Annotated in this window: 46 protein-coding genes, 1 tRNA gene and 1 rRNA gene (1 of these 48 running past the window's edge); 10 read left to right on the top strand and 38 right to left on the bottom strand. The window is 60.7% G+C overall.

What is annotated here, in order from left to right; translation table 11 throughout:
• A protein-coding gene (purL, locus tag BLQ09_RS20145) for a phosphoribosylformylglycinamidine synthase (RefSeq protein WP_092358336.1) crosses the window boundary here: on the bottom strand, positions 1 to 3,106 show its 5' portion. It extends 791 nt beyond the left edge of the window; only the first 3,106 of its 3,897 coding nucleotides appear in the window; the start codon lies at positions 3,104 to 3,106; its stop codon lies off the left edge, out of view.
• A gap of 286 nt (positions 3,107 to 3,392) precedes the next feature.
• On the opposite strand from purL, the gene mltF reads away from it, so the two are divergent.
• Positions 3,393 to 4,853, top strand: coding sequence for a membrane-bound lytic murein transglycosylase MltF (mltF, locus tag BLQ09_RS20140; RefSeq protein ID WP_027605438.1), 1,461 nt, complete (start codon positions 3,393 to 3,395; stop codon positions 4,851 to 4,853).
• A 40-nt stretch (positions 4,854 to 4,893) separates the two neighbouring features.
• On the opposite strand, the gene BLQ09_RS20135 is transcribed toward mltF, so the two are convergent.
• The 5 genes from BLQ09_RS20135 to treP all read right to left on the bottom strand — a co-directional run bounded on the left by BLQ09_RS20135 (position 4,894) and on the right by treP (position 12,292).
• Positions 4,894 to 5,172, bottom strand: coding sequence for a PTS sugar transporter subunit IIB (locus BLQ09_RS20135; protein ID WP_027605437.1), 279 nt, complete (start codon positions 5,170 to 5,172; stop codon positions 4,894 to 4,896).
• A gap of 2 nt (positions 5,173 to 5,174) precedes the next feature.
• Entirely contained in the window at positions 5,175 to 7,700 is a 2,526-nt protein-coding gene (gene ptsP / locus BLQ09_RS20130) for a phosphoenolpyruvate--protein phosphotransferase (protein WP_092358334.1), read from the bottom strand.
• A 61-nt stretch (positions 7,701 to 7,761) separates the two neighbouring features.
• Entirely contained in the window at positions 7,762 to 8,982 is a 1,221-nt protein-coding gene (locus BLQ09_RS20125) for a maltoporin (RefSeq protein ID WP_092358332.1), read from the bottom strand.
• A 164-nt stretch (positions 8,983 to 9,146) separates the two neighbouring features.
• Entirely contained in the window at positions 9,147 to 10,793 is a 1,647-nt protein-coding gene (treC, locus tag BLQ09_RS20120) for an alpha,alpha-phosphotrehalase (protein ID WP_092358330.1), read from the bottom strand.
• Between the two features lie 56 nt (positions 10,794 to 10,849).
• Entirely contained in the window at positions 10,850 to 12,292 is a 1,443-nt protein-coding gene (treP, locus tag BLQ09_RS20115; protein WP_092358328.1) for a PTS system trehalose-specific EIIBC component, read from the bottom strand.
• A 239-nt stretch (positions 12,293 to 12,531) separates the two neighbouring features.
• On the opposite strand from treP, the gene treR reads away from it, so the two are divergent.
• Positions 12,532 to 13,236, top strand: coding sequence for a trehalose operon repressor (gene treR / locus BLQ09_RS20110; protein WP_092358326.1), 705 nt, complete (start codon positions 12,532 to 12,534; stop codon positions 13,234 to 13,236).
• Between the two features lie 65 nt (positions 13,237 to 13,301).
• A complete protein-coding gene (locus BLQ09_RS20105; RefSeq protein ID WP_092358324.1) occupies positions 13,302 to 16,361 on the top strand; it encodes a membrane-targeted effector domain-containing toxin in 3,060 nt (1,019 codons plus the stop codon).
• Positions 16,362 to 16,432: 71 nt separating this feature from the next.
• Here BLQ09_RS20105 and guaA read toward each other — a convergent pair whose 3' ends face one another.
• The 4 genes from guaA to BLQ09_RS20085 all read right to left on the bottom strand — a co-directional run bounded on the left by guaA (position 16,433) and on the right by BLQ09_RS20085 (position 21,073).
• Complete coding sequence (guaA, locus tag BLQ09_RS20100; protein WP_027605430.1) at positions 16,433 to 18,010, bottom strand: glutamine-hydrolyzing GMP synthase; 1,578 nt, start codon at positions 18,008 to 18,010, stop codon at positions 16,433 to 16,435.
• Between the two features lie 81 nt (positions 18,011 to 18,091).
• A complete protein-coding gene (guaB, locus tag BLQ09_RS20095) occupies positions 18,092 to 19,561 on the bottom strand; it encodes an IMP dehydrogenase (protein ID WP_003209646.1) in 1,470 nt (489 codons plus the stop codon).
• 104 nt (positions 19,562 to 19,665) lie between these two features.
• The gene (locus tag BLQ09_RS20090; RefSeq protein WP_027605429.1) at positions 19,666 to 20,214 is read right to left on the bottom strand and encodes a hypothetical protein; all 549 of its coding nucleotides are present in this window, start codon (positions 20,212 to 20,214) and stop codon (positions 19,666 to 19,668) included.
• A gap of 91 nt (positions 20,215 to 20,305) precedes the next feature.
• Positions 20,306 to 21,073 (bottom strand): sulfite exporter TauE/SafE family protein, encoded by a 768-nt coding sequence (locus tag BLQ09_RS20085; RefSeq protein ID WP_027605428.1) that lies wholly within the window; start codon positions 21,071 to 21,073, stop codon positions 20,306 to 20,308.
• Positions 21,074 to 21,172: 99 nt separating this feature from the next.
• Between BLQ09_RS20085 and BLQ09_RS20080 the strand changes: the two genes are divergently transcribed.
• The 5 genes from BLQ09_RS20080 (at position 21,173) to leuA (ending at position 30,744) form a co-directional block, all read left to right on the top strand.
• On the top strand, positions 21,173 to 22,063 hold the full coding sequence (locus tag BLQ09_RS20080) for a LysR family transcriptional regulator (RefSeq protein ID WP_027605427.1): 891 nt from the start codon (positions 21,173 to 21,175) through the stop codon (positions 22,061 to 22,063).
• Positions 22,064 to 22,073: 10 nt separating this feature from the next.
• Entirely contained in the window at positions 22,074 to 23,453 is a 1,380-nt protein-coding gene (xseA, locus tag BLQ09_RS20075) for an exodeoxyribonuclease VII large subunit (RefSeq protein ID WP_027605426.1), read from the top strand.
• 3 nt (positions 23,454 to 23,456) lie between these two features.
• Positions 23,457 to 24,278, top strand: a complete 822-nt coding sequence (locus BLQ09_RS20070; RefSeq protein WP_027605425.1) for a M23 family metallopeptidase — start codon at positions 23,457 to 23,459, stop codon at positions 24,276 to 24,278.
• Between the two features lie 231 nt (positions 24,279 to 24,509).
• Positions 24,510 to 28,694 carry a membrane-targeted effector domain-containing toxin gene (locus BLQ09_RS20065; RefSeq protein ID WP_139202129.1) on the top strand — a complete coding sequence of 1,395 codons (4,185 nt, stop codon included), beginning with the start codon at positions 24,510 to 24,512 and terminating at the stop codon, positions 28,692 to 28,694.
• 370 nt (positions 28,695 to 29,064) lie between these two features.
• A complete protein-coding gene (gene leuA / locus BLQ09_RS20055; protein ID WP_027605424.1) occupies positions 29,065 to 30,744 on the top strand; it encodes a 2-isopropylmalate synthase in 1,680 nt (559 codons plus the stop codon).
• 91 nt (positions 30,745 to 30,835) lie between these two features.
• Here leuA and BLQ09_RS20050 read toward each other — a convergent pair whose 3' ends face one another.
• The 21 genes from BLQ09_RS20050 to trmJ form a co-directional block, all read right to left on the bottom strand.
• Positions 30,836 to 31,627, bottom strand: coding sequence for an amidohydrolase (locus BLQ09_RS20050; protein ID WP_092358464.1), 792 nt, complete (start codon positions 31,625 to 31,627; stop codon positions 30,836 to 30,838).
• Entirely contained in the window at positions 31,615 to 32,763 is a 1,149-nt protein-coding gene (locus tag BLQ09_RS20045) for a pyridoxal phosphate-dependent aminotransferase (protein WP_092358320.1), read from the bottom strand. The genes BLQ09_RS20050 and BLQ09_RS20045 overlap by 13 nt, the downstream gene beginning before the upstream one ends.
• 135 nt (positions 32,764 to 32,898) lie before the next feature.
• Entirely contained in the window at positions 32,899 to 34,368 is a 1,470-nt protein-coding gene (gene der, locus BLQ09_RS20040; protein WP_053135513.1) for a ribosome biogenesis GTPase Der, read from the bottom strand.
• Positions 34,369 to 34,507: 139 nt separating this feature from the next.
• On the bottom strand, positions 34,508 to 35,659 hold the full coding sequence (gene bamB, locus BLQ09_RS20035) for an outer membrane protein assembly factor BamB (RefSeq protein WP_027605421.1): 1,152 nt from the start codon (positions 35,657 to 35,659) through the stop codon (positions 34,508 to 34,510).
• Positions 35,652 to 36,293, bottom strand: a complete 642-nt coding sequence (locus BLQ09_RS20030) for a YfgM family protein (protein WP_027605420.1) — start codon at positions 36,291 to 36,293, stop codon at positions 35,652 to 35,654. The genes bamB and BLQ09_RS20030 overlap by 8 nt, the downstream gene beginning before the upstream one ends.
• Before the next feature lie 41 nt (positions 36,294 to 36,334).
• Complete coding sequence (gene hisS / locus BLQ09_RS20025; protein WP_027605419.1) at positions 36,335 to 37,624, bottom strand: histidine--tRNA ligase; 1,290 nt, start codon at positions 37,622 to 37,624, stop codon at positions 36,335 to 36,337.
• Positions 37,625 to 37,647: 23 nt separating this feature from the next.
• Positions 37,648 to 38,757: a flavodoxin-dependent (E)-4-hydroxy-3-methylbut-2-enyl-diphosphate synthase gene (ispG, locus tag BLQ09_RS20020; protein WP_003175952.1), complete on the bottom strand. Its 1,110-nt coding sequence runs from the start codon at positions 38,755 to 38,757 to the stop codon at positions 37,648 to 37,650.
• A gap of 2 nt (positions 38,758 to 38,759) precedes the next feature.
• Positions 38,760 to 39,761, bottom strand: a complete 1,002-nt coding sequence (locus BLQ09_RS20015; RefSeq protein ID WP_027605418.1) for a RodZ domain-containing protein — start codon at positions 39,759 to 39,761, stop codon at positions 38,760 to 38,762.
• Positions 39,761 to 40,519 (bottom strand): type IV pilus biogenesis/stability protein PilW, encoded by a 759-nt coding sequence (pilW, locus tag BLQ09_RS20010; protein ID WP_027605417.1) that lies wholly within the window; start codon positions 40,517 to 40,519, stop codon positions 39,761 to 39,763. Before pilW ends, BLQ09_RS20015 begins: the two co-directional genes overlap by 1 nt.
• 12 nt (positions 40,520 to 40,531) lie before the next feature.
• Positions 40,532 to 41,680 (bottom strand): dual-specificity RNA methyltransferase RlmN, encoded by a 1,149-nt coding sequence (gene rlmN, locus BLQ09_RS20005; protein ID WP_027605416.1) that lies wholly within the window; start codon positions 41,678 to 41,680, stop codon positions 40,532 to 40,534.
• A gap of 29 nt (positions 41,681 to 41,709) precedes the next feature.
• Complete coding sequence (ndk, locus tag BLQ09_RS20000) at positions 41,710 to 42,135, bottom strand: nucleoside-diphosphate kinase (protein ID WP_017846179.1); 426 nt, start codon at positions 42,133 to 42,135, stop codon at positions 41,710 to 41,712.
• Between the two features lie 91 nt (positions 42,136 to 42,226).
• Entirely contained in the window at positions 42,227 to 42,427 is a 201-nt protein-coding gene (iscX, locus tag BLQ09_RS19995; protein WP_017846180.1) for a Fe-S cluster assembly protein IscX, read from the bottom strand.
• A gap of 14 nt (positions 42,428 to 42,441) precedes the next feature.
• Positions 42,442 to 42,783: an ISC system 2Fe-2S type ferredoxin gene (fdx, locus tag BLQ09_RS19990; RefSeq protein ID WP_027605415.1), complete on the bottom strand. Its 342-nt coding sequence runs from the start codon at positions 42,781 to 42,783 to the stop codon at positions 42,442 to 42,444.
• Positions 42,784 to 42,786: 3 nt separating this feature from the next.
• Positions 42,787 to 44,649, bottom strand: coding sequence for a Fe-S protein assembly chaperone HscA (gene hscA, locus BLQ09_RS19985; RefSeq protein WP_092358318.1), 1,863 nt, complete (start codon positions 44,647 to 44,649; stop codon positions 42,787 to 42,789).
• Between the two features lie 53 nt (positions 44,650 to 44,702).
• Complete coding sequence (hscB, locus tag BLQ09_RS19980; protein ID WP_027605413.1) at positions 44,703 to 45,224, bottom strand: co-chaperone HscB; 522 nt, start codon at positions 45,222 to 45,224, stop codon at positions 44,703 to 44,705.
• An 8-nt stretch (positions 45,225 to 45,232) separates the two neighbouring features.
• A complete protein-coding gene (gene iscA / locus BLQ09_RS19975; RefSeq protein WP_024077295.1) occupies positions 45,233 to 45,556 on the bottom strand; it encodes an iron-sulfur cluster assembly protein IscA in 324 nt (107 codons plus the stop codon).
• Between the two features lie 28 nt (positions 45,557 to 45,584).
• Positions 45,585 to 45,971 (bottom strand): Fe-S cluster assembly scaffold IscU, encoded by a 387-nt coding sequence (gene iscU / locus BLQ09_RS19970; protein WP_003175965.1) that lies wholly within the window; start codon positions 45,969 to 45,971, stop codon positions 45,585 to 45,587.
• 99 nt (positions 45,972 to 46,070) lie between these two features.
• On the bottom strand, positions 46,071 to 47,285 hold the full coding sequence (locus BLQ09_RS19965; protein ID WP_017530022.1) for an IscS subfamily cysteine desulfurase: 1,215 nt from the start codon (positions 47,283 to 47,285) through the stop codon (positions 46,071 to 46,073).
• 50 nt (positions 47,286 to 47,335) lie between these two features.
• Positions 47,336 to 47,827, bottom strand: coding sequence for a Fe-S cluster assembly transcriptional regulator IscR (gene iscR, locus BLQ09_RS19960; RefSeq protein ID WP_003194020.1), 492 nt, complete (start codon positions 47,825 to 47,827; stop codon positions 47,336 to 47,338).
• 305 nt (positions 47,828 to 48,132) lie between these two features.
• On the bottom strand, positions 48,133 to 48,915 hold the full coding sequence (gene cysE, locus BLQ09_RS19955; protein ID WP_092358316.1) for a serine O-acetyltransferase: 783 nt from the start codon (positions 48,913 to 48,915) through the stop codon (positions 48,133 to 48,135).
• A gap of 2 nt (positions 48,916 to 48,917) precedes the next feature.
• Positions 48,918 to 49,688: a tRNA (cytosine(32)/uridine(32)-2'-O)-methyltransferase TrmJ gene (gene trmJ, locus BLQ09_RS19950; RefSeq protein WP_027605410.1), complete on the bottom strand. Its 771-nt coding sequence runs from the start codon at positions 49,686 to 49,688 to the stop codon at positions 48,918 to 48,920.
• A 145-nt stretch (positions 49,689 to 49,833) separates the two neighbouring features.
• Between trmJ and suhB the strand changes: the two genes are divergently transcribed.
• On the top strand, positions 49,834 to 50,649 hold the full coding sequence (gene suhB, locus BLQ09_RS19945) for a type III secretion system regulator SuhB (protein ID WP_003175971.1): 816 nt from the start codon (positions 49,834 to 49,836) through the stop codon (positions 50,647 to 50,649).
• A gap of 107 nt (positions 50,650 to 50,756) precedes the next feature.
• Here suhB and BLQ09_RS19940 read toward each other — a convergent pair whose 3' ends face one another.
• From BLQ09_RS19940 to queA, 6 genes are all read right to left on the bottom strand, one after another.
• Positions 50,757 to 51,299, bottom strand: coding sequence for a glycine zipper 2TM domain-containing protein (locus BLQ09_RS19940; protein ID WP_015885750.1), 543 nt, complete (start codon positions 51,297 to 51,299; stop codon positions 50,757 to 50,759).
• A 124-nt stretch (positions 51,300 to 51,423) separates the two neighbouring features.
• Positions 51,424 to 52,338, bottom strand: coding sequence for a protein translocase subunit SecF (gene secF / locus BLQ09_RS19935; protein WP_027605409.1), 915 nt, complete (start codon positions 52,336 to 52,338; stop codon positions 51,424 to 51,426).
• A gap of 9 nt (positions 52,339 to 52,347) precedes the next feature.
• Complete coding sequence (gene secD / locus BLQ09_RS19930) at positions 52,348 to 54,216, bottom strand: protein translocase subunit SecD (protein ID WP_027605408.1); 1,869 nt, start codon at positions 54,214 to 54,216, stop codon at positions 52,348 to 52,350.
• 62 nt (positions 54,217 to 54,278) lie between these two features.
• A complete protein-coding gene (gene yajC / locus BLQ09_RS19925; protein ID WP_003175975.1) occupies positions 54,279 to 54,617 on the bottom strand; it encodes a preprotein translocase subunit YajC in 339 nt (112 codons plus the stop codon).
• Positions 54,618 to 54,660: 43 nt separating this feature from the next.
• Positions 54,661 to 55,776, bottom strand: a complete 1,116-nt coding sequence (gene tgt, locus BLQ09_RS19920) for a tRNA guanosine(34) transglycosylase Tgt (protein ID WP_003175976.1) — start codon at positions 55,774 to 55,776, stop codon at positions 54,661 to 54,663.
• A 5-nt stretch (positions 55,777 to 55,781) separates the two neighbouring features.
• A complete protein-coding gene (queA, locus tag BLQ09_RS19915) occupies positions 55,782 to 56,831 on the bottom strand; it encodes a tRNA preQ1(34) S-adenosylmethionine ribosyltransferase-isomerase QueA (RefSeq protein WP_065939254.1) in 1,050 nt (349 codons plus the stop codon).
• Positions 56,832 to 56,939: 108 nt separating this feature from the next.
• On the opposite strand from queA, the gene BLQ09_RS19910 reads away from it, so the two are divergent.
• Positions 56,940 to 57,024 (top strand) — tRNA-Leu (locus BLQ09_RS19910).
• Between the two features lie 338 nt (positions 57,025 to 57,362).
• On the opposite strand, the gene rrf is transcribed toward BLQ09_RS19910, so the two are convergent.
• Positions 57,363 to 57,478: ribosomal RNA gene (gene rrf, locus BLQ09_RS19905) — 5S ribosomal RNA — on the bottom strand.
• Positions 57,479 to 57,671: the final 193 nt, after the last annotated feature.

Genomic DNA, 57,671 nt, shown 5'->3' with positions numbered 1-57,671 from the left:
ACGGCGCGGCGATGTCCTGGTTGACGTCGAAGCTGAGCTTGGTGCTCAGGCCCGGGTTGTCTTCTTCCAGGATCACGTCGAATTCCTGCTCGGCGCAGTCGGCGTTGTCACGCAGGCGTTGGATCTGGTAGCTGGTCTCGGCCCACTGGCGTTGCAGCAAGCGGCGCTGGCCGGCAAACACGGTGTCGCCGTTGAACGAGATGTTGATCTCGCCGTTGTTGATCGGCTGGCCGATCACCGCCACGCAGTCGTCCAGGCCAGCGGCGCTGAACTGTGCGAGTACGTCCGGGGTTGCGTCCTGGCGAACCTGGATCACTGCACCCAACTCTTCGTTGAAGAGGATGCCGTTGATTTCAGAGGCGTCCTCGGCAACGCTGTCGAGCACGATGTTCAGGCCGCAGTGACCGGCGAAGGCCATCTCGACCACGCTGGTCAGCAGGCCACCGTCGGAACGGTCGTGGTAAGCCAGCAGGTGGCCGTCGGCGTTGAGGCCCTGGATCACGGCGAAGAAGGCTTTCAGGTCTTCGGCGTCATCCACGTCCGGCGCCTGTTTGCCAAGCTTGCCGTGGGTTTGCGCGAGGATCGAGGCGCCCATGCGGTTCTGGCCACGGCCGAGGTCGATCAGGATCAGGTCGGTGGTGCCCTTGTCCATGCGCAGTTGCGGGGTCAGGGTCTGGCGGATGTCGGTGACCGGCGCAAAGCCGGTGACGATCAGCGACAGCGGCGAGGTGACGCTCTTGTCCACGCCTTCATCGTTCCAACGGGTGGCCATGGACATGGAGTCCTTGCCCACCGGAATGGTGATGCCCAGTTCCGGGCACAGCTCCATGCCGACCGCTTTTACGGTGTCGTACAGACGCGCATCTTCACCGGGGTGACCGGCAGCGGACATCCAGTTGGCCGACAATTTGATGTCGGACAGCTTGCCGATGCGCGACGCGGCGATGTTGGTGAGGGTTTCACCAATGGCCATGCGGCCCGACGCCGGGGCGTCCAGCAGGGCCAGCGGCGTACGCTCGCCCATGGCCATGGCTTCACCGGTGTAGACGTCGAAGCTGGTGGCGGTGACGGCAACGTCGGCCACCGGCACCTGCCATGGGCCGACCATCTGGTCACGGGCCACCAGGCCGGTGATGGTGCGGTCGCCGATGGTGATCAGGAAGCTTTTGCTCGCCACGGCCGGGTGGTGCAGCACACGTTCGATGCTGTCGGCCAGGTCCAGGGCGCTTGGGTCGAAATCATCGCCCAGCTCGGTTTCACGTACCGCCGAACGGTGCATGCGCGGGGCCTTGCCCAGCAGCACTTCGAGGGGCATGTCCACCGGGCTGTTGCCGAAGTGGCTGTCGGTGACCGTCAGTTGCGGCTCGGCAGTGGCTTCGCCGACCACGGCAAACGGGCAACGCTCGCGTTCGCAGATGGCCTGGAAGCGCGCGAAGTCTTCAGGGCCGACCGCCAGTACGTAACGTTCCTGGGATTCGTTGCTCCAGATTTCGTGCGGGGCCATGCCCGGCTCGTCGTTTGGAATGTTGCGCAGTTCGAAGCGGCCACCGCGGTCGCCATCGTTGACCAGCTCCGGGAAGGCGTTGGACAAACCGCCGGCGCCGACGTCGTGGATAAAGCTGATGGGGTTCTTGTCACCCAACTGCCAGCAACGGTCGATGACTTCCTGGCAGCGGCGTTCCATCTCAGGGTTTTCGCGCTGTACGGAAGCGAAGTCGAGGTCTGCCGAGCTGGTGCCGGTGGCCATGGAGGAAGCCGCGCCGCCGCCCAGGCCGATCAGCATTGCCGGGCCGCCGAGCACGATCAGCTTGGAGCCGACCAGGATCTCGCCTTTCTTGACGTGTTCTTCACGGATGTTGCCCATGCCGCCAGCCAGCATGATTGGCTTGTGGTAGCCGCGCACTTCATCGCCACGGGGGGTGGTGATGGACTGTTCGAAGGTACGGAAATAACCGGTCAGCGCCGGACGCCCGAATTCGTTGTTGAACGCGGCGCCGCCCAGCGGGCCTTCGATCATGATGTCGAGCGCCGTCACGATGCGCTCAGGCTTGCCGTACGGCACTTCCCATGGCTGTTCGAAGCCCGGGATCTGCAGGTTGGACACGGTGAAACCGGTCAGGCCGGCCTTTGGCTTGGCGCCACGGCCGGTGGCACCTTCGTCGCGGATCTCGCCGCCGGAACCGGTGGCTGCGCCCGGGAACGGGGCAATCGCGGTCGGGTGGTTGTGGGTCTCGACCTTCATCAGGATGTGCACCGGCTCCTGCACCGCGCCGTACTGGCGGGTTTCAGGGTCCGGGAAGAAACGGCCGGCAACCGAGCCGACGATCACCGAGGCGTTGTCCTTATACGCCGACAGAACGCCTTCGCTGTGCATCACGTAGGTGTTCTTGATCATGCCGAACAGGCTTTTTTCCTGGCTCTCGCCGTCGATGTCCCAACTGGCGTTGAAGATCTTGTGACGGCAATGCTCGGAGTTGGCCTGGGCGAACATCATCAGTTCGATGTCGTGGGGGTTGCGCTTCAAGCCGGTGAAGGCGTTGACCAGGTAGTCGATCTCGTCTTCGGCCAGGGCCAGGCCCAGCTCGGTGTTGGCCTTCTCCAGCGCAGCGCGGCCACCGCCCAGCACGTCAATCGCGGTCAGCGGCTTGGGTTCGGCGTGGCTGAACAGGCCGGCAGCCTGTTCCAGCTGGCTGACGATGATCTGGGTCATGCGGTCGTGCAGGCTGCTGGCGATCAGCTCGGCCTCGGCGTCGCTGAACCCACCTTCGACGTAGAACGCGATACCACGCTCCAGGCGCTGGATCTTCTCCAGGCCGCAGTTGCGGGCGATATCGCTGGCCTTGCTCGACCAGGGCGAGATGGTGCCGAACCGTGGCAGAACCAGGAACAAGCGGCCGGTCGGCTCTTGAACGGGAACGCTTGGGCCGTACTTCAGAAGGCGTGCGAGCACTTGCTGTTCGTCGGCGGTCAAGACGCCGGTAACGTCGGCGAAGTGAGCAAATTCAGCATACAGGCCTGTAACCGCTGGAACCTTCTGGCTCAGTTGTTCAAGGAGTTTGCTGTGGCGAAAGGCAGAAAGGGCAGGAGCGCCGCGCAGGATCAACATCTTCGGGACAGCCTCGGGAAGGGGTGTGCTTTGAGGCCGTGCATTCTAGCGTAAACCATCGCCAACGGCACCCGAAACGGCACCGCTGGCGGCTGCCGAACGTCAGTTAACACGGTTTGCACGCTATCGGGGCGTTATCCAAGGCATTCCGCGCAGTTATTTTAACCGTCACAATCGGGCGCCAAGCCACGTTTCTGCGGGCTGCAGCACAGTTTTGGCGGCGCTAGCAGACAAGTCCGCCGCTGTCGAGATATGGCGCCGTGGGCCGTTTGCGTATACTGCGCAGATGTTCTCCCCAACTGCTTTGCGCCCGCGATGCGCCAGATGGCTCATCGTCACCGGACTCTTCCTGATGCTCAGCGCCTGTGTTGATAAACCCAGCACGCTCGAGCGAATCAAGGAGGATGGCGTATTGCGGGTGATTACCCGAAACAGCCCGGCGACTTACTTCCAGGACCGCAACGGTGAAACCGGTTTCGAATACGAACTGGTCAAGCGTTTTGCCGATGACCTGGGCGTGAAGCTGGAAATCGAGACCGCCGACAACCTCGACGACCTGTTCGGCCAGTTGGGCAAACCCAACGGCCCGGTGCTCGCCGCGGCCGGCCTGGTCAGCAGTGAGCAACGCCAGCAACAGGTGCGGTTCTCCCACCCTTACCTGGAAGTCACCCCGCAGATCATCTACCGCAACGGCCAGTCACGCCCGACGAACGCGGCGGACCTGGTGGGCAAGAAGATCATGGTGCTCAAGGGCAGCACCCACGCCGAACAACTGGCCGCGCTTAAGAAGCAGAACCCTGCCATCGAATACGAGGAATCCGATGCCGTCGAGGTGGTCGACCTGCTGCGCATGGTGGACGAGGGGCAAATCGACCTGACCCTGGTGGACTCCAACGAAGTGGCGATGAACCAGGTGTACTTCCCCAACGTACGGGTGGCGTTCGACCTCGGCAATGCCAGCAACCAGAGCTGGGCCGTGGCCGCCGGCGACGACAACAGCCTGCTCAACGAAATCAACAGCTACCTGGACAAGGTGGAAAAGAACGGCACCCTGCAACGCCTTAAAGACCGCTATTACGGGCACGTCGATGTACTCGGCTATGTCGGCGCCTACACCTTCGCCCAGCATTTGCAGCAGCGGTTGCCCAAATACGAGAAGCACTTTCGCGCCTACGCCAAGGAAGAAAAAGTCGATTGGCGCCTGCTTGCGGCCATCGGTTATCAGGAATCGCTGTGGCAACCGGCGGTCACCTCAAAGACCGGCGTGCGCGGCCTGATGATGCTGACCCAGAACACCGCCCAGGCCATGGGCGTGTCCAATCGCCTGGATGCCAGGCAAAGCATCATGGGCGGCGCCAAGTACCTGGCCAAGATCAAGGACGAGCTGGACGACAAGATCGCCGAGCCCGACCGCACCTGGTTCGCCCTCGCCGCTTATAACGTCGGCACCGGCCATCTGGACGACGCGCGAATCCTGGCGAAGAAGGAAGGCCTGAACCCGAACAAGTGGCTGGACGTGAAGAAGATGCTGCCGCGCCTGTCGCAGAAGCAGTGGTACAGCAAGACCCGCTACGGCTACGCCCGGGGCGGCGAGCCGGTGCACTTCGTGGCGAACATCCGGCGCTACTACGACATCCTGACCTGGGTGACCCAGCCGCAGCTGGAGGGTAACCAGGTGGTGGAAGGTAATCTGCATGTGCCGGGTGTGGATAAAACCAAGCCGCCGGAAGACACTCCGCAACTCTGACCGCAACATTTCAGACACCACCTTTTGATCGCTACATGGATCAGAGGCCGGTGATCAGGTGGACCACTCCTCCCGCCAACACCATCACGCCCGCCACACCCGCCGCTTTCAACGCCGCCTCATCCAACCGCCCCGCATCCTGCAATTGCACCCGCACCCGCGTCAGCGCCACACGCTGCTGCGACCTGAGGTTATTCGCACCGCCCAGCGCACTCAGCACCTCGGCCGACAACAGCCCCTGTGTCGGCACCGCCACCGTCTCGGCAATCAAATCCGGGGTCAGGGCTTTCCAGAACGCCCGCTGCAATTTCTCGAACATGCTCAGTGCTCCACGACAGGTGAGGTTTCAACGGTGGCCGCGTGGTAGAGGCGCAAGGCCTCGCGTACCTGGACGGCCTCTTCCAGGCCCAGTACCTGACGGGCAATGGTCTGGCAGCCGGCCAGGTCCAGCCCGCGCACGGTGGCCTTGATGGTAGGGATCAGCGGCACACTGACCGACAGTTCATCCACCCCCAGCCCGAGCAACACCGGCACCGCCAGGGCTTCGGACGCCAGTGCGCCGCATACGCCCACCCACTTGCCATGGGCATGGGCGGCCGTGACGGTGGTGGCGATCAGGCGCAATACCGCCGGGTGAAAGCTGTCGGCCTGGCTGGCCAGGCGCGGGTGATCACGGTCCATGGCCAGGGTGTATTGGGTCAGGTCGTTGGTGCCGATGGAGAAGAAATCCACATGGGGCGCAAACACATCGGCCATCAGGGCCGCAGACGGCACCTCGATCATGATGCCCAGTTTGGGCAACGCGCTGAGCCCAAGGGCCTGGGCTTCTTCCTCCATAATCTGGCGGGCCAGGTGCAGCTCCGACAGCAGGCTGACCATCGGCAACATGATATGCAGGCGTGCCAGCCCGGCACTGGCGAGGATCGCGCGCAACTGTTCACGCAACAGCTCCGGGCGCTCCAGGCACAGGCGTATACCGCGCAGGCCCAGGAACGGGTTGGTTTCACTGTCCATCGGCACGTACGCCAGGGGTTTATCGCCGCCGACGTCCAGGGTGCGCACCACCAGATTGCGCTCGGTGCCCAGGGCACGGGCGATGGCGCTGTAGGTGGCGGCCTGCTCATCCACGCTTGGGGCGCGATTGCGATCCAGGTACAAAAACTCCGAGCGCAGCAGGCCGACGCCTTCGCCCCCGAGGGCCAGGGATTGCTCCACTTCCTGCAACGAAGCGACGTTGGCGCTCACCTCGACGTGATGGCCGTCGCGGGTAATCGCCGGCACTGACGCCTGCGCCACATCACGCTGACGTCGCAGCACGTGCTGCTTACGCGCAGCTTCCAGCTGTTCGATCTCGGCCAGGTTGGGGTCCAGGTGCAGCTCGCCCTTGTCGGCATCGAGCAGGACCTGTTTGCCATTGGCCAGCGCCAGCACTTCAAGCCCGACCCCGCATATGGCAGGCAGGCCCAAGGCCCGCGCCAGGATCGCGACATGGCTGGTCGCCCCGCCGCCGACGGTGACAAACCCCAGCACTTTTTTGGGATCGAGGCTGGCGGTTTGCGAAGGCGTCAGTTGCTCGGCGACCAGGATCGCGCGGTCGGGCAGGTCCCAGGCGCGGTCTTGAATACCGAGGATCAGTTTCAGCACGCGCTGACCGACATCCGCCAGGTCCGCCGCACGTTCGGCCAACAGGGCATTGCCCAGGTTCTGGAACAGCTGGGCAGTGGCAACCGTGGCGCTGTTCCAGGCGAACGCGGCGCTCTTGCCTTCGGCCAGCAGGCCATCGGCTTGTTCCAGCAGCGTCGGGTCTTCAAGCAACTCCTGATGGGCACGAAAAATCTCCGCCTGGGCACTGCCCGCCGCCTGGGTTTGCAGGGCTTGCAGCGCTTCGGTTGCAGCCAGCAAGCCACGGTCCAAAGCGGCGCGCTCGAACGCCTCGCCAGCGCCCTGTTCAATCACCTTCAGCTCGGGCTCAGCAACCTGGACCACTTGGCCAAACGCCGATCCCGGCGATGCGCAAACGCCTCGCAGCAGCGTCGCCGACGATACCGGCAGGGGCGCTTCAAGCTGTGCAGCCGGTGCCGCGATGGCCTCGCCGCAGCCTTCAAGCAACAGCGCGACCAGCACCTGGATCGCCGCCTCGGCGTCGTCACCGGCCGCACTCACTTGCAAGGTATCGCCCTGCACGGTTTGCAGCGCCATGATCGCCACCAGCGACTTGGCGTTGGCACTCTGGGTTTGCTTGTGCAGGTAAATGCTCGCGTTAAAACCTTTCGCCGCCTGGGCCAATACGGCGGCCGGGCGCGCGTGCAAACCGTTGGTGTTGGGCAAGGTCAACGGTTTTGAGAAGCGTGCATCGCCCTCCTCCTCATCGGCCTCCTCTACCCGGTTGCCGGGCGCAACCTGCAACACCGGTTGGCCCAATTCCACCAGGCCGCTTGCCAATGGCGTGAACGGCTCGCCGCTGACCACCAGCATCAAGGTCAGCAAACTGCGTGCGTGGAGTGCCACATAGTCGGCATCGAATTCGATCAAGGCTTGCCCGGCCTCCACCCGCTGGCCTTCCTCGACCAGGCGGGTGAAGCCCTTGCCCGCCAGGCTCACGGTGTCCAGGCCGATATGCATCAGCACCTGCACGCCGTTGTCGTCGGTGACGCTGACCGCATGCCCACTGTCCTGGATATTGCTGATCACCCCGGCCAGGGGCGCACACAGGGTCTGCGAGGTGGGATCGATGCACAGGCCGTCGCCGATCATGCGGCTGGCGAACACCGGGTCAGGCACCTTGTCCAGTGCCAGCAGCACGCCGGACAAGGGCGCCAGCAATTCCAGGGGTTGAGTTGCGGTCATGACGTCACCTGCTGTTTTGTTCTGTAAAGATCCTTGGGTGGATGCCTATCCCATGGATGACTTATTTCCACCAGTATTCAACCTGCACGCCCACGTTCGACCCATGCCGCGCGGTGCCATAGGCGCCGGTGTCGGACAACGCCGAACCCGCCGCCAGTTCATTCGCTGCACGCTTGGCCGCTTCGTTCCAGGTCGCATAGGTGTAGTACAACCGCACTTCCGGCCGCGCCCAGAAATCCGGGCCGTTGGGCGACCAGGTCGGGGCGAAGGTAAATTTGCTCAGCTTGCGCGTGCCGCCGGTGGCATCGACCTGATCATGCCCAAGCTCGGTGACCAGTTTGAATTGTTCGCTGATCGCATACGCGGGGCGTACGCCGATGGACATCCAGGTCTGGTCCTGGCTGCCGGGGCGAATATCCTTCTGGTACACCGCCTCGATCTGCCCTCCAAAACGCGGGGTCACCTGCCAGTCGAAGAACTCCACGGCGCGATAACTTTTGCTGCTGTTATCCAGGAAGGTACTGCCGGTGTAGCCCAGGCCGGTGCCGGGGCCTTCGCCGTACTGCAAAGCGAATTTGTTCTTGCCGCCCAGGAAGGGTTTTTGCACATGCTGCGCGGTGAGTGCCCAGCCGCTGTGGGTGTCACGCCCACCGGCCTTTTCGATATGGCTCAAGCCCAGCTCCAGCTCGCCGCCGGGGTTGGTCTTGAAGCCCGCGACGTTGAAGTCGTGACGGGTGGCGTATTCCTTCTGGTACAGGTTGTCCTTGCGCGAAATGGCGTAGCTGTACTTGAGGTCGCCGATCAGCACGTCCTCGATTCCGCCGCCGGTGGCGCTCTGGTTCCAGTAGTAGAAGTCGGAAATATGGATGTCATTGCGTTTGTAGTAACGCCGACCGGCCCACAGCGAACCGCCATTGAGGGCTGGCAGGTTCGACCACTGCGCATACATCTGCGGCATGCGCGCCGAGCCGTTGTCTTCGCCCTGGAATTTAAGGGCGCGGTCGTATTGGTTGTACAGCGATGCCATGGCGTCGACGCTGAGCACCGAGCCGTCGTCGAGGGTCAGCAGGTCCTGACGCAGTTCCAGCTCGGCGTACTGCTCGCATTCGTTGCCCAGCCGGTATTTGGTTTGCGCCCCCGGCAACTGGAAACACTGCTGCTTGCCACTGCCTGTCGACGTCCCCGCACCGCTGCGCAAGTAACCGGCAAATTCCAGGGCCTGCGCGCCGAATGGCAGGCTCAGGCAGGATGCAACGAGGCCCAGCTTTATTGTTGTTTTCATGAATGCTCCTTCTATTTTTATTGTTTTATTACTGTCCTTGCACGACACGATTCCCTGTAGGAGCGAGCTTGCTCGCGAAGAACGCTAACGATTACGCAGCGATACTGGTTTAACGCGGCGCTCTCAGGTTTTTCGCGAGCAAGCTCGCTCATACAGGGGGCGTATCAATCAATCAGGTGCAGCACGAACGATTCGTAGGGACGCAAGACGACCGTGGCCGTGCGTGGTGGGCAGTCGGGGTAGTTGCTGATCAGCAGGCGTTGCTCGGTCGCTGCGCCGATCACGTCGCCAGGCAGTTGGATTTCACAGGGCTGGCCATAGAAGTTGTTCAGCACCAGCAGGCGCTCGCCGTGGCCTTCGCGCAGGTACGCCCAGACCTGCAAATGGTCTTGCAGCAGTTGGCGGTAAACCCCTTCTTGAATCAGCGGTTCGTGACGACGCAGGGCGATCAGCGCGCGGTAGTGATGCAGCACGGAGTCGGGATCGTCGAGCTGGTGTTCAACGTTGATCTGCGCGGCATTCGCCGGGAGGCCGATCCAGGGCTCGCCGGTGCTGAAACCCGCATTCGGCTGCGCGTTCCACTGCATGGGCGTACGGCCGTTGTCGCGGGACTTCTGCATGATCGCCGCCATGCTCGCCGCTTCGGATTCACCGGCATCGCGCTTGAGGCGGAAGATGTTCAGGGTCTCCACATCGCGGTACTGATCGATGCTGTCGAAGCCCGGATTGGTCATGCCCAGTTCTTCGCCCTGGTACACGAACGGCGTGCCCTGGAGGAAGTGCAGCGCGGTGGCGAGCATCTTGGCCGAGACCACGCGATGCTCGCCGTCGTCACCAAACCGCGAGACCACCCGGGGTTGATCGTGGTTACACCAGAACAGCGCGTTCCAGCCGCCACCGGCCTGCATGCCCAGTTGCCAGTCGGAGAGGATCTGCTTGAGTTGCAGGAAGTCGAAGTCAGCCTTCACCCACTTCTGCAGGTTCGGGTAATCGACTTTCAGGTGATGAAAGTTGAAGGTCATCGACAGCTCTTTCGACTCTGGCCGCGAGTAGCGAATGCAATGTTCAAGGCTGGTGGACGACATCTCGCCGACGTTGATCAGGTCATGGCCTTCAAATACTTCGCGGTGCATCTCCTGCAGGTATTCATGCACGTTCGGGCCGTCGGTGTAGAAGCGGCGGCCGTCGCTGTTGTCTTCGGGGAAATCGGCGGGCTTGGAGATCAGGTTGATCACGTCCAGGCGGAAACCGCCCACGCCTTTGTCACGCCAGAAGCGCATCAACTTGAACACCTCGGCACGCACCTGGGGGTTGTCCCAATTGAGGTCGGCCTGGGTGTGGTCGAACAGGTGCAGGAAGTACTGGCCGGTTTGCGCCTCGTATTCCCAGGCCGAACCGCCGAACTTGGATTCCCAGTTGTTCGGCTGGTCGCGCCAGATGTAGAAGTCGCGGTAGGGGTTGTCGAGGCTGCTGCGCGCCTGCTGGAACCACTCATGCTCGATGGAGGTGTGGTTGACCACAATGTCGAGCATCAGCTTGATGCCACGCTTGGCCGCTTCGCTGATCAACCGGTCGCAGTCGGCCATGGTCCCGTAGCTGGGGTCGATGGCGTAGTAGTCGCTGATGTCGTAGCCGTTGTCCCGTTGCGGCGAGCGCAGGAACGGGGTGATCCACAGGCAATCCACGCCCAGCCATTTGAGGTAGTCGAGTTTGTCCACGATGCCCAGCAGGTCACCGGTGGCGTTACCCGCGTGGCTGTGGAAGCTCTTGGGGTAGATCTGGTAGATCACCGAGTGTTGCCAGTCTTGCATGGTGGGTTCCTTCAATAGAGTTTTGTGCTGGCCTCTCGGGCCTTGATGGCGATTGATCAGGCGACGCGATAACCCGGCCGAACAATCTTCATGCTCAACGCACAGGTCAGTGCAAACGGCACGACCATCGCGATGACCATCCCGATCACAAACATCGCGATGGATTGCGGCACGATCGAGATAAACCCAGGTAAACCACCGACGCCGATGGCCGAGGCCTGCACCTTGTTCAGCGACAGGAAAATGCTGCCCAGCGCCGAGCCCACCAGGGCCGCATAAAACGGAAACTTGAAGCGCAGGTTCACCCCGAACATCGCCGGTTCCGTGATGCCGAAGTAGGCGGAAATCGCCGAAGTCGAGGCCATGCTTTTATCCCGCGCATTGCGGGTGGTGTAGAACACCGCGAGCGCGGCGCTGCCCTGGGCCAGGTTGGACATCACGATCATCGGCCAGATAAAGGTGCCGCCCTGGGTGGAGATCAATTGCAGGTCCACGGCGAGGAACATGTGGTGCATGCCGGTGATCACCAGCGGCGCATACAGCAGGCCGAAAATCGCTCCGCCAACCATCGGTGCCAGGTCAAACAGGGTGACCACGCCTTCGGTGATCAGGATGCCGAGGTGACGGGTCACCGGGCCGATGATCGCCAACGCCAGCACGCCGGTGACGACGATGGTGGTGATCGGCACGACCAGCAATTGAATGGCGTTGGGTACGCGAGCGCGCAGCCATTTCTCGATGACGCTCATCACATACGCCGCCATCAGGATCGGCAGGATCTGCCCCTGGTAGCCGACTTTCTCGATCTTGAACCAACCGAAAATATCGAAGTACGGCAGGCTCTGGCCGTCGAGCCCGGCAACCGCCTTGCCGTAGTTCCAGGCATTGAGCAGATCGGGATGCACCAGCATCAGGCCGAGCACGATGCCGAGGATTTCACTGCCGCCAAAGCGCTTGGCCGCCGACCAGCCCACCAACGCCGGCAGGAACACGAACGAGGTGTTGGCCATCAGGTTGATCAGGCTCCACAGGCCATCCAGGTTCGGGTAGGCCTCCAGCAGCGTCTGGCCCTCGATGAACATGCCCTTGGCGCCCATCAGGTTGTTCACGCCCATCAGCAGGCCGGCGATGATCAACGCGGGCAGGATCGGCATGAACACATCGGAGAACACCCGTACCAGGCGCTGCATGGCGTTGGTCTTGTCGGCGCCCTTCTTCTTCACATCGGCGATGGTGGCGGCGGCGAGGCCGGTCTGTTCGCGCAGGGCGGCGTAGACCTTTTCCACTTCGCCGGGGCCGATCACCACCTGGAACAAACCGCCGGTGAAGAACGAGCCCTTGACCAGATCGACCTGATTCAACGCGCTGCCGTTGACCAGGCTCGGGTCCTTGAGCGCCAGGCGCAGGCGGGTCACGCAGTGGGCAGCTTGCTCAAGGTTGTCGCTGCCCCCGAGGTGCTCGAGGATCTCGCGGGCAATGTTGGAATAGTCGTGGCTCATGCTTGGTTTCCACTTTGATTTTTTTATTTGGGGGGCAGTCATTGGCAGCACGCCGAAGGCAAAAGTACTCGTACAGACGAGTTAAAGCAACAACTCGTCTGTACGAGTTTGATTTTGTTTACTCCCTATAGGACACCGCTGCGCTGCAAGCCGCAGAAATCCTTGGGTCTAATGGACAAACCGCCGCTCTGCCTCTAAGGTTCCTGCCTTGAACGCCAACGCGGCACAGAGCCCTACCCATGAGCAAATACAACCAGATCTATACCGATCTGCTTGCCAGCATCACCACCGAACGCCTGCAACGCGGCACGCGCCTGCCTTCCGAAACCGAATTGATGGACAGCTACCAGGCCAGCCGAGGCACCGTGCGTCGCGCCATCGAGCAACTGCAGGAACGTGGGTTTGCGCAAAAGATCCACGGCAAGGGCACCTTCGTGCTCTCGCCCAACCCGATTGAGTTCCAACTCGGCGGCATCGTCAGCTTCCACGAAACCCACGCCGACCTGGGCGATGACGTACGCACCGAAGTGGTCGAATTCACCCAGCTCCCCCTGGAAGGCCCGCTGTTGCAACACATCGAGGCCGAACCCGGCAGCGTCATCACACGCATCAAACGGGTACGGCGCATCGGCGGCAAACGGGTGATCCTCGACATCAACCACTTCGTCGCCGACCTGATCCCCGGCCTGGACCAGGCGATTGCCGAACAGTCGATCTACGCCTTCATCGAGCAGACCTTGCAACTGCAGATCAGCTACGCCCAGCGCACCATCGAAGCCCTGCCCCGCAGCAAGGACGACCAGACGCACCTGGACCTCGAAGGTCAGAGCCATGTGATCGTGGTGAGCAACCAGACGTTTTTGCAGGACGGGCGGCAGTTCGAGTACACCGAGTCGCGGCATACGTTGGATAAGTTTTACTTCTCCGATATCGCCAGGCGCTAACTATCTACCCAACGCCCGTCTAAACGGCTTGGCATGCTCGGCTCTTCCCCCTTAAGGAGAGCAGCATGCCGCTTGCCAATACCTCCCCCGCCGCTCAGCAACAACTCAGGGCCCTGGCGCCCATCGTGCTGGATGCGTGCCCGAACATGCAGAGGATGGCCATCGAGGCCGCCCGCGAGATTCTCGCAAAACACGGTCTGGCGACCCTGGATCCCGATCACGTGCACTGGCACCGCTTCAACGGCGGCGTCGGTGATCCGGCGACGTTTACGGGCTGGAGCCACAACGAAAAACCCCAGGCGTCGATGACGCTGACGCAGTTGGTCATTCACCGCTTCGAGGTCCATGACCAGGACAATGCCGACCTGCTCGACGGGGATGGTGGCTTTTATCGCGAGGGTGCCGAGGCGCGGCTATTCGATCAGCATAACGAAGTGCCGCTGTCCGCCAGCGCGGTGCTCAAGGACTTCTGGGCGATCAATTTCAGCGATCGCTACACCACGCGCATGGATGTATTCTGGCGCGCTCACTTCGATGATTTTCGCACCCTGGCCAAAGTCAACTGCCTGGCCGAGGCCCTGCAAGCACAACAGGCCGGGCATCTCAGCAAGTCGCAGTTGCAGACGGTGATTCGAGCCCTGGCCAGCAATCTGTGCTGGCCCCCAACCCTGTCCAACCTGCAAGCCAAGGCCACTTCAGCCGGCGGACTGCGTGTTGCGGCGCTGGATACTGGTGGACATACCGCCACGGATATCCTGCGCATCGTCGACGGCGATGGCCGGCAAATTCTCTACGTTCCGGGTGAGTCCCAGGCCTTCCACTGTTTCGAGACCGCAGCTGACCTGCATTTCTGGCTGCTGAACCAGACCAGCCACCCGGATAATCGCGCACGCTTCATGGCTCACTTTCCACTGTCGGCCCAGGTGCAGCAGGACGACACCGATGCCGTGACGTGGAAACAGATGCTGCTCACCCCCGTGCTGATCTATCGCACCGCCCAGGCCCTGGCGGGTACCCTGCCGCCGGACTGGGTGGACAAGGGCCTGTCCCACCAACTCGACCAGTTGTTTGTCGACTGGGGCACCTGGGACCACCGCCTGATCAATCAAGCCGACCAGACCATCGAGGACGATGCCTTTACCTGGCTGGCGCAATCGAGTCAGACGCGCATGCGCAACGACGCGGATTTTTCCCTGCGCAGCAATGGCGACCTGCGCAAGAAACTCTGGATTGGCTACCTCAACGCCTTTGGCAAAACCTTCGGCCCGATGGCCGTGGTCGGCTGGCCGGTGGCATTGGTGGTGGTGGGGGCCAGTGCGGCAAATCTTGGCCTGAACATCGACCAGGCCATCAACGGCAAGACCCCGGCCGAACGCCACGCCGGGGAGCTGGGCGCGATATTCAGTGCCATCGATACGCTGTTTAACCTGGCACTGTTGAAAGCCGACGGGGTCATGCCCGATATCGCCGAAGCAGCCGACACCCTCGCAACGGAGCCCATTGAGCTGACGCCGCCCACAGCGCCCGCCAGCGCGCCGTCGATGCCTGAGCCTGCGGTACCTGCCACCTACCAGGCCAACCTGATACTGGAAGGAGAACACCTGGATACCGCCCCCGGAAAATTCCAGCAGGTCTATAGCCTGCGGACCTCCGACGGCATGCCTCAGCAAGCCATCCTGATGAACGACCAAGCCTATTACGTACGCTACGAAGCCGACCCCAACGGCCGTGGGCATTGGGCGATTGTCGACCCGAACAACCCCCATGGCTTTTCCGGCGCGCTGCCGGTGCGCCTGAACGAACTCAACGAATGGGAACCTGTGCCCCACAGCAACGGCTTGAAAGGCGGAGGGGTAAACTCCAGCAAAAGTGCCCGGGGGCCGGCCCCCTCGCGGGTTCCGCCACCGCCACAAGCGATGACCACGCCCCCCCACTCACTGCGCAGGGTGACCAGCCCCTTCGATACCCCGCCATCCACCCGCCCGGAAGTGAAACGCTGGGCAATGGGCCTCACTGAAACCCATGTTCACAGCCGCTTCGGCCGCATTGACCGCTTCACCTACTACTTCGGCACCACCCACAGCAAACTGCTGCAATCGGCGAAAGATTTCTACAATGAACTGTCCTGGACCCGCCTGCCACCTCGGCCGGACATCCCCGCCTTTGAACCGACAACGGCCTTCGAAGAAGTCCTCGAACGCCTGCCCGAAGACCTACCGGGCTACGTCATCGGCGAAACCCTGGACCGTATCAGCAGCACCCGCCTGCTGATCAACAATATGCCGCTCTTCGCGCGCAAGGGCGTGAAAACCCTGTATATGCGGCGCCTGCTCAACGACTTCGCCCAGGATGATCTAAACCACTACTTCCAGACCGGCGAGATGTCCGAGGACCTGGAAAGCTACCTTGGCAAGCTGGGCACCGATCCATCCGGGCGGTTCAACGAACTGGAACTGGTCAAGACCGCCAGGGCCAATGGCATACGCGTGCAGGCTATCGACTGCGCAGCCCATTACAAATACCCCACCCCTATCGCCGATCTTTCAGAGCAGGTGATGAGCAATTACCTCGCCCACATCCTTATTCAAGCCGACAGAGCGCTGAACGGCAGCGGTAAATGGCTGGTACTGACCGGCGCCAGAAACATCAACACCTTCAATGGATTCGCCGGTCTCAGTGAACTGGAAGGAGGTATCGGTCTGCGTATAGAAGAGGTCTTTCCGGAGCAAGGCAACGAGGTGCGTATCGACCCCGGTATCGCCATTGATCGCGACAGCGCCCCCCGTCATGAAAGCATCGGTGACAGCTTCGACACCTTGAATGCCGACCTGCGCGTACAAGTGGAAGCGCCGCCGGTGCACAGGACGCTGGAGCAACAGCAGCGACTGCTGTTTCGCAAGGGCATGTACCTGATCGACGAAAACCAGGGCAACTACACCCTGCGGCATCACAGCAGAGACAGGGGCATCGTTGCGACACCCATCAATCGGCTGGCCGACGGCAGCTTTTACATCGACCGCCCGGCCTGGGCAGGCGTGCATGACATACGGTTCCCCACGCTGGAACAGCTGTCCAGCGCCCTTACCAATATGGGCATGAGCCTGCAAAGTCGGCTTCCTGCCTGACAGGCAATAAAAAACCTGGCCGAGGCCAGGTTTTTTACTCACTCAACGCAGGCCATTCAGGCTCGCCTTGCTTATTCCCACTCAATCGTCGCCGGCGGCTTGCTCGACACGTCGTAAGTAACGCGCGAAATACCTTCGATCTCATTGATGATACGGCCGCTGACGGTTTCCAGCAGTTCGTACGGCAGGTGCGCCCAACGGGCAGTCATGAAGTCGATGGTCTCTACAGCACGCAGGGCCACGACCCAGGCGTAACGACGGCCATCGCCTACAACGCCTACGGACTTAACCGGCTGGAACACCACGAACGCCTGGCTGACCTTGTGGTACCAGTCGGCCTTGCGCAGTTCTTCGATGAAGATGTGGTCGGCACGACGCAGCAGGTCGGCGTATTCCTTCTTCACTTCACCGAGGATGCGCACGCCCAGGCCCGGGCCTGGGAATGGGTGGCGGTAGACCATGTCGTACGGCAGGCCCAGTTCCAGGCCCAGACGGCGGACTTCGTCCTTGAACAGTTCGCGCAGCGGTTCTACCAGCTTGAGGTTCATTTCCTCAGGCAGGCCACCCACGTTGTGGTGGGACTTGATCACGTGGGCCTTGCCGCTCTTGGCGCCGGCCGACTCGATCACGTCGGGGTAGATGGTGCCTTGGGCGAGGTACTTGATGTTGTCCAGTTTGTTGGACTGGGCATCGAATACGTCGATGAAGGTACGACCGATGATCTTGCGCTTCTTCTCCGGGTCGGACTCGCCGGCCAGGTTGTTCAGGAACTGTTCTTCGGCGTTGGCGCGGATCACCTTGACGCCCATGTTCTCGGCGAACATGGCCATCACTTGCTCGCCTTCGTGCAGGCGCAGCAGGCCGTTGTCGACGAACACGCAGGTCAGTTGGTCGCCGATGGCCTTGTGCAGCAGCGCAGCGACCACGGAGGAGTCAACGCCGCCGGACAGGCCGAGCAGCACGTTGTCGGTACCGACCTGGGCGCGTACGTTGGCGATCGCGTCTTCAGCGATTTTCGACGGGGTCCACAGGGCTTCACACTCGCAGATGTCGAGGATGAAGCGCGACAGGATGCGCCCGCCTTGCTTGGTGTGGGTCACTTCCGGGTGGAACTGCACGCCGTAGTAGCGACGCTCGTCGCTGAACATGCCGGCGATCGGGCAGCTTGGGGTGCTGGCCAGGATGTGGAAGTCTTCCGGCATCCTGGTGACCTTGTCACCGTGGCTCATCCATACATCGAGGCCGAACAGGCCGTCGGCGTCGATGTGGTCTTCGATGCCGTCCAGCAGGCGGCTCTTGCCGACCACGTCGACACGGGCATAACCGAATTCACGCAGCTCGGAACCTTCAACCTTGCCGCCCAGTTGCTCGGCCATGGTCTGCATGCCGTAGCAGATACCAAAGACAGGCACACCCAGGTCGAACACGGCTTGCGGGCAACGCGGGCTGTTGGCTTCGTGCACGGACTCGGGGCCACCGGCGAGGATGACGCCTTTCGGTGCGAATTCGCGAATCGCTTCGTCATCCATGTCGAACGGGTGCAGTTCGCAGTACACGCCGATTTCACGCACGCGGCGGGCGATCAGCTGGGTGTACTGGGAACCGAAGTCGAGGATCAGGATGCGGTGGGCGTGAATGTCGAGGGCCATGAAGTCAGTCTCGTCTAATGAATCAGAAACAACTCGGGGCTGAAAGAACAGCCCCGGTTACTTAACGTTTTGCTGGAAGCCTCAACCTACGCGGTAGTTTGGCGCTTCCTTGGTGATCTGCACGTCGTGGACATGGGATTCAGCCATGCCGGCGCCGGTGATCCGTACGAACTCTGGCTTGGTGCGCATTTCTTCGATGTCGGCGCTGCCGGTGTAGCCCATCGAGGAGCGCAGGCCGCCCATCAGTTGATGGATGATGGCGCTCAGGGTGCCCTTGTACGGCACACGGCCTTCGATGCCTTCCGGTACGAGCTTCTCGGCGCCTGCCGAAGAGTCCTGGAAGTAACGGTCGGAAGAGCCTTGCGCCTGGGACATGGCGCCCAGCGAACCCATGCCGCGGTAAGCCTTGTAGGATCGGCCCTGGAACAGTTCGATCTCGCCCGGCGCTTCTTCGGTACCGGCGAACATCGAGCCCATCATCACGCAGGAAGCACCGGCAACGATGGCCTTGGACAGGTCACCGGAGAAACGGATGCCACCGTCGGCGATCAACGGTACGCCAGTGCCTTCAAGGGCCGCGGCGACGTTGGCGATGGCGCTGATCTGCGGCACGCCCACACCGGCGACGATACGCGTGGTGCAGATCGAGCCAGGGCCGATACCGACCTTGACCGCATCGGCACCGGCTTCGGCCAGGGCCTTGGCGGCAGCGCCGGTGGCAATGTTGCCGCCGATCACCTGCACGTCAGGGAAGTTCTGCTTGACCCAGCGCACGCGGTCGATCACGCCTTTGGAGTGACCGTGAGCGGTGTCGACCACTACCACGTCAACACCGGCAGCCACCAGGGCCGCCACGCGGTCGCCGGTGTCTTTGCCGGTACCGACCGCAGCGCCGACGCGCAGACGACCTTGGTCATCCTTGCTGGCCAGCGGGTAAGCCTTGGCTTTTTCGATGTCGTTGACGGTCATCATGCCCTTGAGGGCGAATTTGTCGTCGACGATCAGCACGCGCTCGATACGGTGCTTGTGCAGCAGTTCGCGCACGTCGTTCTTGTCGGCGCCTTCCTTGACAGTCACGAGGCGCTCTTTAGGCGTCATCACTTCGCGGACGGTGACTTCAAGACGGTTCTCGAAACGCACGTCACGGGAGGTGACGATACCGACCAGGTCGCCATCGTGCAGTACCGGAACGCCGGAGATGTTGTGCAGGCGAGTCAGGTCGAACAGGTCACGCACGGTAGCGTCGGCTTCGATGGTGATCGGATCCTTCACCACACCGGCTTCGTAACGCTTGACCTTGCGCACTTCGGCAGCTTGCTGCTCGATGGTCATGTTCTTGTGGATGATGCCGATGCCGCCTTCCTGAGCCATGGCGATTGCCAAACGGGCTTCGGTGACGGTGTCCATGGCAGCGGAAACCAGGGGAATATTCAGCTCGATGCCACGGGTTAGGCGGGTCTTGAGACTGACTTCGTTAGGAAGCACCTCGGAATAACCGGGCACTAGGAGAATGTCGTCGAATGTCAGAGCTTCTTGGCTGATACGCAGCATCGCGGGGGCTCCCGAGCGGGAAAATGGAAGCGCGCCATTATACTCAGACACCCCTCAGGTCTCAATGTAAAACTCTGACATATTTGGGAATAGTGATAGAAGGACTACAGCTCGACTTTGACCCAGCTGATCTTTTGGTCCAGCCAATCGGCGAATTCGTCGATAAAGCTCTGCTTGAACCCCGCCTCCGCCCAGTTGTTGAAGATGAATCCCAGGTTGGAAAACCCACACTCCTGCAAGAACAGGAAACCGTTGATGTCATCTTCATGCCCACACAGCGGGCAGGTGAAGTTGTCGGTGTGGCCGGGCATCCAGTCTTCCAGGCTTTCGAACAGCGCCTCGCCGACTTCCTTGAGGCATTCCGGGCAGCCGGCTTCTTCGAGAAAGCCCTTGGCCGGGGTATAGATGCAGCGCTTGTAGATGATCTCCAGGCCATTGACCGGCTCGTTGAACGGCAGCGCCTCGGGGTGCAGCACCACGGCGCGGGCGCCGTCGGCCAGGGCATAGGCCATGCGGTTGCCGGTGCGGCCACAGGTGGTCAGTTCTTCCTTGATGATGTTCTTGCGCACCAGCCAACGCACGATCGCCCGGGCGCGGGGTTCGTGGACAGGCAAGGTGGAGATTTTCGGGACAAGGATGCTTTGGGAGTTCATGGGAGACCTGCGGCGTGGCTTCTGACCTCATCGCGGACAAGCCCGCGATGAGGCCCGGGAGGACGGCAGCTTAATCCCTGAAGAAATCAGGTCAAGTGCTCAAGTACCGCCCAATCAACGCAATGCCACTGGCCAGCACCAACCACGTCACCAGCCGGACGAAAGCCTCACGGGACATGCGCATGGTCAGCCTGCGCCCACACCACAGCCCCAGGGCCATCGCCGGCAGCAGGCACAGCGCCAACATCAGCAGCGGCCAGTCAGCATACACCCCGGCGATCAGGAACAGGCTCAGGCGCACCACCGTGCTGCAGCTGATCAACGCGCTTTGGGTGGCGCGCGCCGCGTCCTTGGGCAAGCGGCTGTTGAGGTAGATTGCATATAAAAAGCCACCACTGCCGAACAACGCACCGAACAACCCGCCTACGGTGCCCATGGGGATCGACCAGCCAGCGGCCAGCTGCGTTGGCCGGGTTTTCACCGCCAGGCTGTAGATCGCATAGGCGCTGATAAACACCCCCATCAGCAGCAGCAACAGGTCCGAATGCAGGTTGAGCAGAAACACCACGCCCAGGGTGCAACCGATGGCCATGCACGGCAGCAGGCGCAGCAACTCAGCCTTGTTCACGTCACGCCGCGTTTGCAGCAGGCCGCCGAAGGCCGCGACGAAATCCAGCAGCACCAACAGCGGGATGATCTTCGACAGCGGCATAAACACGAGCAGGATCGGCCCCGCCACCAGCGCCGTGCCAAAACCGGCGATGCCGAACACGATATAGGCCACCACCACACCCAGGCCGATCACCAGCCAATCCATACCACCAAACGACCACTGACTCATCAGCTCAACCGGGCTCATGGGTAATTCCTTATTGAAGATGACCATCACTTTAGCCATCGGTGAGGGATGCGACTAATATCTTCAAAGCCCTCTACCCATCTCGAAAAGGCATGACGCGTGATCTCCACCCGCCAACTGCGTTACTTCGTCGAAATCGCCGACAGCGGCAGCTTCAGTGCCGCCGCCGAACGTTTGTTCGTGGCGCAATCGGCCCTGAGCCGGCAGATCAAGGAGCTGGAAAACCAACTGCAAACCCCGCTGTTCGAACGCACCGCGCGCCAGCCGCGGCTGACTGCCGCCGGTGAAGCCTTCTATCCACGGGCGCGCAACCTGCTGAGCGAATTGCTCAAGGCCAGCCAGATGGCGACCCAAGTGGGCAACGGCGAATTGGGCACGCTGCGCCTTAGCCATTCGAGCACCGTGCCGATGAGCGGGCCTTTACTGCAAGGCATCGGCACCTGGCTGGAGCGCTGCCCTGGGGTGTCGATGGATATCGGCAAACTGTCCTCCGAAGCGCAGTTGGAAGAAATCGCCGACGGTCGCCTGGAAGTCGGGGTGCTGCGCTTACCCGTGCTGCGCCAGCGCGAAGGTGTGCGGGTCATGCCTTTATACAGCGAACCCCTGCTGCTGGCCGTGCCTGTGAGTCATGCGCTGGCACGCAGCCAGGCGCCCATCGAACTGGAGCAACTGAAAGACCAGGCGTTTATCTCGATCCCCCATCCCCAGCGTGGCGGCCTGAGTTATCTGTCGGCCGAACTGTGCATGCGTGCGGGATTTTTCCCCAAGGCCGCCCGAGTGATGTCACGCAAGACCACCCAGTTGCAGTTGATCCAGGCCGGTTTCGGTATAGCCTTGCTGCCAAAGTCCATGCAGGACATCGCCCCCGCCAACGTGTACTTTTTGCCCCTGGCCGACCCGGACTGCCTGAGCACCGTCGCCCTGGCCTGCCAGCAGTCACCGAGCGCGTTGGTGGAGCAGTTCTGTCAAACCCTGCACGAATGCCTATAAACTGCCGCCCATGATTAAAGATCCCTTTGCCCGCTTGGGCCTGGACCGCGAAGTCCTGACTGTCAGCCAGCTCAACGGCCGCGCGCGGGTGTTGCTGGAAGACGTGTTCACCAATATCTGGGTCGAAGGCGAGATCTCCAACCTCGCCCGCCCGGCCTCCGGCCATGTGTACTTCACCCTCAAGGACAGTGGCGCCCAGGTGCGTTGTGCGCTGTTTCGCAATAACGCCGCGCGGGTCCGCCAGGCGTTGAAGGATGGCCTGGCGGTGAAGGTGCGCGGCAAGGTCTCGCTGTTCGAGGGCCGTGGCGACTACCAGTTGATCCTCGATACCGTCGAACCCGCCGGGGATGGCGCGCTGCGCCTGGCCTTCGATGCCCTGAAGGAAAAACTCAGCGCCGAGGGCCTGTTCAGTGCCGAACGCAAGGTGCCGCTGCCCGCGCACCCGCGCCGCATCGGCATTATCAGTTCGCCCACCGGTGCGGTGATCCGCGACATCATCAGCGTGTTCCGTCGTCGCGCGCCCCAGGTGCAATTGACGTTGATCCCCACCGCCGTACAAGGCCGCGAAGCGATCCCGCAGATTGTGCGCGCGCTGAAGCTGGCGGATGCCCGTGGCTTTGACGCGCTGATCCTGGCCCGTGGCGGCGGCTCGCTGGAAGACCTCTGGTGCTTCAACGAAGAGGCCGTGGCCCGCGCGGTGGACGCGTGCGTGACGCCGATCGTCAGTGCGGTCGGCCATGAGACCGATGTGTCCATCAGCGATTTCGTTGCCGACGTACGCGCGCCCACACCTTCGGCGGCCGCTGAGTTGCTGGCCCCCGACGCCAGTAACCTGGTGCGCCAGGTCGAAAGCCTGCACCGCCGCCTGGTGATGCTGATGCGCAATCGCCTGACCCACGACCGTCTGCGCCTGGAAGGCATGGCCCGACGCTTGCGGCACCCCGGCGAACGCCTGCGCCAGCAGGCCCAGCGCCTGGATGACCTGGATATGCGCCTGCGCCGCGCCTTCGAGCGCAACCTCAATACCCGTCGCGAACGCCTGATCCGCCTGGAAACCCGCCTCGCCGGCCAGCATCCGGGGCGCCAGTTGGCCCTGCTGCGCCAGCGCCTGGACAGCCTTGCCGAGCGCCTGCCCCGCGCCATGCGCGAAGGCCTCAAGGCGCGTCGCCTGCAACTGCAAAGCCAGGTGCAGACGTTGCAGGTGGTCAGCCCGCTGGCAACCTTGGGCCGTGGCTACAGCATTTTGCTCGACGAGCGTGGCCAGGCCATCCGCAACGCCGCACAGACCCACACCGGCCAGCGCCTCACCGCGCGCCTCGGTGAAGGCCAATTGCAGGTGCGGGTGGAAGATAACCACCTGACCCCCGTCACCCTTTCGTTATTGGATTGATTGATGCCACGTTTCTTTAGTGTGTTGTTGCTGCTATGCCTCGCCGTTAACGCTCATGCCGACAGCTATATCAGCCGTACCTTGAACAAGCCGGTGCCCGGCGGTGTTGCGGTGGTTGAACTCGGCCCTTCGGCTGCCGCGCCGAAAGCCACGTACCAGGGCAAACCCGTGCTGGTGGTGAAGGAGCAGGACAACTGGCTGGCGATTGTCGGCATCCCGCTGACGGTCAAGCCGGGCAACGAGCGCATCAGCAGCGGCGGGCGCAGCCTGCCGTTTATCGTCGGCTACAAGAAATACCCGGAACAGCGCATCACCCTGAAGAACAAAAGCCAGGTCAACCCCGACCCGGCGCAGCTCAAGCGCATCGAGGGCGAGTTGGCCGTGCAGCTCAAGGCCTACCGCAGTTTCAGCCCGAACCTGCCGAGCAACCTGGTGCTGGACAAACCGGTGAACGGGCCGCTGTCGAGCAAGTTTGGCGTGCGCCGCTTCTTCAACGGTGAAGAGCGCAATCCTCATTCGGGCCTGGACTTTGCCGTGCCGGCCGGTACACCGATCAAGACGCCGGCGAACGGTAAGGTGATTCTGACCGGCAACTACTTCTTCAATGGCAATACCGTGTTTGTCGACCACGGCCAGGGCTTTATCAGCATGTTCTGCCATATGTCGAAGATCGATGTAAAAGTCGGCGATCAACTGGTGCGCGGTACGGTGGTGGGCAAGGTCGGCTCGACGGGCCGTGCGACCGGGCCGCATATGCATTGGAATATCAGCCTCAATGACGCACGGGTCGATCCTGCGATATTTATCGGCGCCTTCCAGCCCTGATACACGACAGCGCATTCAGCCCGGTCTGGACGTTCAAAACCCACGGGTAGACCGGTCACTGACGACCGCCCTCTTTCAACGACCATGGCGCCGAACTCGACACAGTGCGTCGCCATTCCCACCTATTCTTGAAGGAACCTTCATCGCTTGACTTGCCACCCACACACCGAATCCCAGGGAGGACAATTCGCTCACAAGGACACATAAAGCAAGTCTTGTGGAGTTTCCTTAATGCATATCTATGACCTCAGGCCCGCGCCACCCCAAATCGATATTCCACCTGCTCGTCCCGCATCATCTACGCCAGCAGCCCAGAACGACAGCCCAGGCCCACAACCCGCCACCGCCAGGTCTCGTTCGTCCGTACGGGGACTCGCCAGCCTCTCCGCCCCTTACGCGTCGGGCATAAATCCCGCCACTGCCATCCGCAGCCCTCTCTCGAATCACTTCAAGATCGGCGATCTGCAGTTACTGAATGAACAGTACTCCGGCCTCATGGACGAGATGGCCTCACAGCAACGCCAGCGTCCTGATTTCAAAAGCTTTTTGCAGACACGGCTGGCACAGGCGTTTCCTCAACTGAATCCCCTCGACCCGGACAAGGTTTCGTTCAATAGCTATACGTCAAACAACGGCGTAGAACAGTTGAAATCCTCCGAGCCGATAATGACTGCCTTGAGCCGCGCGATTCGGGAAATCTATGCCAACCCGAGCAAACAGCTATTCGAGACGCCGGGGGTCAGGACCGAATTCGTGACCCAGCCAGCGCCCGATCAGGCCGCCAATGTCCTCCAGCCCACCGGCTCGCTGCACACCATCGCCAGGAGCATTGCCACCGAGTACGCTCAGACGCTTCGGGAATACTGGACCACGCCCCAGCTTTCAGCGAACTCGCCCTCGCCACAGGACCAACTGCTATGGGTCCACAAACAGCAACTGTCGACCTTGGCAGCCATCCGCAAGATGGACGGCACCCTGAGCCCGGCCAGTAAAGAGTTGATCGACAACGCGCTGCGCTACCCGTCTCTAAAGGAACGGGAAAGTAAACTGCCTGACGGATCAAGACCCGGTGTGTACCCCATCACCATTGATGACGGCACACTACAGGGTGCAGCCTTCGCCGGTGCGTTCATGATCACCAGCAAGGATGGCTCTTCAGCGTCCACCCCGACCTGGCCTGCCACCGGTCGGGAGATTAAGCTCAACGACCAGAATGGCCCCGTGGTGCTCTATACCCCCAGCGAAGGTTTCGAGGAGTTCGCAACCCCGGCACTGTTACGCGAAGCACTGGCGCAACGGCTCGACAGCGGCGGGCCGGCCGCCGAGCTGTTGAGGCAAAGCCTGCCGCTTTCGCTGCAAAACCGCGCGTCGCCGCCTACGGGGGATGACTTGATGCTAGGCGTGGCGCCCCTGGCCGGGGATGTGCAGGCAGAGGGGATAAATTTGCTGCTCCAGCGCCAGGGCGCGGAAGTCGATGCGTTGATGGCCAGGACATTCACCCCGCAGCGGCCATCAAGCCCCGCACCAACGCTGGGGCCCACGCTCATGACGGCCCTGGATGATGCCGCTGACTGGTCGGCACAAGTCGACGGCAGCAACGCCATGCTTGCGCGTAACGAGAAATTGGCCGAGAAAGGCCAGCCGGGCTGGTTGAAAAACCTCAGCCCTGCTCAAGAATTGCTCTACAGCCACGTGGAAGGGAAAGCGACAAAGAGCGCTGAACAACTCGCATCCCTGCTGGAAAACATTCCGTCCTTATCCAGCTTTGCCACGTCGCAAATGAATGAAGCGCTGAAACAGGCTTACCCCCAGGCCAATGTGGACGCCGATCAACTGATGGTTAAAGTAGTCACCAAGACGCGTTTCCACCTCGGTCGCTCCGGTATTCCACACCCCCCCTCCACGACCACCACCTACCTGCCACTGTCCGACCTGGCCCTGAAAAACCCAAGCCAATGGGAAATGGGCGAAAGCCACAAGCACACCGAGACCACCATGACCCTGGCGCTGCAAGACACCAAGGGCTCACCGGTTCTAGATGATCAGAAGCGGCCGATCACCCTCGATACACAACAACTCAAGCGCCTGGTCAACACTGCGGATGTGGGTGGCGAATACACCAAGCTGCTGGAGACGCGCATGGCACCGGATGCCGAATCGGGGCCGGCGGCTGATTTACACAAGACGTGGAAGGCCAGCAATGCCGACTTGATGGAGAAAGAAGCGTTCCTGGCACAACTCAACCCCAGTGGGTTCCAAGCCGATGCCAGCACCGACAAGACCTTGAAGCGGGGCGTACAGTGGATCAACGCGGTCCTGGATCATCCGGACCCGGCCCAGCGTGCGGAGGTGGATGGACAAACGATTGTTGCCAACACCCTGCTCCAGTTGGGCCAACCGGTTCGCGGCGTGATGGTCATCGGCAATCAAACGGACGCTTCTGTAGTGCTCTACAGCCCCGGAGCCCCCGACGGACTGGCGTTCAGGGAACTGCCCAACCTGGACGCATTGACGACGTTGCTGGAGAAGAAAGAATGGCAGGCCTATACCCAGAGCAGAAAATCGCCAACGGAAAAGAACGATTTTCAGCAATCCGTGGACGCTGCGCGCCGAGTCGCCACCAGTGGGGGCACCGATCTTCTTGCAGCCGCCGAGATTCTGGACAATGCAAGAAAACGTCTCCCCGGTTCCATAACCCTAAAGCCGATAGAAACAGACATCCACGATGAATTGTTCACTCAACAGACGCGCCTGCTAATCGATAAAGCCGACTTCCAGTCAACCAGCAGTGCAGAAGTGAACGCCGAATCGACGCGTAACAAGATCATGTTTGGCGTGGAGGTGGGCAGCCTGTTTCTGGACCTCATACCGGTCATCGGCCGGGGCATTTCTACCGGGGTGAAGGTGGGCAGTCGGCTCGGCCGAGCGGCACTGAAAGCCATCCAGAGCAATGCCCGGCACTTGCCCGGTGGGCTGCTCACACGCGGCGGCCGGGTCAACCTTTTCGCCGACTTCACCGCGCTTGCATCAGGCCTGCCCAATGTGCCGAGCACGCCTTTGCGTCCGGTGTTTCGCGCGGCGGGAACGCCCGTCCCCGTCGCTCCCGTCGCAAGGTCGCTGCTCACCCAGGGAACGCCCCCGCCCGGCGCGCCTGTCCCGCCTGCCGTCCCTTCGACCAGCGCGGGCATCAGGGCGTCCCAGGCAATCCCCAGCCCCGTCGTGCATTCCGTTACGCCACCGCGAGACCTGAGCGCCTACTCCGTCCCTGAAGACACGCTTAGAGGCGTCCGACCAAACGCCAATGGCATTTATCAAGTGGGAGAAAACTGTTACATCCGCTATACCGACAGCACCGGAATCAACCGCCCCTACCAGATTTATTCTGTGTTCAACGCCAGGCATGGGCGGGTCAGTATTATCGACCCCAAAGTGCCGTCGGATGCCCCCAGCATCTACAAGAATGTGGCGTTCATGGAATCAACCGGGACAGGGGAATGGCGCCTGAGTGAGTTGCCCGGCGCCAAAAGGCACAGAGGACGAACTTCACCACCGGGCGACGAATATATGGATCGCGTGCTCAGTGGCCAAGCGGCCAGAGACTTCGACGGGAACGCGGCCACCACCGGGCAACTGAGGCGTTGGTTCAGGCGTGACGTGCAGGACTTCTTTGCCCGCATGAGTGCGGGGCAACTGCCGGCACGGCCTGCCATTCCAGCCATCCCTGAGAATGCGACGTCGGCCCAGCTGATTAAATCGACCTTGGCGCCAGCCGATGTAAATGGCCTGGTCATAGGCGAACTTCACCACGAGCCAGGGGGCTACAAGTTCATCATTGAAAACATGGCGAACTTAAAAGCAAACGGAGTCACAACGATTTATCTCGAAAATGCCCCGTACTTCGAGGGCTCTCCAGTGTTCGGCGCCGGCGCCTATCAACCTCAGGATGCGGGATATGCCTTTCCCCGCCCTTACAATTACTCAACCTATGCACCAAACAGTCCGACCCCGTATGACCTCATTCAGGAAGCCGACAAACACGGCATTAAGGTCATAGGGCTCGAGCATCCTTACCTCACAGCCCATAGCGATAACTTCGCGGCCAGGGCTGGTAACCAAGGCTACGTCCAAGAGCGCTTGTCAGACTTCAATTACTACGCGACAAAAATCATCGGGAAGACACCACCGGGGGAGAAATGGGTGGCGTTGGTTGGCAACGTGCACATGAATACGGCCGCCGGTGTTCCAGGGGTTGCCGAGTTGAACAAAGGGGTCGGAATCTCGATTATCGAGGCTCCCCAGGGCGCAAAAAGCTTGGCGATCCCCCCAGGCGCGAAAGCCACTACCTCCCCAAGTTTCGCCGATTTACAACCGGATATTGAATTCAAGCAAAACGTTGATGATCTACGACTACCGTAGCAGGCAACCCAGGATGCCGTACCGGCGCTGACGTCGCCGTACGGCAACCACCCATTGCGCACCCACGAAGATGAGCAAAACAAAAACCACAAAAAACCAAAAAACAAACAATAAAAACCTACAAAAATGCGAAATCGTAGATTTTATATCAATTTTTCTTGAGCGCTTGCCATCTCCTATCCCCCGCGGTTAGGGTTAAATCCATGAAAACCTCTCACACCCTCATCCAGCTTCGCCAGCACCGCAGCCTGTGCCTCGTCAGCGCACGACTGCCAGGCTGAATCGATCTGCCTCGTCTTTACGTTTTATCCCTAAAAACAGTTCTACGGCAGGCCGCCTTTTCTCGGCCCCTACAACAAAGGATTTCCCGATGAGCATGCTCAAAGACCCGTCTTCGAAGTACCGCGCGTTTCCGACCATCGATATCCCGGACCGCACCTGGCCTTCCAAAACCATCACCACCGCGCCGATCTGGTGCAGTTCCGACCTGCGTGATGGCAACCAGTCGCTGATCGAGCCGATGGACGCGGTGAAAAAGCTGCGCTTCTGGAAGACCCTGGTCGCGGTCGGCGTGAAGGAAATCGAGGCGTCGTTCCCTGCCGCATCGCAAACCGACTTCGACTTCGTGCGTACCCTGATCGAAGACAACCACATCCCCGAGGACACCACCATCCAGGTGCTGACCCAGGGCCGTGAAGACTTGATCGCACGCACCTTCGAATCCCTGCGCGGCGCCAAAAAGGCCATTGTGCACCTGTACAACGCCACGTCGCCGTCGTTCCGCCGCATCGTGTTCAACCAGGACAAGGACGGCATCAAGGCCATCGCGGTCAACGCGGCCAAGCTGTTCGTCAAGTACGCCGCCCAGCAGCCGGAAACCCAGTGGACCTTCGAGTACTCGCCGGAGACTTTCAGCGCTACCGAACTGGAGTTCGCCAAGGAAGTCTGTGACGCGGTGATCGAGGTCTGGAACCCGACGCCTGAGCACAAGATGATCCTCAACCTGCCGGCCACCGTCGAGTGCGCCACGCCGAACATCTATGCCGACCAGATCGAGTGGTTCGGTCGCCATATCAATCGTCGTGACAGCGTGATCATCAGCCTGCACACCCACAACGACCGCGGCACCGGCGTAGCCGCCACCGAGCTGGGCCTGATGGCCGGCGCGGACCGTGTCGAGGGTTGCCTGTTCGGTAACGGCGAGCGTACCGGTAACGTCGACCTCGTCACCGTGGCGTTGAACATGTACACCCAGGGCCTCGACCCGCAGCTGGACTTCTCCGACATCGACGGCGTGCGTAAAGTCGTCGAGGAGTGCAACCAGATCCAGGTACACCCACGTCATCCGTACGTCGGCGATCTGGTGCATACCGCCTTCTCCGGTTCTCACCAGGACGCGATCCGCAAGGGCTTCTCCCAGCAGAAAGAGGATGCGCTGTGGGAAGTGCCGTATTTGCCGATCGACCCGGCCGACATCGGTCGCAGCTACGAGGCGGTGATCCGCGTGAACAGCCAGTCGGGCAAAGGCGGCATCGCCTACCTGCTGGAGCAGGAATACGACATCAGCCTGCCGCGCCGCATGCAGATCGAGTTCAGCCAGGTGGTCCAGGCCGAAACCGACCGTGTGGGCCTGGAGATGACCGCACCGCAGATCTACGCCTTGCTGCAGCGTGAATACCTGCAAGCCAACACCCCGTATGCGCTGGTCAGCCATCGCCTGCAGGAAGAGAACGGCAACAGCTTTGTCGAAGTGGAAGTCTCGGGCAAGGGCCAGGGCGAAACCAACCTGCACTGGAAAGGCAAAGGCAACGGCGCACTGGAAGCGCTGGTGGCCGGCCTGCCAATTGGGGTGGAGATCATGGACTACAACGAACATGCCATCGGCGCAGGCACCAACGCCAAGGCCGCGGCCTATATCGAACTGCGTGTGAACGGTGAACGTCCGGTGCATGGTGTGGGCATTGATGAAAACATCACCACGGCGAGCTTCAAGGCACTGTTCAGTGCGCTGAACCGCTCGTTGAGCCAGCAGGAAGCGAAAGCGGCGTAACCTTCGCCGTCATACAGAAGGCCCCTGGGTGAGCACCCAGGGGCCTTTTTTATTGAATTTCAGATTTGGGTTGCCCCCCGATAACGGCCTGTCAGACAAACTGAAAGCTATCGGCATCCAGGTTCGCCGGAAACCTGGTGCGGTACGCCGCCAGTTCAGCTGCGCCCAGGCACACCTGGAACACCCCGTCCGCCTCCCCCGCACTCAGCAGGCTCTCACCCTGGAAATCCAGCACCTGGCTATCACCGGTGTAGGCAAAGCCCTTGCCGTCGGTGCCCACTCGATTCACCGCCGCTACGTAGCACAGGTTCTCGATAGCCCGCGCCGGCAACAAGCGGTTCCAATGCTGGCGCCGCGCCCCCGGCCAATTGGCGGTGTAGAGCAGCAAGTCAGTGTCGTGGGCATCCCGACTCCACACCGGGAAACGCAGGTCGTAGCAAATCAGCGGCCGAACACGCCAGCCTTTCAATTCGAACTGCACCTGGCGCTCGCCGGGGGTGTAGTGATTGTGTTCACCGGCCATACGAAACAGATGACGCTTGTCGTAGTGCAACACCTCGCCATCCGGCCGCGCCCACAACAGGCGGTTGCGGTGGCTGCCATCAGCGGCCTGGATGATCACGCTGCCGGTGATCACAGCGTTGTACTTCGCAGCCTGGGCCTGGAGCCACTGATGGGTCGGGCCGTTTTCCGGCTCGGCGAGGGTTTGCGACGCCATGGAGAAACCGGTGGTGAACATTTCCGGCAGCACGATCAGGTCGGCGCCGCGGGCCTGCTCCAGCAGCCCCTCGAAATGCTCGAGGTTGGCCTGGCGGTCGTGCCAGGCCAGGGTGGTCTGGACCAGGGCGATATTCAAGTCAGGCAATGCCGTCAAATCACGCATAGTTTTTCAGCCGCTTGTCGCAGCGTCTCCTCGCGTTTGGCAAAACACAGGCGCACCAGGCGCTGGCCTTGCGGTGGGCTCTGGTAGAACACCGAGACCGGGATGGTCGCCACGCCATGCTCGCGGGTCATCCACAGGGACATGGCGACGTCATCCAGGTCCGGACGTATTTGTGAGTAATCGACCAACTGGAAGTAGGTGCCGGCCACCCGGGTAAAGCTGAAGCGCGACGGTGCCAGCAGGTCGCAGAACAGGTCGCGCTTGGCCTGGTAGAACCCCGGCAGTTCATCGACGTGCTCCGGGTGTTCAGCCATGAAATCAGCCAACGCGAACTGCAACGGGGTCACACCACAGAAATTGACGTATTGATGCACTTTGCGCAGTTCGGCCGTCAGGGCCGGTGGCGCGACCACGTAGCCGGTTTTCCAGCCGGTGACGTGGTAGGTTTTGCCGAAGGAGCTGACCACGAACGCCCGCGGGTACAGCTCTTCATGGGCCAGGACGCTGACGTGGGGCACGCCGTCGAATACCAGGTGTTCGTAGACCTCGTCACTGACCAGGTAGATATCGCGGTCGCGGATCAGTTCGGCCAACTGGTCCAGCTCAGCGCGGCTGATCAGCGCGCCGGTTGGGTTGTGCGGGGTATTGAGGATGATCATGCGCGTACGTGGCGACAGCGCGGCCTTGATCTTCTCGAAGTCCAATGCAAAGCCTTGCAGGCTCAGTTGCACATGCACGCAGCGGCCACCGGCCAGTTCGACCGAGGGCTCATAGCTGTCGTAGCAGGGGTCGAACACAATGACCTCATCGCCAGTGCGAATCACCGCCTGGATCGCGCAGAAGATCGCGGCGGTGGCGCCGGGGGTGATGGTCACTTCACTGTCGGCATTCACCGTGGCGCCATAGCCGCGGGCGATCTTGGCCGCCACTTGCTGGCGCAAGGCCGGCAAGCCGGTCATCGGTGAATATTGGTTGTGCCCGCTGGCAACATGTTTGCCCACGGCATCGAGCAAAGCCTGAGGCCCATTGAAGTCGGGAAACCCCTGGGACAGGTTGAGCGCGCCGGTTTCGGCAGCGAGTTGCGACATGGTGGTGAAAATGGTCGTGCCGACATTTGGCAGCTTGCTGGTGATCATGGGAGCCCCCTTCGGGTGAGCTGCAAGTTTTAAGCTGCAAGCTGCAAGCAGGTCAAGCGACAAACCGCCAGGCACAAAAAAGGGCTCCAAAGGAGCCCTCTCTTGCAGCCTGTAACTTACAACGTGAAGCGGCTGCTATTTCTTGTCGCGACGCTTCTTGTCGGCCTTCTTGTGGTGAGTCATCAAACGACGCTTCTTGTTCACCTGACGGTCAGTCAATGTGTTCTTGTTGCCTTCGTATGGGTTCTCGCCCCCCTTGAACTCGATACGGATCGGCGTACCGACCAGTTTCAAGACGCGGCGGTAGGTGTTTTCCAGGTAACGCACGTAGGACTTGGGTACCTTCTCGATCTGGTTACCGTGGATCACGATAATCGGCGGGTTGGCACCACCCAAGTGGGCGTAACGCAGCTTGATCCGGCGGTTGTTGACCATCGGCGGCGCGTGCTCGCCAACGGCGTCTTCGAGGATCTGGGTCAGACGGTTGGTCGGCCAACGGGTAACGGCGGACTTGAACGAGTTCTGTACGGAAGCGTAGAGATTACCCACACCCGTGCCGTGCAGGGCCGAGATAAAGTGGATATCGGCGAACTCGACGAAGAACAGGCGGCGCTGCAGCTCGATCTTGACGAAATCGCGCTCGCTCGGCGTCATGCCGTCCCACTTGTTGATCGCAATAACCAGCGCCCGACCGGCTTCGAGGGCAAAGCCCAGCAGGTTGAGGTCGTGGTCCACCACGCCTTCGCGGGCGTCCATCACGAAGATCACCACGTTGGCGTCTTTGATCGCCTGCAGGGTTTTCACCACGGAGAACTTTTCAACTTCCTCGTGGATCTTGCCGCGCTTGCGCACACCGGCGGTGTCGATCAGCGTGTACTTCTCGTCGTTACGCTCGAACGGGATGTAGATGCTGTCGCGGGTGGTGCCGGGCTGGTCGTAGACGATTACCCGGTCTTCACCGAGCATACGGTTGACCAGGGTCGACTTGCCCACGTTCGGGCGGCCGATGATCGCGATCTTGATACCGTCTTTTTCGCTTGGACCCGGAATGCGCTTGGCTTCCTCGCCTTCGGCAACGATCTCTTCTTCGCCTTCTTCTTCCTCGGCGTCATCCTTGGGGAAGTCGCGCAGGGCGATTTCCAGCATCTGGGTGATGCCGCGACCGTGGGCACCGGCGACCGGGATCGCGTCGCCAAGACCCATCGGACTGAATTCGGCACGGGCCGCCTCAGGGTCGATGTTGTCGATCTTGTTGGCGACCAGATAGGAACGCTTGTTGCGCTTGCGCAGGTGCTCGCCAATCATCTGGTCGGCAGCGGTGTAGCCCGCGCGGGCGTCCACCAGGAACAACACGACATCGGCTTCTTCAATGGCCAGCAGGGACTGCTCGGCCATCTTTTCGTCCATGCCATGCTCATCACCGGAGATACCACCGGTGTCGACAATAATGTAGGAGCGCCCTTGCCACTTTGCCTCACCGTATTGGCGATCACGGGTCAGACCGGACAAGTCGCCGACGATGGCGTCACGAGTCCTGGTCAGGCGGTTGAACAAGGTGGACTTGCCGACGTTAGGTCGGCCCACCAGGGCGATTACGGGAACCATGCGGCTCTCCACTTCGTTATTTCAGAAAATACAAAAGCCGCTGCAAGGCAGCGGCTGGTGCTCGGGGCAGCATATTCAAATGCCGCATGCCCCGCCGAAGCGGGGCCGCCTGGGTTTTACCCCAAGCATAGTCAAACCTTTACTTGATGGTCAGGGCTTCCAGCTTGCCGCTGTTGCCGTAAACATAAAGCATGTTGCCCACCACCAGCGGACGGGCACGCAGACCGTCGCTGTCGATACGCTCACGACCTACAAAACGACCATCCACCTGGCTCAGCAGGTGCAGGTAGCCTTCGAAGTCGCCGACCGCTACATAGCTGGAGAACACTTCCGGAGCCGACAGTTGACGACGGGCCAGGGAGTCATTGCTCCACAGTGCAGTGGTGGAACGCTCGTCGACACTTTCAACGGTGCCGGACGCCAGGCTTACGTAGACGCTGCCAAACCCTTGGGCGACACCCGCATAACTGGAAGCATCACGCTGCCAGTTGACCCGGCCGCTCTGCAGGTCCAGCGCGGCAACGCGGCCCTGGTAAGTGGCGACGTAGAGGGTTTCGCCCGACAGCAGCAAGCCACCGTCGATGTCCACTACGCGATCCAGCTCGGAACGACCTTGGGGGATGGCCACACGGGTTTCCCAGGCCGGCACGCCGTTCCTGGTGTCCAGGGCAACTACTTTACCGGTCGACAGGCCTGCAACGGCCAGATTGTTGGTCACAACCGGACCACTGGTACCGCGCAAGGTCAGCACCGCCGGGGTGCTGTCGTACAACCAACGCTGTTCGCCGGTGCTGGCGTCCAGGCCGATCACACGGTCATCCTGGGTTTGCACCACGACGATATCGCCGTTGGTGGCAGGCGGTGCGAGGACTTCACTGGTCACGCGAGCGCGCCATTTCTCTTCACCGGTGCTGGAGTCCAGCGCCACGACTTCGCCCTTGAGCGTGCCGAGCATGACCATGCCGTAACCCACGCCTACGGCGCCGGATACAGGCAATTCGAGGTCTTTCTTCCACTTCACGTCGCCGTTCATGCGATCCATGGAGATCACCACGCCGGTTACGTCAGCGGCCACAATGTTGTCACCGTCGATTGCCGGCACCAGCATGTTGTAGGTCTCGCCCTGGCCATCACCGATGGAGCGGCTCCATTGCTTTTGCAGGACGACTTCTTCCTTGAAGCTGGTCAGCTCGGCCGGAGGCAGTTCTTTTTTACTGTTGCTGCTGCAACCCGCGGCCAGAACGGCCAGAGCCAGCAATGCTGCATGTTTCCAACGGATCACGTCATGCATCCCCTTTGGCCAAGTCGTCCAGCTTGATTTGTAAGCCACCGACCGCCGCTTCATCAGACAGCGCCGCCTTGGCTTTCTTGTACGCAGCATTGGCTTCGTCGGTACGACCCAATTGGACCAACAGGTCGCCCTTGAGCTCTTCGCGAGTGGCTACAAATGCCTTGTCCGCATCGCCGTCGAGCAGTTTGAGTGCTTCGTCAGCCTTGTTCTGTGCCGCCAATACCTGGGCCAGGCGCTGACGCGCGATTTCACCCAGGGTCGGGTTGGTCGGCTTGTCGGCGATGGCCTTGAGTTCTGCGGCGGCGTCATCCAGCTTGCCGGTATCGACCGCGACTTTCGCGACGAACAGGCTGCCGTATTGGGCGTAGGTGCTGCCGCCGAATTCGTTCTTCAGCTTGCCTGCCAGGTCTGCAACCTGCGCGGGGTCGGGCTTGCCGTCCGGCGTCAGGGTGGTTTCCAGCAATTGCTGATAAACGATCGAGGCGCCCTGGGACTGGTTGGCCTGATACTTTGTCCAGGCTTGCCAGCCGAACACCACCACTAAAGCCAGCAGACCGCCAGTAACCAAGGGCTTGCCGTTACGCTGCCACCAGTCCTTGAACTCGGCCAACTGCTCATCATCAGTACTCGACACCCCAATACTCCTTAATCGCTAAATTCGGCTGTTCGACAGCTTCAACCCTGCACGACGCAGGTGGCCAAGTGCGCAGCAAGCGCATCAAAGGCAATGTTCTGTTGCTCGCCCTGGCCACGCAGGGGTTTGAAACCTATCACTTGCTGGGCCAGCTCGTCATCGCCAAGGATCAGTGCGTACAGGGCACCGCTCTTGTCGGCCTTCTTGAACTGGCTCTTGAAACTGCCTGCGCCGGCATTGACCTGAAGGCGCAGGTTGGGCAACTGGTCACGTACTTTTTCGCTCAGGGCCAGGGCGGCCAGTTCGGCGGCCTCGCCAAAGGCGCACAGGTACACGTCCACCTGACGGGAGATTTCTTCCGGAACCTGCTCCAGGGTTTCCAGCAGCAGGATCAGCCGCTCGATCCCCATGGCGAAGCCCACGCCGGTGGTCGGCTTGCCGCCCATCTGCTCGACCAGGCCGTCGTAACGGCCGCCCGCACACACGGTGCCCTGGGCGCCGAGCTTGTCGGTGACCCACTCGAACACGGTCTTGCTGTAGTAATCGAGGCCACGCACCAGCTTGGTGTTGATCACGAACGGAATGCCGGCCGCGTCCAGACGAGCCTTGAGGCCTTCGAAGTGAATGCGGGATTCGTCGTCCAGGTAATCGGCCATTTTCGGCGCATTGACCAGCACGGCCTGGGTGTCGGCGTTCTTGGTATCGAGGACGCGCAACGGGTTGGTCTTCAGACGACGCTGGCTGTCTTCATCCAACTTGTCCAGATGGGCGGACAGGTACTCGACCAGGGCCACTTTATAGCGGCCGCGGGATTCACTGGTGCCCAGGCTGTTGAGCTCAAGCTTGACCGCGTCACGGATGCCCAGCAGGCCCCATAGGCGCCACGTCAGCACGATCAGCTCCGCGTCGATGTCCGGGCCGTCGATGTTGAACACTTCCAGGCCGATCTGATGAAACTGGCGATAACGGCCTTTCTGTGGACGTTCGTGACGGAACATCGGGCCGATGTACCACAGTTTCTGCGGCTGGCCAGCACCGGTGAGGCCATGCTCAAGCACGGCGCGCACGCACGCGGCGGTACCTTCCGGACGCAAGGTCAGGGAGTCGCCGTTACGGTCTTCAAAGGTGTACATCTCTTTTTCGACGATGTCGGTCACTTCACCGATGGAGCGCTTGAACAGCTCGGTGAACTCGACGATCGGCATGCGGATCTGCTTGTAACCGTAGTTATCCAGCAGGCGCGCGACAGTCCCCTCGAAGTAGCGCCACAGCGGCGTTTGCTCCGGCAGGATGTCGTTCATGCCACGAATGGCTTGCAGAGACTTGCTCACATCAAATCCTTAAATTCGTTCAATCAGCCGCGAGCGATCAGCGCTGCGTCAGCCGCGACCTTTTCGGCCGCTTTCTCGCGGATCAGCTTTTCCAGCTCATCCACCAGATTGTCATTCGTTAACTTCTGCGACGGCTTACCGTCGATGTAAATCAGGTTCGGTGTACCGCCGGTCAAGCCCACATGGGCTTCCTTGGCTTCACCCGGGCCGTTGACCACACAACCGATCACTGCAACATCCAACGGCACCAGCAGGTCTTCGAGGCGCAACTCCAGATCGTTCATGGTTTTTACCACGTCGAAGTTCTGCCGCGAGCAACTCGGGCAGGCAATGAAGTTGATACCGCGGGAACGCAAACGCAGGGATTTGAGAATGTCGTAGCCGACTTTCACTTCCTCTACCGGGTCTGCCGCCAACGAGATGCGGATAGTATCGCCAATCCCTTCGGCGAGCAGCATACCGAGACCCACCGCAGATTTCACTGTGCCTGAGCGCAAACCGCCGGCTTCGGTGATCCCCAGGTGCAGCGGCTGCACGATTTCCTTGGCCAGCAGGCGGTAGGCTTCCACCGCCATGAACACGTCGGAGGCCTTTACGCTGACCTTGAAGTCCTGGAAGTTCAGGCGTTCGAGGTGTTCAACATGACGCAGTGCAGACTCGACCAGCGCTGCCGGGGTCGGCTCGCCGTACTTCTTTTGCAGGTCTTTTTCCAGGGAACCGGCGTTGACGCCGATGCGGATCGGGATCCCGCGATCACGAGCAGCGTCCACCACAGCGCGCACACGGTCTTCACGACCGATGTTGCCCGGGTTGATGCGCAGGCAATCGACACCCAACTCGGCCACGCGCAGGGCGATCTTGTAGTCGAAGTGAATGTCGGCAACCAGCGGCACCTTGACCAGCTGCTTGATGCGACCGAAAGCCTCGGCAGCGTCCATGTCCGGGACGGATACCCGAACGATGTCTACCCCGGCCGCTTCCAGGCGATTGATCTGGGCAACGGTAGCGGCAACGTCATTGGTGTCGCTGTTGGTCATGCTCTGTACCGCGATGGGGGCGTCGCCACCCACCGGCACCGAGCCGACCCAGATCTTGCGCGATACGCGACGTTTGATTGGAGATTCGCCGTGCATGACTATTGTCCCAACTTCAGGCGAGCGGTCTCGCCAGTGGTGAACGGCGCTACGTCTACAGGCTGGCCGTTGTAGGCCACTTGCGCGCCACGGGCGAAGCCCAGACGCAGCGTCAAAGGAGGCTTGCCGCCCAGGTCGAGCGTATCGCCCTTACGCTTGAGACCACTGACCAGCACTTTGCCGTTGCCATCGGTGACTTGCGTCCAGCAGTCAGCGACGAAGGTAATTTGTACACGCCCGTCACCGGCGATCAACGCAGGGGTGGTGGGTGGTGAAATCGCAGGGGCTGCCGGAGCGGTTGGCGCCGTAGTCGCTGGCGCCGGGACCGGAGCAGCCGGTGTATGAGCCTGGGCAACCGGAGCCGCGGGCGTGTGAGTTGGCGCGGTCGGTGTCACTGGGGCCGGTACGGCGGCGGTCGGGGCACTTTCCGGCTCGGACGGTTCAGCGGCGGCCGGGGTTTCGGGGGCAGCCTGGCCTTGGGCTACGGCCTGGTCTTCCGGCTCATCCAGCGGATGAATCTGGGTGGTGCCGTCGGCGCTTTCGACTTCGACGTGCTCCATGGCGTTGCTGGTCAGGTCCTTACTGCGCTGGGACGTCTGGTCTTGCCACCAGACGAAACCGCCGCCGATCACGGCGATCAGCAACAACAGGCTGACAATACGCAGGATTGTGTGGGAAACCCGCACCGGTTCTTCGATGCGACCCAGGCCATGCACGTTGCTGCCCTGGGAGTCGGTGCCGGTGAACTGGTCGAACTCCTGGACCAACACGGCCTGGTCGATGCCCAGCAACTTGGCGTAGGCGCGGATATAGCCACGGGCGAAGGTATGCCCAGGCAGCTTGTCGAATGCGCCGGCCTCAAGGTTGCCCAGGGAGGTGGTGGTCAAATTGAGCTTGAGGGCCACTTCCGCCAGCGACCAACCATTGCTTTCGCGGGCCTGACGCAAGGTGTCGCCTGGGTTTACGCGATTAGCTGCTACAACTTCCGGGTGCGCCGCTTTCATCATTGCTCCGACAGGTATTGCTGATATTCCGGCGTACCGGGATAGAGTCGTTCGAGTTGCTGGCCAAAACGTGCGGCCGTGTCGTGTTCTTCATGAACCGTCGCCAGGCGCACGCCGAGCAATAGACTACGTGCATTTTGCCCGCTGAGCAGGCTAAAACGCTCGTAATAGTCACGTGCCGGCACATAATGCCTGTCTTCGTAGGACAACTCAGCCATTTCGAGCAACGCTCGTGGCTGATGGCCGTTCAAGTGCAGGGCTTTTTCCAGCTGCTGGCGTGCGCTGTCACGCTGGCCGAGGCGCATCGAGGTCACCCCAAGGTTCTCGAACACCCGCGCGCGCTCAGGATAGAGGGTATCGGTACTGGCTTGCTGGAAATAAAGGGCGGCCTGGTCAAAACGTTTTTGCTTGAACAGGAAACTGCCGTAATTGTTCAGCAATTTCGGATCGGCAGGCCGTGCGGCCAGGGCTTTGTTGAAATACCGGTCAGCCAGTTCAGGCTCGGCCTGGGCCTGGAACACCAGGGCCAGCGCAGCGTTGGCGTCGGCATCGTCGCTGTCCAGTTCAAGGGCTTTTTTCAACGGCACCTTGGCCTGCTCGCTCATGCCTTGGCGCAGGTAACCCAACCCCAGTTGCACATAGGCAACCCGCGCCTCGTCACGGCCCTTGCCGGTTTGCAAAGGGCTGTCATGGCCCGATGAAACACAACCGGCGGCGAGGCCGGTAACCAGCAAAAGCAGCGCAAGGCGCAAGGGCATAGAGATCCTCTCTCAGATTCGATTCACAGCAATTTGCGGCAGATCGTCGGCGGCGTTCAATTCACGCACGGCGATATAGCGCTCGCTGCGGCGGGTGCGGTCCATCACCTGCCCGACCAACTGACCACAGGCGGCGTCGATGTCTTCACCACGGGTGGTGCGCACGGTGACGTTGTAGCCGGCCTGGTGCAGTTGATCCTGGAAACGGCGAATGGCGTTGTTGCTTGGCCGCTCGTAACCAGAATGTGGGAACGGGTTAAACGGAATCAGGTTGATCTTGCACGGGGTGTTCTTGAGCAGTTCAATCATCTCGACCGCGTGTTCGACCTTGTCGTTAACATCCTTGAGCATGGTGTACTCAATGGTCAGCACACGTTTCTCGCCCAAGGTCGCCATATAACGCTGGCAGGATTCGAGCAGCATCTTAAGCGGATACTTCTTGTTGATCGGCACCAATTGGTTACGCAATGCGTCATTGGGTGCGTGCAGCGACAACGCCAGGGAGACGTCGATGTGCTTGGCCAGCTCATCGATCATCGGGACCACGCCGGAGGTCGACAGGGTCACACGGCGCTTGGAGATGCCGTAGCCCAGGTCGTCCATCATCAGGTGCATGGCTGCGATGACGTTGTCGAAGTTCAGCAGCGGCTCACCCATGCCCATCATCACCACGTTGGTGATGGCACGGTCGACGGTCGCCGGGACGCTGCCAAAGGATTTGTTGGCAATCCACACCTGGCCGATCACTTCGGCGGCGGTGAGGTTGCTATTGAAGCCTTGCTTGCCGGTGGAGCAGAAACTGCAGTCCAGGGCACAGCCTGCCTGGGACGAAACGCACAAGGTACCGCGCTTGCCCTGGGGAATGTACACGGTCTCGACGCAGCTGCCGGACGCTACGCGCACCACCCACTTACGGGTGCCGTCGCTGGAGATGTCCTCGCTGACCACTTCGGGGCCACGCACTTCAGCAATAGCCTTGAGCTTGTCGCGCAGGGCCTTGCTGACGTTCGTCATGGCGTCGAAATCGTCGACGCCAAAGTGGTGAATCCATTTCATTACCTGACCGGCACGGAAACGCTTCTCCCCGATTGAGTCGAAGAATTTTTCCATTTCCTGTTGAGTCAGACCCAGCAGGTTGGTTTTTACAGTCGATGTCGTCATGGATTCACCCTCACTCTTTAAGCCGATGCTTAGCGAGTGGTTACTTCGGTAGCTGCGAAGAAGTACGAGATTTCGCGAGCAGCAGCGGCTTCGGAGTCCGAACCGTGTACAGCGTTGGCGTCGATGGAGTCAGCGAAGTCAGCACGGATGGTGCCGGCAGCGGCTTCTTTAGGGTTGGTAGCGCCCATCAGCTCACGGTTCAGAGCGATGGCGTTTTCGCCTTCCAGAACCTGAACAACAACAGGACCGGAGATCATGAAGGCAACCAGGTCGCCGAAGAAGCCACGAGCGCTGTGCTCAGCGTAGAAGCCTTCAGCTTCAGCCTTGGACAGTTGCTTGAGTTTCGAAGCTACAACCTTCAGGCCGGCTTTTTCGAAACGAGTGGTGATCTCGCCGATGACGTTTTTTGCAACTGCGTCAGGCTTGATGATGGAGAAAGTACGTTGAACAGCCATGGTGTAACTCCAGAAACGGTAATTTACGAAAAATTAAACCCGCGAATTATACGCGGGTTCTTGGGTATTGCCTAACTGCGTAAGGGAGGCGTCAGTCCTGTTCTTCTTTCCAGGCAGTCTGGATAGCTTCCAGGACCTTTTCGCCACCGCGATCGCGCTCATCATCAAAGCCTGGCAAGGCCATGACCATGTCACGCAAAGCAACAAAATTCAGGGAATAGGGATCCATATCCGGGTTGCCGTCGGCCAACAGGATAGCGATCTCTTGCACATCAACCCATTTAAGACTCATGACACTTCCTTGAATCAGTGCGGCGCTTCGGCCGCATGGTTGAGCGAATATTTCGGAATTTCGACGGTAATGTCTTCAGTCCCGACCCTGGCCTGACAGCTTAGGCGAGAAGTGGCTTCCAGGCCCCAGGCGCGGTCAAGAAAATCTTCTTCCAACTCATCGGCCTCTTCCAGGCTATTGAAGCCTTCGCGAATGATGCAATGGCAAGTGGTGCAGGCACACACACCCCCACAGGCACTTTCGATCTCGATGTGGTTGTCATGGGCAACTTCGAGGATGGACTTGCCGGTCTCAGCCTCAACAACCATACCGTCCGGGCAATGCTCGGCGTGTGGCAGAAAAATGACCTGCGGCATTAATTATTCCTCGATTTCATTCAGGTTGCGCCCGGCCAGTGCGGCTTTTACCGTCTGATCCATGCGGCGGGCAGCAAAGGCGTCAGTGACCTGCGACAAGCGCTTGGTCTGTTGCTCGATGGCGTAACCATCGTTGCCTTTCATCAGTTCGGCCAGCTCCTGCATCTGCAGGTCGATGACCATGCGCTCTTCGGCATCCAGCAAACGCTCGCCGTCGGCATCCAGGGCGCCCTGCACCGCTTCAAGCAGGCGCTGGGCATCCACTTGTTGCTCGCGCAGTACGCGCGCGACCTTGTCGTCACCGGCGTATTGGAACGAATCCTTGAGCATCTTGGCGATTTCACCGTCAGTCAGGCCGTAGGACGGCTTGACCTGGATGCTGGCCTCCACGCCGGACGCCAGCTCGCGCGCGGCGACGCTGAGCAGGCCGTCGGCGTCGACCTGGAAGGTCACGCGAATCTTCGCCGCACCCGCGACCATGGCCGGGATGCCGCGCAATTCAAAGCGGGCCAGGGAGCGGCAGTCGCTGATCAGCTCGCGCTCACCTTGCAGCACATGAATCATCATGGCCGTCTGGCCATCTTTGTAGGTGGTGAAGTCCTGGGCGCGCGCGACGGGGATGGTGGTGTTGCGCGGAATCACCTTCTCCATCAGGCCACCCATGGTTTCCAGCCCCAGTGACAGCGGGATGACGTCGAGCAACAGCAATTCGCCGCCATCACGCTTGTTACCGGCCAGGGTATCGGCCTGGATGGCGGCGCCAATGGCGACCACCTGGTCCGGGTCGATTTCCGTCAGCGGCTGGCGACCAAAGGCTTCGGCAACGGCTTCGCGAACCCGCGGCACACGGGTTGAACCGCCGACCATGACCACGGCACCGACGTCTTCCAGCTCGATACCGGAGTCACGCACGGCTCGACGGCAGGCTTTCAGGCTACGGGCGATCATCGGTTCGATCAGCGAATCGAAGGCTTCGCGAGTCAGCTTGGCACACCAACTGCCGTAGGAAACGTCAACAGAAGCAGCGTCAGTCAGCGCCTCTTTAGCGGCACAGGCCGTTTGCAGCAGGTTACGCTGCTCGCCCGGATCCAGGTCAGCGGACAAGCCGGCGCTGCTGATGATCCAACCCGCGATGGCGTGGTCGAAGTCATCGCCACCCAGGGCTGTGTCGCCACCGGTAGCCAGTACTTCGAACACGCCGCCAGTCAGGCGCAGGATCGAAATATCAAAAGTGCCACCACCCAGGTCGTAAATAGCGACCAGGCCTTCGGCATGCTGGTCCAGGCCATAGGCCACGGCCGCAGCGGTAGGCTCGTTGAGCAGGCGCAACACGTTCAGGCCGGCGAGTTTCGCCGCATCCTTGGTGGCCTGGCGCTGGGCATCATCGAAATACGCCGGGACGGTGATCACCGCGCCGACCAGTTCGCCACCCAACGTGGTTTCCGCGCGCTGGCGCAGCACCTTGAGGATATCCGCCGACACTTCCACCGGGCTTTTCGGGCCCTGGACGGTGTCGATGAACGGCATATGGGATTCGCCACCGACAAAGCGGTACGGCAGCTGGTCGCCCAATTGCTTGACGTCGGACAGACCACGGCCCATCAAGCGCTTGACCGACAGCACGGTGTTCAAAGGATCGGTAGACGCCGCCAACCTGGCTGACTCACCGACTTCGGTGCGATCAGCGTGATAACGCACGGCGGACGGCAGGATCACCTGGCCATCGGCATCGGGCAGCGGCTCGGACAGGCCGCTGCGCAAGGCAGCAACCAGGGAATTGGTGGTGCCCAGGTCAATCCCCACCGCCAGGCGACGCTGGTGCGGTTGAGGGCTTTGGCCGGGTTCGGCGATTTGCAGTAGAGCCATGGTAATCAGGTCTTATCTGTCTATCAGGCGCGCATCACGGGCAGCACACTGGGTTAATCGTCGAGGCGCTCTTCCAGCTGGCGCACTTCGTAGGTGAGCTTGTCGAGGAACTGCATGCGCCGCATCAGGCGCTCGGCCTGTTCACGTTGCGCTGCATCATCCCAACAGGCTGCGAAGCTTTCGTTGAGTTCATCCTGGGCAACTTTCAGACGACGCTTGAAGACCGCGACACCCGCCACATCGGCTTCGTCCTGCAGGTCTTCGAGTTCTTCACGCCATTGCATCTGCTGCATCAGGAAGTCCGGGTCGTGCACGGTCACTTCCAGCGGCAACTCGCCACCGTTCATCGCGAGCAGGTAACGCGCGCGTTTAGGAGGGCTCTTGAGCGTCTGATAGGCTTCGTTGAGGCTGGCCGATTGCTCCAGCGCCAGGCGCTGCTCACGCTCGGAAGCGTCAGCGAAGCGGTCCGGATGCACCCCACGCGCCAATTCTCGGTAGCGCGTGGCAAGCTGCTCGAGGTCCAGCCGAAAACTCGGCTGCAGCTCGAATAAAGCGAAATGACAAGGAGTACCCACGAATAGCCTCAGATGTTGAAGCTTTCGCCGCAGCCACATTCACCGCGCACGTTGGGGTTGTTGAACTTGAAGCCTTCGTTCAACCCTTCCTTGACGAAATCGAGTTCGGTGCCGTCCAGGTAGGTCAGGCTTTTAGGGTCGATGATCACTTTCTCGCCGTGACTTTCGAACACCTGGTCCTCATCGACCACCTCGTCGACGAACTCCAGCACATAGGCAAGGCCGGAGCAGCCCGTGGTGCGAACACCCAGACGAATCCCCTCACCTTTACCGCGCCCATCCAGGGAGCGTCGCACGTGCCGCGCAGCCGCTTCTGTCATGCTGATAGCCATCGTTGACTCCTTACTCGTCGCCAAATGCTTAGATCAAGCCTTTCTTCTGCTTGTAGTCGCGAACGGCCGCCTTGATGGCGTCTTCAGCGAGCACGGAGCAGTGGATTTTCACTGGCGGCAGGGCCAGTTCTTCGGCCAGCTGGGTGTTGCTGATAGTCACAGCCTCATCCAGGGTCTTGCCTTTCATCCATTCGGTCGCCAGGGAGCTGGAGGCGATCGCCGAACCGCAACCGTAAGTCTTGAACTTGGCGTCTTCGATAACGCCAGCGTCGTTGACCTTGATCTGCAGGCGCATCACATCGCCGCACGCCGGAGCGCCGACCATGCCGGTGCCGACATCAGGATCTTCCGCGTTCATCTTGCCGACGTTGCGCGGGTTTTCGTAGTGGTCGATGACCTTTTCGCTGTAAGCCATGGTACTGAATCCTCACTCATCAGGGCCGCTCTGGAACCCTGTAGAAACGCCTGCGTTTTCCGCCACGTTCCTACAGAGCTTGGGTGGCGGCTTCTATAGTTAGTGTGCCGCCCACTCGATCTTGGAAATATCGACACCGTCTTTGTACATGTCCCACAGCGGCGACAGGACGCGCAGCTTGTTGACGGCTTCGCAGACCTTCTGCGCGGCGTAGTCGACTTGCTCTTCGGTGGTGAAGCGGCCGAACGTAAAGCGGATCGAGCTGTGTGCCAGTTCGTCGTTGCGGCCCAGGGCGCGCAATACGTACGAAGGCTCAAGCGAAGCCGAGGTGCAGGCCGAACCGGATGAAACCGCCAGGTCCTTGAGCGCCATGATCAGCGACTCGCCTTCGACATAGTTGAAGCTCAAATTCAGGTTGTGCGGTACACGGGCAGTCATGCTGCCGTTGATGTACAGCTCTTCAAGGTTCTCGACCTGCTTGTAGAAGCGATCGCTCAGGGCCTTGATACGTACGTTTTCGGCAGCCATGTCTTCCTTGGCTACGCGGAAGGCTTCGCCCATGCCGACGATCTGGTGGGTCGCCAGGGTGCCCGAACGCATGCCGCGCTCGTGACCGCCGCCGTGCATGGTGGCTTCGATGCGCACGCGTGGCTTGCGGCTCACGTACAGGGCGCCGATGCCTTTGGGGCCATAGGTCTTGTGGGCCGAGAACGACATCAGGTCGACTTTCAGCTTGGACAGGTCGATGTCGACCTTGCCGGTGGACTGGGCAGCGTCGACGTGCAACAGGATGCCCTTGGAGCGAGTCAGCTCGCCGATGGCCGCGATGTCGTTGATGGTACCGATTTCGTTATTCACGTGGATCACGGAAACCAGGATGGTGTCTTCACGCAGCGCGGCTTCGATCATGGCCGGGGTGACGATACCGTCGGTGGTTGGCTCGAGGTAAGTAACCTCGAAACCTTCACGCTCCAGTTGGCGCATGGTGTCGAGGACAGCCTTGTGCTCAATCTTGGTGGTGATCAGGTGCTTGCCTTTGGTCGCGTAGAAATGCGCCGCGCCCTTGATAGCCAGGTTGTCGGACTCGGTGGCACCGGAGGTCCAGACGATTTCACGCGGGTCTGCGCCAACCAGGTCAGCAACCTGGCGACGAGCGTTCTCGACCGCTTCCTCGGCTTTCCAGCCGAAAACGTGGGAACGGGAGGCCGGGTTGCCGAAGTTTCCGTCGACCAGCAGGCATTCGCTCATCTTTTGCGCGACACGCGGATCAACCGGGGTGGTCGCTGAATAATCAAGGTAAATCGGCAATTTCATGGACTTTCTCCTAAATCAGGCTGGCTGGCGTGCCGTTAGCTCTTCGGCTGTCACTCGACGGCGGACGCTTCGATCTTGTCCAGACGCGGCGCCTTGGTGTTGCAACGGCGCTGGTCCTGACGCTGGGCTACTTCTTGCACCTCACGGCGAGTCACAAGATCAGCCAAGCTGATACCACTCAAAAACTCATGGATCTGCAGGCTCAAGTCACACCACAAGTGGTGCGTCAGGCAGGTGTCGCCGGCGTGGCAGTCACCCAGGCCCTGGCACTTGGTCGCGTCGACGGACTCGTTGACCGCGTCGATCACCTGGGCCACCTGGATGCCCTGCATGTCGCGGGACAGCTGATAGCCGCCGCCCGGCCCACGCACACTGGAGACCAGATTGCTGCGGCGCAGCTTGGCGAACAGCTGCTCAAGGTAGGACAGGGAAATGCCTTGGCGCTCGGAGATATCGGCCAGGGACACCGGCCCAGTTTGCGCGTGCAAGGCCAAGTCAAGCATGGCGGTCACCGCGTATCGGCCTTTTGTAGTCAGTCTCATGGACAAGTACCAAGGTGTTTCAGAATGGGAGCAAGTATGCGATTCCCGAGTATTTAAGTCAACTATAAGACCTAGTACTTTAGTCAGGATTACCCGTAAAAAGGGCGCGCGAATCATAGCAGGATGGGGCAGGGACGAACAGCGGCAGCGGGGCGATGGTTCGATATCGAGACGAATGGAGATCAAATGTGGGAGGGGGCTTGCCCACGATAGCGGTGGATCAGTCAATATATTGGGGTGACTGACAGATGGCCATCGGGGCAAGCCCCCCCCCCCCACACGGGCCTAGCAGCAAATGTGAAATCTCAGCCAGCCTTGGTGGCGGGTTCACTCTTGATCTCGGCGAAGTCCTCTTCGCGCAGCTCAGGCAGGTCTTTCGCACAGTAGCTGCTGCCCAACTCCTTCAGCGCGCCGCACATACCGTCCAGCTTGCCGTCCACCGCTTGCAGGTGGTCAAGCAACTGGCCGATGGCGCGCGCCACCGGGTCGGGCATGTCTTCGCTGACACCGTAGGCATCGAAACCGATTTTCTCGGCCATGGCCTTGCGCTTGGCTTCCTGCTCATCGCCCACGTCCGGCTTGACGATGATCCGCCCCGGAATCCCCACTACAGTGGCGCCGGCCGGCACGGCCTTGGTCACCACGGCGTTGGAGCCGACCTTGGCGCCAGCGCCTACGGTGAACGGACCAAGCACCTTGGCGCCCGCACCCACCACCACACCATCCTCCAGCGTCGGGTGGCGCTTACCCTTGTTCCAACTGGTGCCGCCCAATGTCACGCCCTGGTAGAGGGTCACGTCATCACCGATCTCGGCCGTCTCACCAATGACGATGCCCATACCGTGATCGATAAAGAAGCGACGCCCCACCTTGGCACCCGGATGAATCTCGATCCCGGTCAACCAGCGGCCGAAGTTCGACACCAGCCGCGCCAGCCATTTCCAGCCCATATTCCACAAAGCGCCGGACAGGCGATGGATCCAGATCGCGTGCATGCCCGGGTAGCAGGTCAGCACTTCAAAGGCGTTGCGCGCCGCCGGATCACGATGGAAAACACTCTGGATATCTTCTCGCAAACGCTCGAACATTTTTAATCCTTCCGCTTAAGAAGCTCGCCACGGGCCGCTTTCTGGGTTTCCGTGAGAATGCCACGCAATATATTCATTTCCGCCCGGCTGACCGAGCTGCGCCCGTACAGGCGGCGCAGGCGCGCCATCAAGTGCCGAGGCTTTTCCGGATCGAGAAATTCGATGGCCACCAGGGTTTGCTCCAGGTGCTCATAGAACCGCTCCAGCTCGTCCATGGTGGCCAGCTCGCCACTCTTGGTCGACGCCACTTCATCCTTCTCTACCTTGCTCGGCTGGCCTTCAGCGGCCAGCCAGGCCATGCGCACTTCGTAACTCAACACCTGCACCGCTGCCCCGAGGTTCAGCGAACTGAACCCAGGGTCTGATGGAATGTGCACGTGATAATGACATCGTTGCAGCTCTTCATTGGTGAGGCCGGAGTCTTCACGGCCGAATACCAGGGCGATTTCAGCACCGCCGGCCGCCTCTTCCACCACCTTGGTACCGCACTCACGCGGATCCAGCAGCGGCCAGGGGATGCGCCGGTCACGGGCACTGGTGCCAAGCACCAGGTTGCAGCCGACCAAGGCGTCTTCCAGAGTGGCGACCACCTGGGCTTTTTCCAGGATGTCATTGGCGCCGGATGCGCGGGCATCGGCCTCGTGGTGCGGGAACACGCGCGGCTCGACCAGCACCAGGCGCGTCAGCCCCATGTTTTTCATGGCTCGCGCCACCCCGCCGATATTGCCGGGATGACTGGTATTGACCAAGACGACACGAATGTTTTGCAGCAAGGTAGGCGCTCTCGGACACGGGAAAGGGGAGCAAATCTTACAGAACAGCCTAAGGTTATGCCATGAAAGCTAACGTCGTCCTTCACCTGAAGAAAGTTTCTGCTAGAATGCTCGGCTTTCTTTAACAACCTTAGGTGACACATCCATGCAGCCCATGCTGAATATCGCGCTGCGCGCCGCCCGCAGCGCCAGTGAATTGATCTTCCGCTCCATCGAGCGCCTGGATACCATCAAGGTCGACGAAAAAGACGCCAAGGATTATGTGTCCGAGGTGGATCGCGCCGCCGAACAGAAGATCATCGACGCGCTGCGCAAGGCCTACCCTACCCACGGCATCCTCGGCGAGGAAACCGGCCTGCACAAAGGCAGCGGCGAAGGCGAAGACTACCTGTGGATCATCGACCCACTGGATGGCACCACCAACTTCCTGCGCGGCATCCCGCACTTTGCCGTCAGCATTGCCTGCAAATACCGTGGCCGCCTGGAACACGCTGTAGTACTCGATCCTGTTCGCCAGGAAGAATTCACCGCCAGCCGTGGCCGTGGCGCCCAACTGAACGGTCGTCGCCTGCGCGTCAGCGGTCGCACCAGCCTGGACGGCGCCCTGCTGGGTACCGGCTTCCCGTTCCGTGACGACCAGATGGACAACCTGGAAAACTACCTGGGCATGTTCCGCGCCCTGGTTGGCCAGACTGCCGGCATCCGTCGCGCTGGCGCGGCCAGCCTGGACCTGGCCTATGTGGCTGCCGGTCGTTTTGATGCGTTCTGGGAGTCGGGCCTGTCCGAGTGGGACATGGCTGCAGGCGCCCTGCTGATCCAAGAGGCCGGCGGCCTGGTGAGCGACTTCACTGGCGGCCATGACTTCCTGGAAAAAGGCCACGTCGTTGCCGGCAACACCAAATGCTTCAAGGCCGTACTGACGGCGATCCAGCCGCACCTGCCGGCTTCGCTGAAGCGCTAAGCGAGCGAGCAAAAAAAAGCACCCTGCGGGGTGCTTTTTTATGCCAGGGATTTGCTTGATGTGAGCTTAAATACCAACAACACCACAAATCAAATACAAGAGAAGACTTACTGCTGGTTCTGGCCCAGGACGAGACGCCCTTCCTTGTCGACTGGAATCTGGCCGCCCGGATCACGATCCATGCGCACCGAACCTTCCTTGCCATCCAAGGTGTAACGCACGTCATAGCCGACGACCTTGTCACTGATGTCGTTGACGGTGTTACAGCGAGTCTGGGTGGTGGTATAGGTATCGCGGTTCTGCATGCCTTCCTGAACCTTGTTACCGGCGTAACCACCACCGACCGCACCGGCCACAGTGGCCAGCTTTTTGCCGTTACCGCCACCGACCTGGTTACCCAACAGGCCACCGGCCAGTGCACCTACCACGGTACCGACGATCTGATGTTGATCCTGCACCGGCTTCTGCCGGGTCACTGCGACGTCCTTGCAGACTTCACGAGGTGTTTTAATCTGGGTTTTCACCGGCTGCACCGCCAGCACTTGCGCATACTCAGGGCCGCTTTTTACCAGGCTGTAGGTGGCAACAGCACCCCCGGCAGTTACACCGACAGCACCCAATACCGCACCAACCAGTAACGACTTGTTCACGTTGAACCTCCTGACCATCACAAACGGACCGAAAGATCCGCGCTATACCCAGCCTTGGAGCAAAAAAAAAGGCACGAGTTCAATACTCGTGCCCTTTTTGTAACAGCAGATCAACAAGCGCCCATCAAGGACGATCGTCGACCTCTTTGCCAGTGGCGGCAGGAGGGATCAGGTCTTCGCTGTTGAGGTTCAGCCAGATCAGCACCACGTTGGCGATGTAGATCGACGAGTAGGTGCCCGCCAGGACGCCGATGAACAGAGCCAGGGAGAAGCCCCACAGGTTGTCGCCGCCGAAGATCATCAGTGCCGCGATCGCCAGCAAGGTGGAGATCGACGTCGCCATGGTCCGCAGCAGGGTCTGGGTGGTGGAGATGTTGATGTTCTCGATCAGCGATGCCTTGCGCAGTACGCGGAAGTTCTCACGAACCCGGTCGAATACCACAATGGTGTCATTGAGGGAGTAACCAATGATCGCCAGTACGGCCGCCAGCACGGTCAGGTCGAAGGTGATCTGGAAGTACGCCAGGATACCCACGGTCACGATCACGTCGTGGATCAGCGACACAATGGCGCCGACACCGAACTTCCACTGAAAGCGGAAAGCCAGGTAGATCATGATGCCGACCAGCGCCATCAGCATGCCGAGGCCGCCCTGGTCGCGCAGTTCTTCACCCACTTGCGGGCCCACGAACTCGACGCGCTTGACCGACGCCGGGTTGTCGCCCCCCACCTTCTGCAAGGCCTCGGCTACCTGGTGACCCAGTTGCGGGTCTTCGCCAGGCATGCGCACCAGCAGGTCGGTGGTCGCACCGAAGCTCTGCACGATGGCTTCGTGATAGCCGGCCTTGACCAGCTCACTGCGCACCAGGGTGACGTCGGCAGGCTTCTCGTAGGTCAGCTCGATGAGCGTACCGCCGGTGAAGTCCAGACCGTAGTTCAGGCCCTTATGGAACCAGCTGAACAACGCCAGAACGGTAAGGAGCACGGTGACGCCGAACGCAATGTTGCGAACGCCCATGAAGTTGATTGTACGTAACATGGCAGCCCCTTAAATCCACAACTTCTTGAAGTCACGCCCGCCAAAGATCAGGTTGACCATTGCGCGGGTCACCATGATGGCCGTGAACATCGAGGTAAAGATACCGAGGGACATGGTTACCGCAAAACCCTTGACCGGGCCGGTGCCCATGGCAAAGAGGATCCCGCCGACCAGCAATGTGGTCAGGTTGGAGTCGAGAATCGCGGTAAATGCCCGGCCGAAGCCTTCGTTGATTGCACGCTGTACGGTCATGCCGGCGGCGATCTCTTCACGAATCCGCGAGAAGATCAGCACGTTGGCGTCTACCGCCATACCCATGGTGAGTACGATACCGGCGATACCTGGCAGGGTCAGCGTGGCGCCCAGCAGCGACATCAGGGCCAGCAGCATCACCATGTTGCCCGCCAGGGCCACGGTGGCAATGATGCCGAAGAAGCGGTAGATGGCGATGATGAACAGCGACACGAACAACATGCCCCACAAGGCCGCGTCGATACCCTTGGTGATGTTGTCGGCACCCAGGCTCGGGCCAATGGTACGTTCTTCAGCGAAATACATCGGCGCAGCCAGGCCGCCGGCACGCAGCAACAGGGCCAGCTCCGAGGATTCGCCCTGGCCGTTCAGGCCGGTGATGCGGAATTGAGCACCCAGCGGCGACTGGATGGTCGCCAGGCTGATGATCTTCTTCTCTTCCTTGAAGGTCTGCACCGGTACGTCTTTCTCGACGCCGTTGACCATTTGCTTGGTGTAGGTGGTCACCGGGCGCTGCTCGATGAAGATCACCGCCATGCTGCGACCCACGTTGCTGCGCGTGGCGCGGCTCATCAGTTCGCCGCCGTGGCCATCCAGGCGGATGTTCACTTCAGGGGTACCGTGCTCGCCGAAACCGGCCTTGGCGTCGGTCACCTGGTCACCGGTGATGATCAAGCCACGCTCGATCAGCGCCGGAGGACGATTGCCTTCACGGAACTCGAACTCTTCGGAAGTTGCGCGGGAAGCACCCGGCTCAGCCGCAAGACGGAACTCCAGGTTGGCGGTTTTACCCAGGATACGCTTGGCTTCAGCGGTGTCCTGCACGCCCGGCAGCTCAACCACGATGCGGTTGGCGCCCTGACGCTGAACAATCGGCTCGGCCACGCCCAGCTCGTTGACGCGGTTACGTACCGTGGTCAAGTTCTGCTTGATGGAGTATTCGCGGATTTCCGCGATCTTGGCCGGGCTCATCGCCAGACGCAGCACCGCCTGACCATTCAGGTCGGCCGGTACGATGTCGAAATCGTTGAAGTTCTTGCGGATCAGCGCACGGGCCTGTTCACGGGAAGCTTCGTCAGAGAAGCCCAGCTGGATGGCACCGTTGAGCTGCGGCAGGCTGCGATAACGCAGCTTCTCTTTGCGCAGCAGGCTCTTCACGTCGCCTTCATAGACCTTCAGGCGTGCGTCGAGGGCTTTGTCCATGTCGACTTCCAGCAGGAAGTGCACACCACCGGACAAGTCCAGACCCAGCTTCATCGGGTGCGCGCCAATGCTGCGCAACCACTGCGGGGTGGTCTGTGCCAGGTTCAGCGCAACGACGTAGTCGTCACCCATGGCCTTGCGTACGACATCTTTTGCCGGCAATTGGTCTTCTTGCTTGGTCAGGCGCAACAACCCGCCCTTCGCACCAGCTGCCAATGTTGCCGCTTTAACCTGGATACCCGCGTCGGCCAGTGCCTTGCTCGCGCGTTCCAGGTCAGCCTGGTTGACCTGCAGCGAAGTGCTGGCGCCAGTGATCTGGATCGCCGGGTCATCAGGGTAAAGATTGGGAGCGGAATAAATAAAACCGATCGCCAGCACCGCCAGGATCAGTACGTATTTCCACAGAGGGTATTTGTTCAGCATCACGCCGCCCGCTTATAACGCGGGGCGCCTTGCGCGCCCCGTCGATTGGTAAAGGTTGGAACTTAGATCGCTTTGAGCGTGCCTTTTGGCAGCGTGGCGGCGATGGCGCCCTTCTGGAACTTCATTTCCACGGTGTCGGAGACTTCCAGAACCACGAAAGCATCGGAAACCTTGGTGATCTTGCCCGCGATACCGCCGGTGGTCACGACTTCGTCGCCTTTCTGCAGGCTGCCCAGCAGGTTCTTCTGCTCTTTGGCACGCTTGGCCTGTGGACGCCAGATCATCAGGTAGAAGATGACCAGGAAGCCGACCAGGAAAATCCACTCGAAACCACCGCCCATAGGGCCGGCAGCAGCAGGCGCAGCGGCGTCAGCCATGGCGTTAGAGATAAAAAAGCTCATTTAGCACTCCAGTTGCAAATAGTGAATCTTAGGGTCGGAAAACTCAGTCCAAGGGCGGCACAGGGAGCCCGCGCTTGGCATAGAAGGCATCGACGAAGGCGGCCAATGTACCCTGTTGAATAGCCTCGCGCAAACCAGCCATCAGGACTTGGTAGTGACGCAAATTGTGGATGGTATTCAACATGCTACCCAGCATTTCCCCGCATTTGTCCAGATGGTGCAGATAAGCACGGGAGAAGTTCTGGCAGGTGTAGCAATCACAGGTGGGATCCAGCGGCGAATCATCATGGCGATGGAACGCGTTACGGATCTTGAGCACGCCTGTATCGATGAACAGATGCCCATTGCGGGCATTACGGGTTGGCATCACGCAATCGAACATGTCCACACCGCGGCGCACACCCTCTACGAGATCTTCGGGTTTGCCAACGCCCATAAGGTAACGAGGTTTGTCAGCGGGCATCAGGCCTGGCAGGTAGTCCAGTACCTTGATCATCTCGTGCTTGGGTTCGCCCACCGACAGACCGCCGATGGCCAGGCCGTCAAAACCGATCTTGTCGAGGCCTTCCAGCGAGCGCTTGCGCAAGCTTTCATGCATGCCGCCCTGGACGATACCGAACAGCGCCGCGGTGTTGTCGCCATGGGCATTCTTCGAACGCTGGGCCCAACGCAGGGACAGCTCCATGGAAATCCGCGCGACGTCTTCATCGGCCGGGTACGGCGTGCACTCGTCGAAAATCATCACGATGTCCGAGCCCAGGTCGCGTTGCACCTGCATGGACTCTTCCGGCCCCATGAATACCTTAGAACCGTCCACCGGAGAGGCGAAGGTCACGCCCTCCTCCTTGATCTTGCGCATGGCACCCAGGCTGAACACCTGGAAGCCACCCGAGTCCGTGAGGATCGGGCCCTGCCACTTCATGAAGTCATGCAGGTCGCCATGCTTCTTGATCACTTCAGTGCCTGGACGCAGCCACAGGTGGAAGGTGTTGCCGAGGATGATCTCGGCGCCGGTGGCGACGATGTCACGCGGCAGCATGCCTTTGACGGTGCCGTAGGTGCCCACGGGCATGAATGCCGGGGTCTCTACCGTACCGCGCGGAAACGTCAGACGGCCGCGACGGGCCTTGCCGTCGGTGGCGAGCAATTCAAACGACATACGACTCATAGTTGTTCCTCTGGGCCGCGCGGCGCCGGATTACGGGTGATAAACATCGCATCACCGTAGCTGAAAAAACGGTATCCATTGTCGATGGCTGCTTTATACGCCGCCATCGTTTCGGGATAACCCGCGAAGGCCGACACCAGCATCAACAGCGTGGATTCCGGCAAATGGAAGTTGGTCACCAGGCAGTCGACCACATGGAACGGCCGGCCTGGGTAAATAAAGATATCGGTGTCGCCACTGAACGGTTTGAGCACGCCATCACGCGCCGCGCTCTCAAGGGAGCGCACGCTGGTGGTGCCCACCGCAACCACCCGCCCGCCGCGCGCCTTGCAGGCGCTAACCGCGTCCACGACGTCCTGGCTGACTTCCAGCCATTCGCTGTGCATATGGTGGTCTTCGATGTTATCCACACGCACCGGCTGAAACGTGCCGGCCCCCACGTGCAGGGTCACATAGGCTGTCTCGACGCCCTTGGCGGCTATCGCATCCAGCAGCAACTGGTCAAAATGCAGCCCGGCAGTCGGCGCGGCAACCGCACCGAGGCGCTGGGAATAGACCGTTTGATAGCGCTCACGGTCCGAGTCTTCGTCCGGGCGGTCGATATAAGGAGGCAACGGCATATGGCCGACACGTTCCAGCAACGGCAAAACCTCTTCTGCGAACCGGAGTTCGAACAGCGCATCATGACGCGCCACCATCTCGGCTTCACCGCCACCCTCGATGAGGATGCTCGAACCCGGTTTCGGCGACTTGCTGGAGCGTACATGGGCCAGCACACGATGGCTGTCCAACACCCGTTCCACCAGAATTTCCAGCTTGCCGCCGGATGCTTTCTGGCCAAACAGCCGTGCCGGGATGACCCGGGTATTGTTGAACACCATCAGATCGCCCGGACGCAAATGCTCAAGCAAATCAGTGAATTGACGGTGTGCGAGGGTGCCGCTGGCCCCGTCCAGGGTCAGCAGTCGACTGGCGCGACGCTCGGCCAAAGGGTGGCGAGCAATCAGCGAATCAGGGAGTTCAAAAGTAAAGTCAGCAACGCGCATGATGGGGTTCGTCTAGCAGGGCCGGGAAGTCTAGCGGAAATAGTGAAAATAGACCATGAAACGTGATTGACCAACGGTAATCTCATCTCTATACTTCGCCGCCATTGAGCCCTGATGGCGGAATTGGTAGACGCGGCGGATTCAAAATCCGTTTTCGAAAGGAGTGGGAGTTCGAGTCTCCCTCGGGGCACCATCTTAAAGAAAGACCTTGAATTTCAAGGTCTTTTTTTTCGTCTGCAGAAAAGCGCCCTGAGGCCGCGACAGCCCCAGAGAGCGAGATAGTGCGACTCCCCCTCAACCCCCATCATAAAGTCCAGCAGGCCCACTCACAGGCCTTGCGAGGACACTAAAGCGACCGTTGGTTACCCCTGGACCTACCCAAAGTACTGCTAGCACTTCGAGCGGAGATCCTGTTTCCTTTAATGGGCATGAACTCTAGTGCTGAAGGCCCTCCCGAGGCGCCTCTTCGCACTTTCCGAGCGCCCAAAACAAAACCCCATCTGCTCTCGCAAATGGGGTTTCGGAATTTAATCTTGACGATGACCTACTCTCACATGGGGAAACCCCACACTACCATCGGCGATGCATCGTTTCACTGCTGAGTTCGGGATGGGATCAGGTGGTTCCAATGCTCTATGGTCGTCAAGAAATTCGGGTACTGAGTCGTGGCCAGCGGGCCTCGCTTCAGCAAATTGGGTATGTGACAGCTGTCGGTGCTTTGTGAAATCTCGAACTTTCGGTTCATTGCGTCTTCACACACCGCAATCTGATGCTCTTTCGAGTAGTCAAATTGCTTGGGTGTTATATGGTCAAGCCTCACGGGCAATTAGTATTGGTTAG

Source organism: Pseudomonas sp. NFACC25, assembly GCF_900100935.1.
GTDB lineage: Bacteria > Pseudomonadota > Gammaproteobacteria > Pseudomonadales > Pseudomonadaceae > Aquipseudomonas > Aquipseudomonas marginalis.
This window is presented reverse-complemented; position numbering and strand designations above follow the sequence as displayed.

What these genes read in the sequence shown, in the direction of transcription:
- iscR (WP_003194020.1), bottom strand. Translation starts at nt 47,827, where the DNA reads ATGAGACTGACTACAAAAGGCCGATACGCGGTGACCGCCATGCTTGAC.
- yajC (WP_003175975.1), bottom strand. Translation starts at nt 54,617, where the DNA reads ATGAGCTTTTTTATCTCTAACGCCATGGCTGACGCCGCTGCGCCTGCT.
- BLQ09_RS20065 (WP_139202129.1), top strand. Translation starts at nt 24,510, where the DNA reads ATGCATATCTATGACCTCAGGCCCGCGCCACCCCAAATCGATATTCCA.
- BLQ09_RS20050 (WP_092358464.1), bottom strand. Translation starts at nt 31,627, where the DNA reads ATGCGTGATTTGACGGCATTGCCTGACTTGAATATCGCCCTGGTCCAG.
- iscU (WP_003175965.1), bottom strand. Translation starts at nt 45,971, where the DNA reads ATGGCTTACAGCGAAAAGGTCATCGACCACTACGAAAACCCGCGCAAC.
- hscA (WP_092358318.1), bottom strand. Translation starts at nt 44,649, where the DNA reads ATGGCTCTACTGCAAATCGCCGAACCCGGCCAAAGCCCTCAACCGCAC.
- iscX (WP_017846180.1), bottom strand. Translation starts at nt 42,427, where the DNA reads ATGAGTCTTAAATGGGTTGATGTGCAAGAGATCGCTATCCTGTTGGCC.
- BLQ09_RS20085 (WP_027605428.1), bottom strand. Translation starts at nt 21,073, where the DNA reads ATGAGCCCGGTTGAGCTGATGAGTCAGTGGTCGTTTGGTGGTATGGAT.
- ispG (WP_003175952.1), bottom strand. Translation starts at nt 38,757, where the DNA reads ATGCACGGCGAATCTCCAATCAAACGTCGCGTATCGCGCAAGATCTGG.
- xseA (WP_027605426.1), top strand. Translation starts at nt 22,074, where the DNA reads ATGATTAAAGATCCCTTTGCCCGCTTGGGCCTGGACCGCGAAGTCCTG.
- pilW (WP_027605417.1), bottom strand. Translation starts at nt 40,519, where the DNA reads ATGCCCTTGCGCCTTGCGCTGCTTTTGCTGGTTACCGGCCTCGCCGCC.
- treR (WP_092358326.1), top strand. Translation starts at nt 12,532, where the DNA reads ATGAGCAAATACAACCAGATCTATACCGATCTGCTTGCCAGCATCACC.
- mltF (WP_027605438.1), top strand. Translation starts at nt 3,393, where the DNA reads ATGTTCTCCCCAACTGCTTTGCGCCCGCGATGCGCCAGATGGCTCATC.
- treC (WP_092358330.1), bottom strand. Translation starts at nt 10,793, where the DNA reads ATGCAAGACTGGCAACACTCGGTGATCTACCAGATCTACCCCAAGAGC.
- treP (WP_092358328.1), bottom strand. Translation starts at nt 12,292, where the DNA reads ATGAGCCACGACTATTCCAACATTGCCCGCGAGATCCTCGAGCACCTC.
- tgt (WP_003175976.1), bottom strand. Translation starts at nt 55,776, where the DNA reads ATGTCGTTTGAATTGCTCGCCACCGACGGCAAGGCCCGTCGCGGCCGT.
- BLQ09_RS20015 (WP_027605418.1), bottom strand. Translation starts at nt 39,761, where the DNA reads ATGAAAGCGGCGCACCCGGAAGTTGTAGCAGCTAATCGCGTAAACCCA.
- leuA (WP_027605424.1), top strand. Translation starts at nt 29,065, where the DNA reads ATGAGCATGCTCAAAGACCCGTCTTCGAAGTACCGCGCGTTTCCGACC.
- BLQ09_RS20135 (WP_027605437.1), bottom strand. Translation starts at nt 5,172, where the DNA reads ATGTTCGAGAAATTGCAGCGGGCGTTCTGGAAAGCCCTGACCCCGGAT.
- BLQ09_RS19965 (WP_017530022.1), bottom strand. Translation starts at nt 47,285, where the DNA reads ATGAAATTGCCGATTTACCTTGATTATTCAGCGACCACCCCGGTTGAT.
- bamB (WP_027605421.1), bottom strand. Translation starts at nt 35,659, where the DNA reads ATGCATGACGTGATCCGTTGGAAACATGCAGCATTGCTGGCTCTGGCC.
- cysE (WP_092358316.1), bottom strand. Translation starts at nt 48,915, where the DNA reads ATGTTCGAGCGTTTGCGAGAAGATATCCAGAGTGTTTTCCATCGTGAT.
- BLQ09_RS20090 (WP_027605429.1), bottom strand. Translation starts at nt 20,214, where the DNA reads ATGAACTCCCAAAGCATCCTTGTCCCGAAAATCTCCACCTTGCCTGTC.
- fdx (WP_027605415.1), bottom strand. Translation starts at nt 42,783, where the DNA reads ATGCCGCAGGTCATTTTTCTGCCACACGCCGAGCATTGCCCGGACGGT.
- secF (WP_027605409.1), bottom strand. Translation starts at nt 52,338, where the DNA reads ATGTTACGTACAATCAACTTCATGGGCGTTCGCAACATTGCGTTCGGC.
- guaB (WP_003209646.1), bottom strand. Translation starts at nt 19,561, where the DNA reads ATGCTGCGTATCAGCCAAGAAGCTCTGACATTCGACGACATTCTCCTA.
- queA (WP_065939254.1), bottom strand. Translation starts at nt 56,831, where the DNA reads ATGCGCGTTGCTGACTTTACTTTTGAACTCCCTGATTCGCTGATTGCT.
- guaA (WP_027605430.1), bottom strand. Translation starts at nt 18,010, where the DNA reads ATGGCCCTCGACATTCACGCCCACCGCATCCTGATCCTCGACTTCGGT.
- ndk (WP_017846179.1), bottom strand. Translation starts at nt 42,135, where the DNA reads ATGGCTGTTCAACGTACTTTCTCCATCATCAAGCCTGACGCAGTTGCA.
- ptsP (WP_092358334.1), bottom strand. Translation starts at nt 7,700, where the DNA reads ATGACCGCAACTCAACCCCTGGAATTGCTGGCGCCCTTGTCCGGCGTG.
- BLQ09_RS20045 (WP_092358320.1), bottom strand. Translation starts at nt 32,763, where the DNA reads ATGATCACCAGCAAGCTGCCAAATGTCGGCACGACCATTTTCACCACC.
- rlmN (WP_027605416.1), bottom strand. Translation starts at nt 41,680, where the DNA reads ATGACGACATCGACTGTAAAAACCAACCTGCTGGGTCTGACTCAACAG.
- suhB (WP_003175971.1), top strand. Translation starts at nt 49,834, where the DNA reads ATGCAGCCCATGCTGAATATCGCGCTGCGCGCCGCCCGCAGCGCCAGT.
- secD (WP_027605408.1), bottom strand. Translation starts at nt 54,216, where the DNA reads ATGCTGAACAAATACCCTCTGTGGAAATACGTACTGATCCTGGCGGTG.
- BLQ09_RS20070 (WP_027605425.1), top strand. Translation starts at nt 23,457, where the DNA reads ATGCCACGTTTCTTTAGTGTGTTGTTGCTGCTATGCCTCGCCGTTAAC.
- der (WP_053135513.1), bottom strand. Translation starts at nt 34,368, where the DNA reads ATGGTTCCCGTAATCGCCCTGGTGGGCCGACCTAACGTCGGCAAGTCC.
- iscA (WP_024077295.1), bottom strand. Translation starts at nt 45,556, where the DNA reads ATGGCTATCAGCATGACAGAAGCGGCTGCGCGGCACGTGCGACGCTCC.
- BLQ09_RS20105 (WP_092358324.1), top strand. Translation starts at nt 13,302, where the DNA reads ATGCCGCTTGCCAATACCTCCCCCGCCGCTCAGCAACAACTCAGGGCC.
- BLQ09_RS20125 (WP_092358332.1), bottom strand. Translation starts at nt 8,982, where the DNA reads ATGAAAACAACAATAAAGCTGGGCCTCGTTGCATCCTGCCTGAGCCTG.